Consider the following 56,467-nt stretch of genomic DNA (forward strand, 5'->3'; position numbering starts at 1 on the left):
CTGATCCACCCCGAAGGGCTTCACCGTTCGACTTGCATGTGTTAAGCACGCCGCCAGCGTTCGTCCTGAGCCAGGATCAAACTCTCCGTGAATGTTTACCCGGCTGCGCTTAATTAAAAGCTGCGGGTCCACACCCGCGTTGAGCGGCACGGCAACCACCGGAATAAGGCGGCCCCGCGCACTGCGTCCTCGCTAGTGTTATTTCAAAAGGAATCTCCAACCCCGATCAGACGATCGGGGCCGGGGATGTCAACATATCTGGCGTTGACTTTTGGCACGCTGTTGAGTTCTCAAGGAACGGACGCTTCCTTCGGACCGCCTTCCAGCGGGCCCTCCGGGCGCTTCGTTCTTTCGTGTTTCCAGCTTATCAGACGTTTTCCGCTCCGTTTCCGGGGCTTCGTTCATCCAACTCGCCGGTGTCTTCCGGGGTTTGACGCCCCGTCCGACGTTTCAAACTCTAGCCGATCCCCGCTCCGAAAAGCGAATCGGCCGCAATCCGATAAAACGCGCACGCCGAATAAGCATCGAGCCGCACCGCGAGAACGCGAAAACGACCGGCACGAACCGGAAGTGGTGTTTCAGAGGATTGGCCGCCTCGGGACCGTCCGCGCAGATGCGTGTCCGGTGCTCCCTGCCAGGCAGCTCGAAGAACACTAGACGTCTGGAGTGGCCGAGTCAAGCTCCGCAACCGGATTCTCAACGTCCTCTTCCGCCGGCAGGTGGAAGGCCAGGACGGCGACGTCGTCGTCGTGCTCCGAGGTCACGCCCATCGCCCGGAGGAGGCGGGCGCAGATCACCTCGGGGGCGCCGATCGCACCGGTGAGGGTGCGGGCCAGCAGGTCCAGGCCCTGGTCGATGTCCTCGTCCCGGCGCTCGACCAGGCCGTCCGTATAGAGGACACCGGTCGTGCCGGGGAGCAGCCGGAGGGTGTGGGAGACGTGCGAGCCGTCGCCGGTGCCGAGCGGGGGACCGTTCTGTTCCTCGCTGCGCAGGATGGTTCCGTCCGGGCAGCGCAGCAGCATCGGGAGGTGGCCGGCCGAGGCGTAGGAGAGGGTGCGGCGCTGTGGGTCCCAGACGGCGTAGGTGCAGGTGGCGATCTGGTTGGCGTCGATCTCCATGGCGAGGCCGTCGAGCAGGCGCATCACCTCGTGCGGGGGCAGGTCGAGGCGGGCGTAGGCGCGGACGGCGGTGCGCAGCTGGCCCATCACGGCGGCCGCCCGCAGGCCGCGGCCCATGACGTCGCCGATGACGAGGGCGGTGCGGCCGCCGCCGACGGCGATGACGTCGTACCAGTCGCCCCCGACGGCGGCCTCGGCGCCGCCCGGTTGATAGGTGGCGGCGACCCGCAGGTCGGCCGGCTGGTCGAGCTTCTGCGGCAGCAGGCTGCGCTGGAGGGTGACGGCGGCTTCGCGCTGGCGGCGTTCGGCTTCGCGCAGGCGGGCGGCGGCGAGGACCTGGTCGGTGACCTCGGCGGCGAAGATGAGGACTCCGGCGGGCGGGCCCTCGGTGAGGGTGTCGCCGGTGTCGCCGGGGCCGAGCGGGACGCAGGAGACGTTGTAGTAGCGGTTGCCGGTGAGGCCGAGGATGCAGCGGGCCTTGACGCTGCGCGGGCGGCCGCCGCGGATGACCTGGTCCATCAGGGGCAGGACGCCCATGGTGCCGAGTTCGGGGAGGGCCTCGACGGCGGGGAGGCCGGTGGGGCGGTCGCCGAAGAGTTCGCGGTAGGCGCGGTTGGCGTAGCCGAGCTGGTGGAGCGGGCCGTAGGTGACGGCGACCGGGGCGGGGATCCGGTTGAGGACCTCGCGCAGGTTCTGGGGTTTGTGCGGGTCGAGGAGTTCGGCAGTGGTGGCGGGGCTGGTCGGGTCGCGGGGGCTGGGCACGACGACGCCGTCGGTGGAGGGCGTGCCCTCGTCGGTGCCGGTCCCGTGGGGTGGGGCGGCACGCCAGGGGACTCCGGTGAGCCGGGCGCTCCAGCGCATGAGGTTCAAACGACGGCCGCTTCCTCGTTTTCCAGGCATATCATCACTTTTTGTGCGCACATAAGCACACGGGGTAATGACCAGGTCGGGCTGATCCTGTCAGGCGGAGGGCCGATTCCGGAAGTCGCGCGCCCGGCGTGGCCGTCGGATCAGTCGTCGCACCGAGGTCGCGAAATCCCCCGTCGAGGCAGGAACCCGGCTCATCGAGGCAGCGGGACGGTTCATCGGGGCGCTTCCGGCCCTGCGCCGGGCGGTCGGCCGGGCCCGGAGTCGAAACCCTCCTCGAAGACCGAACGCGGGTGCTCCATCGCGCCGAGGGAGACCACTTCGCGGGAGAACACCCCGCCCAGCACCCAGTCCATCAGCACCCTCACCCGGCGCTCGGTGCTCGGCAGCCGGCGCAGGTGCCGGGCCCGGTGCAGCCACCAGGCCCGCCGTCCGGTGAGCCGGCCGCCGCGCCGGGTGTGGGCGACGGCCCGGCCCAGGCCCAGCGAGGTCGAGCAGGCGGCGGGGCCCGGCCGGTACTCGGCGAGGCCCGGTGCGTGCGGTCCGCCGTCCAGGGCCACCGCGATGTTGCGGGCGAGCAGCTCGGCCTGGGCGAAGGCGTGCTGGGCGTTGGGCGCGCAGGGGGCACCGCCCGCGTCGGGGTCGGGTACGGCGGCGCAGTCCCCGGCCGCCCAGACGCCTGGCAGGGCGCGCCCGTCCGGGCCGACGGCCTGCAGGGTGGCCAGGCAGCGGACCCGGCCGAGGGTGTCCAGCGGCAGGTCGGTGTCGCGCAGCAGCGGGGAGGGCCGTACGCCCGCCGTCCAGACCAGGGTGCGGGCGCCGAAGCGGCTGCCGTCGGAGAGCGCGGCGACCTGGCCGACGGCGGACTCCAGGGTGGTGCGCAGCCGGATGTCGACGCCGCGTTCGCGCAGCTGGCCGAGGGCGTGCTCGGCGAGTTCGGGCGACTCCTCGGCGAGGATCCGGTCGGTCGCCTCGACCAGCACCCAGCGCAGGTCCTCGGCGCGGACGTTGTGGTAGTCCCGGACGGCGGTGCGGGCCATGTCCTCCAGTTCGGCGAGCGCGCCGACGCCCGCGTAGCCGGCGCCGACGAAGACGAAGGTGAGCGCGGACTGGCGCAGCGCCGGGTCGCGGGTGGCGGAGGCGAGGTCGAGCTGTTCCAGCACGTGGTTGCGCAGGCCGACCGCCTCGCCGACGGTGGAGAAGCCGAGTCCGTGCTCGGCCAGCCCGGGTACGGGGGCGGTCCGGGAGACCGAGCCGGGGGCCACCACCAGGACGTCGTAGGGGAGTTCGATCGGCGCGGGGGTCTCGCCGGGGCCCGCGGCGTCGGCCAGGGCGCGGCGGGCGGCGTGTTCGATCCGGGTGATCCGGGCGGTGAGCACCCGGCAGTCCGGCAGGGCCCGGCGCAGCGGGACGACGATGTGCCGCGGGTCGATCGAGCCGGCCGCGACCTCGGCCAGCAGCGGGTGGTAGGTGAAGTAGGCCTGGGGCTCGACGACGGTGATCTCGACCTCGCCGCGTCGCAGCCGTTCCCGTAGGCCGCGCTGGAGGTGGAGTGCGGTGGCCGTTCCTGCGCAGCCGCCGCCGGCGATCAGGATCCTGATGGTGCACCTCCTGCCGATGTGACGTTTCGTCCCGGCCGCGCGGCCGGGGGTGTCCCCCATGACGCCCCCCTATGAAGGACCGGCCGGGGTGGTCTTGTCCACAGTCCGTACGGGGCGGGTTGCGACGGAAGTGACGGTCGTGGCCGGTTGTGCTTGCCGGACGACTTTCTGACGCACTTTCGGCCGCGAAGAGCCGTGAACTATGGTCGGATTGTGTGCCGGAGCGGCCACCGCCATGACAATCGGCGGCGACGCACCGTGGAGCGGCCACTACGGCCAGTTCCAGCGTTGGCGTGAGAACCCGACTGGGGGACAGTCATCCGGGGAAGGTTAGTTCCCGGACAGGGCCCCGGACGGTGCCGACGCGCCGGGCCGGACGTGAGGGCGGCCCGGCGGCACGACCGTGGTCACCGGAACGGGACGGGCGGCACGAACGATGGTTCATCGGGTCATTTCTGACGGGCTGAGCTGCACCGGGGGGTGCAGGGGCGGGCGACGACAGGGTCCGGATTCGGACGCCTGCGGGGGAGAGTTGGGATGATGGAACAGGAGCAGGTATTGGGCCGGCCGGGCGTACCGCACACCGGACAGGGCATGGTGCCGGAGCAGCGCGGCCCGGTGGACCTGCCGCCTCAGGGCGGGGTGTCGTACTCGGCCGTCCCGTACCGGGCGGAGCCGCAGCCGGCCGCCGCGCCGGTGCCCGGGGCCCGCCTGCGGGTGGACGCCCGGCGGAACCTGGAGAGCGTGCTGCGGGCGGCCCGGGAGGTGTTCGGCGAGTTCGGCTACGGCGCGCCGATGGAGGAGGTGGCGCGCCGGGCCGGGGTCGGGGTCGGCACGGTCTACCGGCGCTTCCCGAGCAAGGAGGTGCTGGTCCAGCGGATCGCCGCCGAGGAGGTGGCCTGGCTGACCGCGCAGGCGCGGGAGTCGCTGTACGGCGGCGACGGTGCCTGGGAGGCGCTGGCCGGGTACCTGGCCCGGGCGGTGAGCACCGGGGCCGGGCGGCTGCTGCCGCCGGAGGCGTTCCGGTACGCGGAGGAGCTGGGCCGGGTGGCCGAGCAGCGGGCGTTGGAGGCGCCGGTGGCCGTCCGCTTCGACCTGCGCGGCGAGGAGGCGCGCTCCGGTGCGGCGGTCGAGCCCTCGGCGGCGGACGCCGATCCCCGACTGCTGCTGCAACTGCTGGCCGCCCTGGTGGCGCGGGCCGGTGCGGCGGGTGAACTGCGGCCGGGCGTCACGGTGTCGGACGTGGTGCTGGTGCTGACGGCCTCGGTGCCGGTGCACGCGGCGCGCCCCTCGGTTTCGGCGCCGACGGCGGCCGGCTTCACGGCGGTCGCTCCGCAGACGGACGGTCAACCGGCGTCCGGGCCGTCGGACCGGCTGTTGCGGATCCTGCTGGACGGACTGCGGGCTCACTGACACCCCTCGCGGCCCGACCCCGGCGGACGGGGACACGGTGGACGCGTCGGACCGGGCACGGTCGACGCGCCCGGCGGGTACGGGAGTTGGACAGCACACCGGCGCGCGGACAGGGCACGCGCGCCGGGTGCGGGCGTCGCGCGGCCCTATGCCGCACGCTGGGCGAACGCACCCGCGACGGCCCCTCGGAAGAGTGGGTACCGGCCGGTCCCGCTACCACCCTTCCCTGCGCTATGCCATCCTTTGCCCGTGGTTGGAGCCAATGTCCCGATGCGCGCCCTTCGCGCGCCGTCGGCGCCGTACGCCGGGGAACCGTGCGCCTACGCACTCCCGCCTGCCCTGCCACACTACGGGGGCTGTCGTGGAATCTGGGGTCCGTTGTGAGCGCCGAGGAACAGAACGACTACGGGTACGGCCTCGACTTCGGGGGCCTCTCCGGTAGTACCGCCGAAGGGTCCGTCGCGGGCCCCGGTGGCACCGGCGCCACCCAAGTGCCGGGCCCCGCAGCGGGTTCGGGTGCCGGACACGTCCCCGACCAGGCCGGGATGCCCAGCCGCGAATCGCTCTCCGCCTCGGCCGCCGCGCTGCCGCCCGGCCGGGTGCCCGGCCAGGCCCCGGCAGGCCTGGGCGGCGTCGCCCCCGAGGCGTTCGTCGGCGACGGCCGCCCGGCCCGTCCGACCGTGCCCGCCCCCGCCGACCCGGTGGACGGCGAGCGCCCACCCTCCGACGCCGAGTTGACCGCCCGGGTACGGGCCGGCGACGACACCGCGTACGAAGAGATCTACCGCCGGCACGTCGACTCGGTGCGCCGCTACGCGCGGACCTGCTGCCGGGACAGCTTCACCGCCGAGGACCTCGCGGGCGAGGTCTTCGCCCGCACCCTGCAGGCACTCAAGGCGGGCAAGGGCCCGGAGTTCGCCGTCCGCGCCTACCTGCTGACGGCCGTGCGCAACGTCGCCGCCGCCTGGACCCGCAGCGAACGACGCGAGCAACTCGTCGACGACTTCAGCGTGTTCGCCCAGAGCTCGGCCGCCGTGGTCGACCTCGACCTGGCCGACCCGGGCGCCGACGCCTGGGCGATGGCGATGGCCGACCAGCGCATGGTCATGCAGGCCTACGCCGAACTCCCCGAGGACGACCGGGTGGTGCTCTGGCACACCGAGGTCGAGCGGGAGTCGCCGAAGAGCGTCGCGGTGATGCTCGGCAAGACCGCCAACGCCACCGCCGTCCAGGCCCACCGGGCCCGCGACCGGCTGGCCGCCGGCTTCCTGCAGGCGCACGTCTCGGGAAGCCAGGACAGCACGTGCGAGGCGTACGCCAACAGGCTCGGGGCGTACGCGCGCGGCTCGCTGCGCAAGCGAGCCTCGGCGGAAGTCGGGCGCCACCTCAGGGAGTGCGACCGCTGCACGGCGGCCTGCCTGGAACTGACCGAGATCAACACCGGCCTGCGCGCGCTGCTGCCCGGCGGCGTGCTGGTCTGGGTCGGGGTCGGCGGGTTCAGCGCCGCCGCGGCCGCCGTGGGCGGTGCCGCCGCAGTCGGCGGTGCGGCGGCGGCCGGCACGGCCGCGGCCTCCGCCGGATCGTCGGGCGGGGCGGCGGGTGCGGCGGGTGCGGCCGGCGCCGTGGGTGCCTCGGGCGCTTCCGGTGCTTCCGGTGCTTCCGGAGGGGGTGCGGTGGGTGCCGCGGCCGGCGAGGGCCTGGGCGCCGCCGCCAAGGCCGGGATCGCCGCCGCCGTGGCGGTGGCCGCGGCCGCCGTCGCCGCGTACGCACTGACCGGCTCGCCCGAACCGAGGCCCGCGGCGGCCACTCCCCCGGCCACCTCCGCGCCGGCCACCTCCGCCCCGGAACAGCCCGCGCCCGCGCCCGCGGCACCCGCCCCGGCCCCGGCCCCGGCGCCCAGCAGTGCCGCCCCGGCCCTGGAGCAACCGTCGCCGCCGAGCCCCAGCGCCAGCCCGAAGCCGACACCGTCGCCCCGGCAGAGCCAGGCCCCGACGGTCACCCCGGCGCCGAAGAGCCGGCCGCCCGCGGCCGGCAGCGCGCCGGCCCCCGAGCCGACCGTCCCGGCACCGGTCGTCCCGACGCCGACCCTGCCCCCGGTGCCGACGCCGGAGGTGCCGGTCGTCCCGACGCCGACCCTGCCGCCGGTGCCCACCCCGACCGTGACCCCGCCCTCGCCGCCCGCGGCCACCGACTTCTGGGGCGACTCGCTGCCCGTGGTCGAACCGGGCGGCAACCGGGTGCCGCCGGAGGGACCGAGCATCCGGCAGAAGGGCAGCGACAAGTTCTGGCAGCGCGACGGCGCGTGGATCGGCGGCGAGTACCTGCCGCACGCCATCACCGTGCACGCCCCGGCGACCACGCTGATCGACCTCAACCGCGGCTGCACGTCCTTCGACGCCGTCGCCGGGGTGGACGACGCCACGCTCACCCCGGGCGGGGTGGTGTTCTCCGTCCAGGGCGGCGACGGTCGCACCCTGTGGAGCTCCCGCGCGCTCGCCGCCGGGGACGACCCTGTGCCGGTGCACGTGCCGCTGGCCGGGCAGAAGTCGATCAAGCTGGGGGTCACGCCGGTGCACGGGATCTGGTCGGCGCTGAACCTCGCGGACTGGGCCGAGGCGCGCTTCAGGTGCTCCTGACACCCCTGGCGCGGGCCGAGGCCCGTTCCGGGAGCATCTGACAGCTCTTGGAACGGGCCTCGGAGGGCGTCCTTTCCCGGATCGCCCGGATCGCTCGGATCCGATCAGATCGCTCGGATCGCTGAGAACGCTCTGATCGCTCAGGTCGCTCAGATCGCTCAGATCGCGCAGGATCCGTCCGCGCAGGCCTCCCCGGCCGGGGCGACCTGCACCGGGGCGGGGCGGTGCTCGCCGATCTCGGCGGCGACCTGCTCCAGCACCTTGCGGAAGGTCTCGGCCTCCTGGCCGCCCTGGACCGCCCACTTGCCCTCGAACACGAAGGTCGGCACGGCGGTGATGCCCAGCTCACGGGCCTCGGCCAGCTGGGCGGTCACCTCGGCGGAGCCCTCGTCGCCCGCCAGGTAGGCGGCCACCCGCTCGCGGTCCAGGCCCGCCGCCACGGCGACGTCCGTCAGCGCGGCGCGGTCGCCGACGTCCACGCCGTCGGTGAAGTGCGCCTTCAGCAGGGCCTCCTTCAGACGGCCCTGGGCCTCGGCGCCGTACTCGGTCTCGGCGAGGTGCAGCAGGCGGTGGCCAAGGAAGGTGTTGGCGTGCAGGGCGGCGTCGAAGTCGTACGTGATGCCCTCGGCGAGGCCCAGCTCGGCCACCCGCGCGTCCATCGCCACCGACTGCGGGCCGTACCGCTCGGCCAGCCAGGCGCGGTGCGGGCTCGCCGTCGCCGGCGCGTCCGGGACCAGCTGGTACGGGCGGTAGACGACCTCGACGGCCTCCTTGCCCGGGAAGTCCGCCAGGGCCTGCTCGAAGCGGCGCTTACCGATGTAGCACCAGGGGCAGGCGATGTCGGACCAGATCTCGACCTTCATTTCGGGGGCTCCAGAGGGCGTCTTGGGTCGGGCGTACGAGATGGATGAACGATGAACCATCTCGGCACATTCCCGACACCCGGGGCCGTTCCCGCTGGTCAGGCCTCCACGGGCGCCGGGACCACCAGCACCGGGCAGGCCGCGTGGTGCACGGCCGCCGAACTCACCGAGCCGAGCAGCAGCCGGGCGAACCCGCCGTTGCCCCGGGTGCCGAGCACCAGCGTGTGCTGCCGGCTCGACGCCTCCAACAGCACCGCGATCGCATTGCCCAGCACCACGTGCAGCGACATCTCCCCCGTGAACGGCCGCACCCGCTGCCGCAGCACGGTGGCCACCGCCCGGCGCAGCCCGTCCGCCATGCTCTCGACCAGCGTCTCCACGCTCTCCTGCACCAGCTCCGCCATCCCCGGCGGGTACCCGGCCGGCGCCGGGTTCACCACGGCCAGCACGTACAGCGGCAGCCCGAACAGCTCCGCTTCCGTCATCGCCCGGTCCAGCGCCCACAGCGACCCGTCCGACCCGTCGCACGCCGCCAGCACCCCGGGCGGCCGCCCCGTCGGCGGCCGCCCGAGCACCGACAGCACAACGGGAACGTCCTGTCCCGGGCGCACACCGGCCACCACACACTCCCCTCACCGTGGACTCACAGCCCCGCCATCATCACCTGCCCCGCGCGGCGGGCAGGGACAGCCGCGCCGGACGGCGGTGGGGGTGCCCCGGTGGCGCCGTGCGCTCCGCGGCGCCCAGGCGCCAGGGCGGGGCCCCGGTCGAACCTGCCCTCGGCGCGTCGGGCAGCGGCAGGTGGGGGCGTGTCCGGCCCGGGGTGCCGAGGGTCAGGGGGTGAGGGCTGGGAGGTGGGGGTGGGGGAGGCCGGTCCAGCAGGCACCGTGGCGGCGGGCGCGGAGGCGGCGGAGCCAGAGTTCGGTGGAGACGAGGTCGGCGAGGCCGGCGAGGACGGCCGGGGAGAGGGGGGCGGCAGGGTCGGCGGAGTGGGCGAGGCCGGCACGGACGGCGGGGAGGTCGATGAGGCCTGCCTCGGCGAGGAGCGGGGCGTCGAAGAGTTCGGCGAGGCCGTCGGCGGCGAGTCGCAGGCCCGCCCGGGCTGGAGCGGTGCGGTCGGGGCGGGGGCCGCGGCCCCAGTCGGGGGGCAGGTCGGTGCGGCCGGCGCCGGCGAGGACGGCGTGCAGGAGGGCGTGCCGGGCGCCGGGTTGGAGGCGGACGTCGTCGGGGAGCAGCCGGGCGGCGCGGACCACCTGGTTGTCGAGGAAGGGCGCGTGCAGCCGCTGGCCGGGCTGTTCGGCGGCGTGCACGAGCGTGCGGTAGGAGCGTGCCTGCCGGTAAAGGGCGTGCCGGGCGCGGTACGCGCCGGGGTGTTCCTCGGGCGCTGGTTTGCGCGCCGCCAGGCGGAGCCGCAGGGCCACCGAGGAGAGCGCCTCGTCGGAGAGCCAGCGGGCGGCCGGGCCGGGCACGCACCAGGCGAGATCGACGGCCGAGCGGTCGCCCGCCGTGCCGCCGCCGTCCGGGACGTGGCGGGCGGTCAGCTTGGCGGCCGCCTCGTCCAGCGCCTCGGCGTAGCGGACCCTGGAGAGCCGGTGGGCGGCCCGGACCACGGTGAGCGGGGTGCGCAGCGCGCCGGCCAGCACGCCCGCGGCGACCCGGTCGGCGCCGGCCAGTGCGGCGACCGGGGGCAGGAGTTCGCGGGGCCGGCCGGCCCGGATCAGGTCGGCAAGCCGGGCCGGGTGGCCGTCGAGTACCTGGCGGGCGCCGTAGCCGGTGAGGTGGTCGGTGCCGCCCGCGTCGAAGCGGGCCTCGGCGCGGGCGGCGGCGATGAGTTCGGGGCCTGGCTCGTCGGTGAGCCGGCCGGACTGCGGATCGGCGCGCAGCCCGGCGTACGGGAGAGTGTCGGGGCCGGGGCCGAGCACTGTGTGCCGCAGCCGCGGGGTGTCGGGGGCCAGCGCGAGGGTGGCGGGCGGTTCGGTCTCGCCGAGCGTGACGGCGGCCAGCTGCTCGGGGGCGGAGGGTCCCTGCGCGGCGGACCGGGCCCAGGAGCCCTTGACCGCGCCGGTCCTGGCCCCACCCGCCCTGGCCCCGCCGGTCCAGGCTCCGGCGGGCACCACCGGGGCGGCGGCCGCGGACGGCACCGGCGGCAGCGGTACGGCGGCGGCGAGCAGGGCGACGGTGGCGGAGGCGGTGCCGTACGAGAGGTCGACGCCGAGCCGGGCGCGCCCGGCGGCCTCGGCGGCCGGCGCGGTGGTGCGGACCCGGGAGCGGACGGATTCCAGCAGGGCGCGGGTGAGTTCGCGGATGGCGGGCGCCTCGTCGCGCGGCTGCTCGGCACCGGGCGGTTCGTCGTACGCATCGAGGTACGGGCGGCCGCCGCGGATGGCGAGCACATGGCCGGGCGGCACCCGCTGGACGCCCAGGTACGGCGTGCCGGTGCCGAGCGCCTCGGGCGATTCCGGGCAGGCGAGCCGGGCGGCGAGGTGGCCGGTGTCCAGCGGGGCGCCGACCAGGTCGGCGAGCGGGAGGGCGGCGGTGGCGTACGCGGTGCCGCCGGCCCAGGGGGTGTGGAAGACGGGCTGGGCGCCGGCCAGGTCGGTGAGCAGCAGGGTGGAGCTGGTGCCGGCCCGCAGCACGACGGTGTAGCTGCCGGGCCAGGCGGTCAGGTGGCGGACGGCGCCGCCGCGGGCGGCGGCGAGGCCGGCGGCGAGTTCGGCGTCGGTGGCGCCGCAGTGGCCGAGGACGGCGAGCCGGCTGGTGGCGGGGGTGTCCTCGCCGGGGTCGGGGGCGTTCGGGCCGGTGCTGACCGCGGCGGGGGCGCCGGGGCGGAGGGAGACCAGGCGGATCTCCTCGGGCCGCCAGTCGCCCACGGCCCAGAGCGGGTTGGGGCCGGTCCACAGGGGACGCGCGGCGATCGGCGCCACCGTGGCGAGGGCCTCGTGCGCGGGCGTGCCCGCTCGGGGCGCGCCCGTGCTCCAGCCCGTCAGCCACCGCATCGCGCCTCCACCGGACGAGGACCTGCACTCGCGCGGCGCGTCCGGCGCCGGGCGGGCGGCCGGGTGAGGTGCCGTGGCGGCCGGCACGCGCGTCCGGGCGTGCCCTCGGGTCCGGCGCGCCGTCTGGAGACATCGTGCCACCACCGGGCGCTGCCGGGGCCGGTGGTGTCGGTTCCGCTTCTGTTTCGGCGCGCGCTTCGGGGTGGGCTTCGACACGGAGTTCGACACGAAGTTCGACACGGAGTCCGGCGCAGGTCGCGACGCGGGCTTCGGCAACGCCTTCGGCGGCGACTTCGGCGAGGGATGCGGAGAAGTACTGAACGGACGTTCCAGCGGAGTGGATTCGAGCGGGCCGGGCCTCCCCCTCCCCGGCCCGGACCGCCCGGGGCGCCTTTGGCATGGGCATCGCGAGATGGCCGAAAGGCGTTGCCCAGCCCGGGAGGGCATCCGCATGCCCTCCCGGACTCAGCCGCCGCCCGCGGGGATTGAGGCGGCGGCGTCCCCCGGCCCGCCGGGTCCTCGACGGCGGGCCGACCCACGACCACCAGCGAATCGCCGAGCAGCCGGTCGGGCCAGGGGGCACGGCCGGGCGCACGTGAACACGGGACCGGAGCACGGCGCTCCGGCGCGCGGCGCGTCCGATCCGCTCCGGGTGGTCCGGACCAACCCCCGCGAGGGCCCGGCGCGGCGCCGCCGGGTGTGCGATCCCGCCATCCGGAATGCGGCCTCTTAACCGTCGGAACGCGTCCGACTACTCTAGGTGCAGCAGCTACGGCCCGGTGCCGCCCGGGCCCCGCGCACAAGGCCGCAGGAGGTGCCGCCGCCACCATGACCGTCAGCCCACGAGGACCGAACGAACGGCTCGGCACGCTCCTGACCCTCGCCCAGATCAGCAACGCCGGACTCGCCCGCAGGGTCAACGACCTCGGCGCGCAACGCGGGTTGACGCTGCGCTACGACAAAACCTCGGTGGCCCGCTGGGTCGGCAAGGGCATGGTCCCGCAGGGGCCGGTCCCGCACCTGATCGCCACCGCGATCGGCGGCAAGCTCGGCCGGCCCGTCCCGCTGGAGGAGATCGGCCTGGGCGACACCGACCCGGCGCCCGAACTCGGCCTGGCCTTCCCGCGCGACGTCGCCGACGCGGTCCGCTCCGCCACCGACCTGTTCCGGGTCGACCTCGACCTGCGCCGGGGGCCCGGCGGGGGCCGCTGGAGCGACAGCCTGGCCGGCACCTTCTCGGTCGCCGCGTACGCGACGCCCGTCTCCCGCTGGCTGATCAACCCGGCGGACGGCTCGGTGGCGCGGGAGGTGCCGCGCTCGCCGAGCGAGAGCTCCTCCTACCGGGTCGGCCAGTCGGACGCCGCCAAGCTCCGCGAGGCCGCCCAGGAGGCCCGCCGCTGGGACTCCAAGTACGGTGGCGGGGACTGGCGTTCGTCGATGGTGCCGGAGTGCCTGCGGGTGGAGGCGGCGCCGCTGCTGCTGGCCTCGTACAGCGACGCGGTCGGCCGGGCGCTGTTCGGCGCGACGGCCGAACTGACCAGGCTGGCCGGGTGGATGGCCTTCGATACCGGGCAGCACGAGGCCGCGCAGCGCTACTACATCCAGGCCCTGCGACTCGCCCGGGCCGCCGCCGACGTGCCGCTCGGCGGGTACGTGCTCGCCTCGATGAGCCTGCAGGCCGGCTACCGGGGCTTCGCCGAGGAGGCCGTCGACCTCTCCCAGGCCGCGCTGGAGCGCAACCGGGGCCTGGCCACCGCCCGAACCATGAGCTTCTTCCACCTGGTGGAGGCACGGGCCCAGGCCAAGGCCCGCAATGCGGCGGCGTGTGCGACGGCGCTCGGCGCCGCGGAGAGCGCACTCGAACGAGCGCGCGCCGGGGACCCCGATCCGGCCTGGATCGACTTCTACGCCTACGACCGGCTCGCCGCCGACGCCGCCGAGTGCTTCCGCGACCTCGGCGTGCCCTCCAAGGTCCGGCAGTTCACCCGCGAGGCGCTGGCCAAGCCCACCGAGGGCTTCGTCCGCTCGCACGGCCTGCGGCTGGTGGTCTCGGCGATGGCCGAGGCGGAGGCGGGCAACCTGGACGCCGCGGTCGCCGCCGGCGAGCGCGCCGTCGAGGTGGCCGGCCGGATCTCCTCGCAGCGCAGCCGGGAGTACGTGGTGGAAATGCTGCGTCGACTGGAGCCCTTCCAGGGTGAACGCCGGGTGCGGGAGTTGACGGAGCGGGCGCGGGCGGTGATCGTCGCTCCGGCGTGAATCCCGGGAGCTCCCACGTGAACCGCGGGACCTGACGATAAACGGGATGCACCTGCGAGAGGACCTCGCTAAGGTCTCTCTCGTCCAGGTGCGCAGGCAGAGGTTACTTCCACTCCTAATGGGCGGGTCGCGGGTTCGAGTCCCGTCATCGGCTTCGGGCCGGTGTAGCTCAGTCGGTAGAGCAGCTTTGTCACCTCAGCTGAAATCGAACTCTGGACACCTAAACGTGAATAGAATTCCGCACCTCCCGGTGCGACGGCAGCGGTTACTTCTGGTAGGCGCCGGTATTCCGGTGCAGCGGTTCGAGCCCGCGAAACACCGCCGCCGACCTGATCTCGGGAGGCATCGCGCTTCGGAGTGCCCGGTGCGCAGGCGGGGGTTACTTCGGATCTTGCGGTTCCGGGTTCAAGTCCCGGGCGTGCCGTGCGTGAGTGCGGCCGCTAGCTCAATTCGGTAGAGCACAAGGCATATACCTCCGCCGATGTCGGCCGTCCAACGGCCGACATGATCTCGGGCACCCCTCACCGCGTCATGCCTCCCTCCCGTCGACACCACCAACAGACCGAGGGGGGCTGTTGCATGTCCAGGTTCAACGTCCGTAAGGCCAAGGCGGGTCCGAGCTCGCCGGTGACCACGACCGGGCAGCGCGGCCGCACCCACGAGGGCGGCGTCGGCTACGTCCGGGACCGCAAGTCCGAACTCTTCCTCTTGTCGATCGCCAACATGGTCGGCCAGGACACCTTCTACGAGCGCGGCGGCGACCGCGACGACCGCTACACCGCGCTGGTGCGCGAACTCGCCGTCGCCGACCCGGAGTGGACCCTCGGGCTGCTGCGCTGGCTGCGGTACGGGGCGCAGATGCGCACCGCCGCGCTGGTCGGCGCCGCCGAGTTCACCCGGGCCCGGCTGGACGCGGGCGCCCACGGCTGCTCCCGGCAGGCCGTCGACGCCGTGCTGCGGCGCGCCGACGAGCCCGGCGAGCTGCTCGCGTACTGGACCTCCCGCTACGGCCGGGCGCTGCCCAAGCCGCTCAAGCGCGGCGTCGCGGACGCGGTGCGGCGGCTGTACGACGCGCGCTCGCTGCTCAAGTACGACACCGCGGCCAAGGGGTACCGCTTCGGCGACGTCCTGGAGTTGACCCACCCGACGCCGGACCCGGACAAGCCCTGGCAGGGCGCGCTGTTCGGCTACGCGCTGGACCGCCGGCACCGGCCGGAGGAGGCCGTCCCGCCCGCGGCCGTCCCGCTGCTGACCGCCAACCGCGAGCTGCTCGCGCTGCCGGTCGAGGAGCGCCGGGCGGCCGTGACCGCCGAGGACGGCGCCGAGCGGCTGGCCGCCGCCGGGCTGACCTGGGAGGCGCTGGCCGGCTGGCTGCAGGGCCCGCTGGACGCCGCGGTCTGGGAGGCGATCATCCCCTCCATGGGCCCGATGGCGCTGGTGCGGAACCTGCGCAACTTCGACAAGGCCGGGGTGTCGGACGCGGTCGCGGCCGGGGTGGCCCGGCGGATCTCCGATCCGGGCGAGGTACGGCGCTCGCGCCAGTTCCCGTTCCGCTACCTGGCCGCCTACCGGCACGCGCCCTCGCTGCGGTGGGGGCACGCGCTGGAGACGGCACTCGGTCACTCGCTCGCCAACGTGCCCGAGCTGCCCGGCCGCACGCTGATCCTGGTCGACCGCTCCGGCTCGATGTTCGACCGGCCCAGCGCCCAGACCCAGCTCAACCGGGCGGACTCGGCGGCGATCTTCGGCACCGCGCTGAAGGTCCGGGCGGCCGAGGCCGACCTGGTCGAGTTCGGCACCACCAGCCAGGTGATCGAGGTCGGCCGCGGCGAGGCGGTACTGCGGGTGCTGGATCGTTTCAGCAGCCTCGGCGGCACCAACACCGCCCAGGCCGTCCGCAGCCACTACCGGGGCCACGACCGGGTGGTCATCGTCACCGACGAGCAGACCGGCTCCGGCTACCGGGGCAGCGATCCGCTCTCCGCGATCCCGGCCGACGTCCCGGTCTACACCTGGAACCTGGCGGGCTACGCCCGGGGCCACGGCCCCAGCGGCGGCGCCAACCGGCACACCTTCGGCGGCCTGAGCGACGCGGCCTTCCGGCTGATCCCGCTGCTGGAGGCGGGGACGAACGCCGGGTGGCCCTGGGAGGCGTAGCCGACGGGGGACGGCGGGTGACGCGCGAGGCCGGCGTGCCGGGCACCCGGCGCGTCACCACGCGAACGGACGGGGACCACGCAGCCGCGCGGCGGAGCCTTCACGGGCCGACCGGCGTGCGGGGAAGCGGCTCCGCCCGACGGCACGACGCGCTCTCGACCCCCACCCGTCCCCGTGGCAGCATCGGCGGCAGACGGGGCCGGGCGGCAGGCAGGAGCGCGAAGTGGCGGGCGAGTTCGATGTCGTGGTCGTGGGCGGCGGGATCGTCGGGCTGGCCACGGCCCATGCGCTGACCCTGGCCGACCCCGGTCTGCGGATCGCCGTCCTGGAGAAGGAGCCCGGCTTCGCGGCCCACCAGACCGGGCGCAACAGCGGGGTGATCCACAGCGGCGTCTACTACCGCCCCGGTTCGTACAAGGCCCGGTTCGCCGTCGCGGGCGCCGCCGAGCTGGTGGCGTTCTGCCGCGAGCACGGCATCCCGTACGAGGTGACCGGCAAACTGATCGTGGCCACCGACGCCGCCGAGCTGCCCCGGCTGTCCGCGCTGGCCGAGCGGGGGCGGGCGAACGGCATCCCGGTGACCGAGCTGGACCGGGCCGGGATCGCCCGGCACGAGCCGGAGGTCAGCGGCCTGGCCGGACTGCACGTCGGGACGACCGGCATCTGCGACTTCCCGGCCGTCGCGACGACGTACGCCCGGCTGGCCCGGGAGGCGGGCGCCGAGCTTCGGCCCGGCACCGAGGTGCGGACGGTGGCCAGGCGGAGGGACGGCGTGACGGTCGGCACCACCGACGGGGAGCTGCGCGCCCGGGTGCTGGTGAACTGCGCCGGGCTGCACAGCGACCGGATCGCCCGGCTGGCCGGGGACGACCCCGGCGTGCGGATCGTGCCGTTCCGCGGCGAGTACTACGAACTGGCCGAGAAACGGCGGGACTTGGTGCGCGGCCTGGTCTACCCGGTGCCCGACCCGGCCTTCCCCTTCCTCGGCGTGCACCTCACCCGGGGCGTCCACGGGGACGTCCACGTCGGCCCGAACGCGGTGCCCGCGCTGGCCCGCGAGGGCTACGACTGGCGCACCGTGCACCCGCGCGACCTGGCCGACACCCTCGCCTTCCCCGGCACCTGGCGGATCCTGCGCCGGCACTGGCGCTACGAGGTCGGCGAGCTGCACCGCTCGCTGTCCAAGCGGGCGTTCACCACCGCCGTCCAGCGCCTGCTGCCCGCCGTGACCGGCGCCGACCTGGTGCCGACCACCGCCGGGGTACGGGCCCAGGCGGTGGCCCGGGACGGCTCGCTGCTGGACGACTTCGCCTTCGCCGGCTTCGACCCGGAGGACCCGCGCTCCCCGCGCCGTACCGTCCACGTGCTGAACGCCCCCTCCCCCGCCGCGACGGCCTCGCTGCCGATCGGCCGCGAGGTGGCCCGCCGGGCGCTGGCCGCGCTGGAAGCGGGCGGCTGAGCCGCTCCCAGCCCGGGCCGGGACGGACCGCGCGGCTGGGGCCGCGGATGAGCCGCGCGGCTGGGGGCCGCGGATGAGCCCCGTCACACACCCCGACGGGTGCCCCGCACGGCCCCGTAGACTCGGGGGATTGTGACTGCCACCGCCCCGATCCCCCAGCAATCGCCGTCCGCCCGGATGTCCGCCGCGCCGGCCGCCTACCCCGCGCCGATGTACCCGCACAAGGCCACCGAGGCCCAGCACCGCGAGCGTCGCATCCGCAGCTTCCAGCCGCGCCGGGGCCGGATGACCAACGCCCAGGCGGGCGCCCTGGACCGCAGCTGGGAGACGTACGGCATCCCGATCGACGGCAGCCCGCTGGATCTGCGGGAGCTGTTCGGCGGCCTGCCGGTCACCCTGGAGATCGGCTTCGGCATGGGCGAGACCACCGCCGCGATGGCCGCCGCCGACCCGTCGACGGGCATCCTCGCCGCCGACGTGCACACCCCTGGCCACGGCAACCTGCTCGGCCTGCTGGAGCGCGACGGTTCGCAGAACGTCCGGCTGGCCGCCGGTGACGCCGTCATCCTGCTGCGCGACATGCTGCCGGACGCCTCGCTGGCCGGACTGCGGGTCTACTTCGCCGACCCGTGGCCCAAGCCCAAGCACCACAAGCGCCGGCTGATCCAGCCGTCTTTCCTCGACCTCGTGCTGCCCCGGCTCGCCCCCGGTGCCCTGGTGCACTGCGCGACCGACTGGGAGCCGTACGCGGAGCAGATGCTCACCGTGCTGTCCGCCTCGCCGGAGCTGGAGAACCTGCACCCGGAGGGTGACGGCACCGGCTGGCTGGAGCCCGCGGACCACCCGGACGGCAGCATCCCCGGCTACGCACCGCGACCGGACTGGCGACCCGTCACCAAGTTCGAGCGCGCCGGGATCGCCAAGGGCCACGTGGTCCACGACCTGCTGTTCCGCCGCCGCTGAGCCCTCGGCCGCCGTTCGAACAGGCGGCGGCCGACTGAGCGGACGGTCGTGCGACCGCCGGACGGTTCGTCCCGAGTCCTCCCGACGGGCGGCTGCCGTGGCCTACCCTGTGCCGCATGGGCAGCCCGTCCGGCGGCGGGTTCCGGACGCCCGGACGCGCCGCCGCCGACGTACCGGGGACGGTCCCGCGCACCGGCGGCACCCGGACCATCCCGGGGCCCCGGGGACGCCGGGCCCACCGGCTGCTGCCCCGGCCGGGCGGCACGTTACCGCCGGCCGGATCCGCCGCTTCCGCCACTCCCGCCGTAACGAGCACGTCCGAACCACCGCCGGGTCGCGGCCGCTCGATGGCGCTCTCCTCGGTCACCGCGACCGCCGTGCTGATCCTGATCGGCTGCGGGGTGCTGATCCTGCACCTGGTGCAGCGGCAGACCGGCACGGTCGGGCTGCTGGTCGGCCTGGGCCTGGCGATGGTGCCGCTGCCCTTCGTGCTCGGCGGCCTGGCCTGGCTCAACCTGACCGCCCGGGTGCCGCTGCGGCACACCGTGTTCTGCCTCGGCTGGGGCGCCTGCGCGGCCACCACGATCGCGATCCTGGCCAACAACTGGACCGCCGACTACCTGACCGCGCATCCGGGCCGGCTCGGTGAGCTGCTCGGCGCCGGGATCGCCACCCCGCTGATCGAGGAGAGCGCCAAAGCCACCGCCCTGGTGGTGCTGCTCCTGCCGCTCGGCCAGCGGCTGCGCTGCCACGGCCGCCGCACCGGGCGCCCCTGCGCGCCGTTGCTGCAACGGTCGCCCGCGCCCCGGCACCCCCGCCCGTACGAGCGCCGCCCGGCCGGACCGCACGCCCGGGGCCGACTGCGGCTGCGCCCCTACCTGCGGCCGCTGCCGTACCTGTGCCCGGCCCCGTTCTCCGGCGGTACCCCGCACCGCCGCTCCCGACCGCGCACGCTGGCCGCCGGAGTGGTGCTCGGCGGGATGACGGCCTGCGGCTTCGCCTTCGTCGAGAACGTCCTCTACCTGGGCCGGGCCTTCACCACCGACCAGCGGAACCGGCTGGACAACATCGGCCTGGGCGACCGGCCCAGCCTGCGGGACTTCGACAGCACCGTGCAGACCTTCGTGCTGCGTGCCCTGCTCTCCCCCTTCGCCCACCCGCTGTTCACCGCGCTCACCGGGATCGGCCTGGCCGTCGCCCTGACCACCGGACGGCGCTGGCTGGCCCGGCTGGCCGCGCCGGCCGGGCTGCTGTTGGCGATGGTGCTGCACGGCACCTGGAACGCCGCGGCCGACCTGGGGACGGACGGGTTCCTGGTGGTCTACGGAGTGCTGATGGTGCCCTGCTTCGTGGCGCTGGTCTGCTTCGCGGCCTGGGCGAGATCCCGGGCGGCCCGGCATGCCTCGCGGCGCGGGCGGCGGGCCGCCGGGGCGGTCTGAGAGCCCTGCTCGGCGCCGCCGGCGGAGGCGCCCGAAGAACCGATTTCCCATCTCGGCGACTTCCCCGTATTGTTGTGTTCACCGACGCGGGGTGGAGCAGCTCGGTAGCTCGCTGGGCTCATAACCCAGAGGTCGCAGGTTCAAATCCTGTCCCCGCTACTCAGTAGCCGAAAGGCCCGGAGGATCCGTCCTCCGGGCCTTTCGCATTTCCCGGGTACGGGCAGAGCACGGTCCTGCCACGAACCTGTAACGGGGGTCGATTTCAAGATCTGCTGTCCGGGGGCTGAACCATACTGCTGAGGCAGAATTCATCCAGTTGGGGGCGGCCGGGCCGTGCCCCGGGACAAGGAACCACCTCATGCTGTCGAAGCGCCTGGTCAGCACCGCCGCGATCTGCCTTCTGCTCGGAGCGGGCACCGCCGCTTGCGGCGACAACAAGGACAAGGGCGCGGACAAGGCCGCCGCCCCCGCGACCAGCGCCGCCGCGACCCCCAGCGCGACTCCGACCCCCACGCCCACGGTGGCCAAGCTCGACACCGACAAGCTGAGCGCGCAGGAGATCGAGAAGCAGGCGAAGGACGCGCTGGCCTCGGCCACCTCGGTCAAGATCTCCGGCAAGATGGCGTCCGACGAGGGCACCATGACCATCGACATGGTGATGGACACCAAGGGCCGGTGCCAGGGCACCATCGCCATGCCCGGCATGGGCTCCTTCGAAATGATCAGCGACGGCAAGTCGTACTTCATGAAGCCGGACGCGCAATTCTGGAAGACCTTCGGCGGCCCGAAGGGCGACGCCGTCGCGGAGTTCAAGGGCCGCTACCTCACCGGGTTCCAGAACGACCCCAAGATGAAGGACATGGCCGACTTCTGCAAGCTCAACGACGCGAGCAACCAGATGCTGAACGACGGGTCGAGCACCCCCAGCAAGGGCAGCGCCGGCACCGTCAACGGGGTCAAGACCTTCAGCCTCAAGGAGAAGGACGACCAGGGCGAGGAGTCGATCCTGCACATCGCCACCGAGGGCAAGTTCTACCCGGTGCGGATGGAGAAGACCACCGGCAAGGACCAGGGCCAGATCGACTTCACCGACTACGACAAGCCGGTCACCATCCAGGCGCCGTCGCCCGACAACGTGATCGACTACACCAAGTTCCAGGAGAAGGTGAAGAGCGCCTGATCGCCTGCCTCGAATAATCCGTTGCCCTCCCGCCGGTGGGCTGCCTACAGTGGCGGCACACTGAAAGGAGGTGATCCTGAATTGAGTTCCATCAGGATGCGTGAGGTGGCTGCTCGCTAGAGCCGCCCCTGCCTGCGCAGGGTGAGGCCCTGAGGCCTCCGGCAGGCGAAATCCACAGCAGTCACCCGGCCCGCGGGCTCACCGGTACATCCCCGGTGCCTCGGCGCCAGGCCAGTGCACGGGCCGGCGTCGAGGAGCAGCCCGCGGGCCGTCTGCGTTTCCGGGCACCGGCCCGTCGTAGCCGGGCCGCTCCCGAGGCGTTCCCGTGGTGGGACCGCGGCGCTAGAGTCGGCGCGGCCCCACGGGAACGACGGGGCGCAGCGGAGCGGCGCGGACACTGGGGGTGGGCCATGGCGAAGGCGCGACGGGTCGGCACGTCGGCGCTGCGGGCGGCGCAGCGGGCGGCCGCCGGGGTGCTCGGCGGGACGGGACTGCTCGGGCTGCTGCTGTTCGCACTCGGCCGGGAGCACACCTGGCAGGCGCTCGGCGGCGGGCTGGTGGTGGCCGGGGCCTCGACGGTGGTCGGCGGTGCGCTGGGCTTCCTGTTCGGGGTGCCCCGGGTGAAGAGCGGCTCCGGCGAGCCGCAGGGTTCGTACGCGCCGAACACCAACCTGGAGCAGGTGTCGGACTGGCTGACCAAGGTGCTGCTGGGCGTCGGGCTGACCCAGCTCGGTTCGCTCGGTGAGCGTCTGCACCAGCTCGGTACGGCGCTGGCGCCCGCGCTCGGCGGGGAGGACGCGGCGGTGCCGTTCGCGGCCGCGCTGGTGCTGTACTTCCTGGTCCTCGGCTTCCTGGCCGGCTGGCTGGTGACCCGGCTCGCGCTGCCGCAGGTGCTGACCGACGCGGACCAGGCGCTGGACCTCTTCCTGGCCGGGCAGGACCGCGACCGGCACGGCGACAAGGTGGGCGCGGACGACCTGCGGGTGCGCGCGATGCGGCACCTCGGGCTGCTCGGCGGCAGTGCCGAGCAACCGGCAGCGCTGGCCGCGCAGTTGCCGCCGTCCTCGGGTTCCCCCGCCGGGCCTGAGGGCGTGGTCGCCGAGGTCCGCTCCACCGCGAAGCGCTCGGCGCTGACCGCCGGCCAGGTGCGGGACCTCTTCGCGGACGGCTCCGAGGGCCGCCGGATCCAGGCGCTCGCGCTGATGCAGGGCGACCCGTCGCTGGCGGACCTGCCGAGCGTGCTGGACGCGATCGAGCACCCGCGCTCGGGCTTCGAGCAGTACCACGCGCTGCTGGCCGCCCGGGGCCTGCTCTCCCGGCTGCCCGGCACCGAGGCGCAGCGGCTGCGGGACGCGGTGGCGGCGCAGTTGGTCGACCCGCAGGGGATTCCGTACGGGTCGGACCGTAGTTGGCTGGCGGAGAAGATCCTGTCCCGGCTGCAGGTGGCGGCCTTCGTCCCGGCGCAGGCTTCGCCGCCTTCGTCGGCGGCCCGGCCCGCTCCGCCGGTACCGTCAGCGCCGTCGACACCGTCGACGCCGTCGGCACCGTCGACGCCGTCGGCACCGCCCGTTCCGCCGGCCGGTGACAACTCCTAGACGGTGAAGCGCAGTTCGGGCTGCGGCCAGGGGGTCTTGGCCCGCGGCGGGCGGGTGCCGGTGCGCTCGGCGCCCAGTTGCCGGTAGAAGCCCTCGGCGGGCGGGTGCGAGACGACCTTGACCGCCGAGATCCCGGCCTCGCGGGCGCGGTCGAGCATGTCGGCGATCAAGTGCCGTCCGATGCCGAGCCCCTGGGCCTCGTCCGCGACGAACATCAGGTCCAGCTCGGCCGGTTCGCGGATCAGCGCGCAGAAGCCGAGCAGCCGGCCGTCGTCGGTCACGGCCATCCGGACCTCGTGGCGCTCCACGTAGTCGGGCGTCACGACGTAGCCGTCGATCATCGCGAAGTACGCGCCGCGGTAGGCGCTGGAGGCCTGGATCAGCGCGGTGAGCCGGTCGGCGTCGGCCGGCCCGGCGGGCCGGATCGTGGTCTCGCTCATGCGAGCGAGTATAGGACCAAACCGGACTAGTGACTATTACCGATCCGGCTGTCGCCCAGCTCCCGGCGGCGGTGGTCGGCGGCCCGCAGCACCAGCACCCGGCGGGGGCGGCCGTCCCCGCGGGGGACGCGGCGGACCTCGCTGGATATCCGGTGCTCGCCGAGCGCGTACCGCAGCCGGTCGAGGTGCCCGCAGCGGCGCCCGTACCCGTCGTACAGCGGCTGGACGCGGACCTCGCCGTCCGCGGCGGTGACCCGGACCAGCTCGGCCAGTGCGGCCAACTGACGCTCGGGGCCGAACAGTTCGGGGTAGGCGAAGAGCAGGTAGCCGCTCAGGGTGAGGGCGAAGGCGCCGTCCGCGAAGGGCAGTCGGGGCAACGCGGCGGCCACGTACCGCTGCGGGTGGGCGGCCGAGTCGGCGGTGAACAGTCGGCGGGCGCGGTCCCAGCTGCGCAGGTAGCGCTCCGACCGGCAGCGGCCGGTCGCCGGGTACAGGTGCGGGCGGGCCGCCATCGCGGCGGCCATCGAGTCCCGGGCCGCCAGGGCGCGGTCCGCCACCTCGGGCAGCGGCAGGGCGTACGCCGGGTCGGCGGCGATCACCCGGCAGCCCAGCTCACGCGCCTCGGCGGCCAGGCCCGCCGCGCCGCCGGGGCAGTCCAGCAGCGGCCCGGGCAGGGCGGCGAGCAGGGCGCGGGTGAGGCCGAACATGGCGCAGTACTCGTCCAGCGGACGGGAGGTGATCAGGATGTCGGGGTTCGGCGCGGAGGTGCGTGCGGCGGCCACCCGGCCATCCGAACACGGGCCGGCCCCGACCGCATCCGGAGCGCGGGCGGGGCCTGGACGGTGGGCGGGGCCTGGACGGTGGGCGGGTTCAGCGCCCGAGCAGGCCCAGGGCGGCGGCCCGGTTGACGTTGGTCAGGCCGCGGACCAGCTGCGCGGTCAGGAAGACCAGCAGCAGCCCGGCCACCGAGAACGCGGCGATCTGCCAGGTGCCCTCGATGTAGTGGACGTGCCGGACGTGGTCGCTGTCGGTGAAGTCGTACAGCCGGTAGCCACGCCAGTCGGTGTAGGTCGGAAAGACCCAGTGGTAGGCGGGGTAGAGCGCCATCGTCCAGCCGAGCAGCAGGAACACCAGCGTCATGGAGAAGCTGAACACCGCCCACGGGAACATCACCACCTGGTACAGCACGGCCTTCCAGCCCGCCACGTCCGCCAGCCGAGCGGTGATCGCGCCCCAGCCACCCGGACGGACCTGGCGCACCGGCGCCGAACCGGGCACGTCCAGGCCGAGCATGCCGCGCACCCGGGCCCGCTCCAGCCGGCCGAAGCCGCGGGCGACGGTGGTCAGGCTCGCCAGCACGGGCAGGCCGAGGACGGTGACGAAGGTGCCGGCTCCGAAGCAGAACATGGTGATCGCGACGGTGAAGCCGGCGATCGCCACCGGCAGGCCGGTGAGCGCGTAGCCGATCTCGCGGTAGTAGGACGCGGAGAACGGCGCCCGCCAGAACGGCGGCGGCTGCTCGGTCCGGCGGGCCCGCGCGGGGCGCGGGTCGTCGTGACCGCCCAGGACGTCCCACCCATGGTCCAGCGTGCTTCGGCTGCTGCTCATGTCCCGGCCCCCGGCCCCTCGTTCTCGCGGTCGTTCGTACTCGCTGACGTCGTACAGTCTGGCGGAACCGCAGGTCGGGGGGCATCCGGGGGACCGGCGCATCGGGGGTGGGGTTAACCCCACCTATCCTGAGGCGAGGGGGCCGGTCCACTCGTCGACGAGCAGCGAGTACAGGTACGAGTCCGACCAGACGCCGCCCTTGTGCAGGTCGTGCCGCACCCGCCCCTCCAGCTGGAAGCCGAGCCTGGTGAGCACCCTGGCGGAGGCCGTGTTGTCGACGTCGACCCGGGCGGCCAGCCGGTGCAGCCCGAGCGGGCCGAAGGCGAGCTCGCAGAGCAGCCCGGCGATCTCGCCCGCGTAGCCGCGGCCCCACACCCTGCGGCTCAGCACGTAACCGAGGTGAGCGGAGCTGTACTTGCCGAGGGTGAGGCTGGCGTGCGCGATCGGCAGCGCGTCCGCCGGGTCCTCGGCGTCCTCGCGCCGGACGACGGCGAGGCGGTAGGTGTCCCGCTCCTCGGCCATCGCCTCCTCCAGGTACAGCTCGATCTGGTCGGCGCAGGTCTCCCGGTCACGCGGCTCGAAGGGGAGGTAGCGGGTCACCTCCGGGTCGCTGTACAGCGCGTACAGCGCGTCCAGTTCCTCCGGGGTGTGGTGGTACTCGCGGATGGCGAGCCTGGGGCCGGTGAGGCGTACGGGGACCATGGCTGCCGACCCTACCCCCGTCCGACGGCTACCGTTCGGAACATGAACGACGAAGACCTGCGGCTCGCCCCGCGCACCAGGGCCGCCGACCTGCTCGACTGGGCGGCCGAGCAGGACCGCGCGCCGGTGGCCGAGGAGCCGCTGCGCACGGTGCTGGCGCTGCTGGAACTGGGCGAGGGCAGGATGCACGACGGCTGGCCCGAACTGACCTCCAACGCGGTGGAGCACCTGCTGTACGAGCGGCTCCACCTCTACGTCCAACCCGCCCCGGATGCGGACCCGCTCGCGTACGGCGACGCCGTGCGGCTGCTGATCGACCACCAGCGGGCGGCGAAGCGGCTCAACGCCAAGCGCCAGGAGCGGCTGCACGCCGAGGCCGAGTGGCAGGGCGAGGTCGCAGCCGGGCTGCTGCGCCGCGCCGACCTGGTCACCTGGCCGCGGCTGTACGCGGTGCTGCTGCACGCCCACGGCGTGGACACCGCGGACGAGGCGGCGGTGCGGAACTGGCTGGCCGGCTTCGCCGGGCTCGGCGAGGAGGAGCGGCTGGCCGGGTTCGAGGCGCTGGTGCCGACCGGCTGGCTGGACGAACCGGACGAGCAGGGCTGGGGGCCGGGCCGGGTGCTGTCGGTCGGCATGGCCACCGACGGCGCGCGGCGACTGCTGGAACAGGGCCTGATGCGGCGCAGCTACCGCAACCTGGCCGAGCTGAACGCGCTGGGGCGGCCCATGCCGGACGAACTGGCCGGGGGCTTCGGGGAGTTCGAGACGGCGGCGGCCGAGGTGGCGCTCGACCTGATCGGCGAGTGGACGGTGCCGGGGCTGCCGCGGCTGCTGGTGGAGGAGTTCCCGGAGCTCGCGCCGGAGCCGGGGGCGGAGGAGATCGACGCCTACCTGGCGCAACTGCCGGCGGAGTCGGCGGAGTCGGCGGAGTGAACGGCCGAGGGCCCCGGGTGTCCGGGGCCCTCGGCCGTCGCGTCAGGGGCTCCCGCTTCTCGTCGGGGCTCCCACCAGGAGTTCAGGGGGTTCCGTCAGGGGTTGAGGCCGCGCTGCTGGAGCCAGGTCTCCGGGTCGACCGGGGCACCGCCGCCCGGACGGACCTCCAGGTGCAGGTGCGGGCCGGTGACGTTGCCGGTCGCGCCGACCTTGCCGATCTGCTGGCCGGCACCGACCGCGCCGGAGCCCTTGATGATCGAGGAGAGGTGGCAGTACCAGATCTCGGTGCCGTCGGGCAGGGTCTCGACGATCCGGTAGCCGTACGCGCCCGACCAGCCGGCCGAGGTGATGGTGCCCTGGCCCACCGCGTGGACCGGGGTGCCGGTGTCGGCGGCGAAGTCCAGGCCGGTGTGCAGGTGGGCCCAGTAGCGGGCGCTCTGGCCGTAGTGGGCGGAGAGGTTGTAGTCCTTCACCGGCAGGGTGAGGGCGGCGGTCTTGGCGCGCTCGGTCTCGTCGGCGGCGCGCTTGGCGTCGGCCTCCTTGGCGGCGGCCTTCGCCTCGGCCTCCTTCGCGGCCTGCAGGCGGGCGCCCTCCTCGGCGGCGGTGCGCTGGCTGTCGGCCTGCTGCTGGATGCGGGCGGCGAGCGCGAGGCCGGGGTCGGCGGCGAGGGTGACCGGGGCCTCGTCCGCGGCCTCGACGGCGGGCGCGGCGGCCGGGGTGGCGGAGGCGAAGCCGGTGGCGCCCAGGGTGGCGGCGACGGCGGTGACGCCGAGCAGCGGGGAGGCCCCGCGGGTCTGACGCGGCATCCGGTGGCGGTTGGCCTCGGCCTCCGGGGCGAAGTCGTCGGTGCCGAGGGACTCGGTGCCGTCCGGGCCGGGGTGGTCGAGGAGCTGGGTACCGGCCGCGGGGCCGGCCGGGTGTGCCGGGGTGTGCGTCGACGCCACGGAGGCGCGCTCCTTTCCTTCCTTCGCGCCTACCGGGTTAGCTGACGGGTTCGGAGCAGGAAGGTCTCCTACGGCCGGGCCGGGGCCCCGCCGATTCACCCCAAGGAACGTGGTTCCCCGGCTCCCTGACCTGCCCGGAGGCCGGTCGGCGGGATTAGGCGACGGCGCACGGTGCCGTCTGGGTACGGCGTTGACGACCGCGCTGCGTTATCAAACGTTAATCCTAGGAGGCCCTGATTCCAAGCCATCCGTCCGGGACGGCTGGGGGGCAGGTGGTCGGACGTCAACGAACGACCCGTCATCCACCCAGTCTATCTGAGTACTCCTACTCATGTGCGGCCCGGCCGCGCCGCCGCATCCTGACGCCATGAGCGCACCGATGCAGTCACGCACCACGGCCGCGTACTACGTCCAGGCCGTCCTCTCGTTCGCGATCTCCGGCGGGGCCCTCGCCGCCGGGATCGCCTACCTGCCCGTCGGCGGGTGGACCAGGGCCTTCCTCGGGATCGGCCTCCTCTACACCGTCACCTCCGCCTTAACGCTGGCCAAGGTGATCCGGGACCGGCAGGAGTCCTCGGACACCGTCGCCCGGGTCGACCAGGCCCGACTGGAGAAGCTGCTCAGCGAGCACGATCCGTTCCGGGTCGAGGGGGCCTGAGCCGCCCCCGGGACACCGGGGGAAGGGGTTGACGGCTAAGGCTATTAGCCATAGCTTTATGGCTATCGGCAGCACCGACCCCGTGGAGACCACCGTGAACGGCACCATCACCCCGAGCACCCAGTACCTCGACGTCCCCGGCGGCCGGATCGCCTTCGACGACACCCGGCAGGGCGACGGCGCCCCCGTCGTCCTGCTCCCCGGAATGCTCGACAGCCGCCGCGCCTACCGGCACCTGCACCCGCTGCTCACCGCCGCCGGGCGCCGGGTCATCACCGTGGACGTGCGCGGCTTCGGCGAGTCCTCGATCGTCTGGGACGACTACAGCCCGGCCGCCGTCGCCACCGACGTCCTCGCCCTCCTCGACCACCTCGGCATCGAGCGGGCCGTCCTGGTCGGGCAGTCCTACACCGGGGCGACCGTGGTCAAGCTCGCCGGGGACGCGCCCCAGCGGGTCGCCGGAATCGCGCTGATCGACGCCTTCGTCGAGCACCGGGCCAACGCCCTGATGCGCGGCGTGATGGCCGTCATGGGCACCGCGATGGTCCACTGGCCGGCCGTCTGGGGCTTCTACCTGCGCAAGATGGCCTTCCCCGGCCCCCGGCCCGCCGACCTCGACGCGTACGTGGCCGGGCTGGTCGCCGACCTGCACACCCCCGGGCGCAAGACCGCCACCCGCGGACACGTCACCGGGGACTCCGCGCCGATCGGCTGGTGCGCGGCCGTCCGCTGCCCCTCGCTCGTCCTGATGGGCGGCAAGGACCCCGACTTCCCGGACCCGGCGGCCGTCGCCGAGCGCCAGGCCGCGGCGCTCGGCACCCGGCAGGTGATGATCGAGGGGTCCGGCCACTACCCGATGGCCGACAACCCGCAGGCCGTCGCGGACGCCCTGCTGCCCTTCCTCGCCGAGCTCGTCTGAGCCCGCCGAACCCGCCGAACCGCAGCCGTACGGAGAAACCGAACCCATGCCCCGAGTAGGACTGACCCCGGACCAGGTCGTCGACCACGCCCTCGCCCTCATCGACGAGCAGGGCGCCGAGGCCCTCACCCTGGCCTCCGTCGCCGCCCGCGCGGGAGTCGCCACCCCCTCCCTTTACAAGCACGTCAGCGGCGGCCTGACCGAACTGCGCCGGCTGATCGCCGTCCGGGTCACCGAGGAACTGGCCGACCGGCTCGCCGAGGCCGCGGTCGGCCGCAGCGGCGACGACGCCGTCACCGCCGTTCTGCGCGCCTACCAGGCCTACGCCACCGAACACCCGCACCGCTACACCGCCCTCCCCCAGGCCCCCCAACCCGACGACGACCTCACCCGCGCGGCCACCCGCCTCGTCGGGGTCATCATCGCCGTCCTCCGCTCCTACGGCCTCGACGGCCCCGAAGCCATCCACGCCGCCCGCACCGTCCGCTCCCTCGCCCACGGCTTCGCCTCCCTCTCCATCACCGGCGCCTTCCAACTCGCCGAGGACCTCACCACCACCCACAACCGCCTCGTCACCACCCTCACCACCGGCCTCCACACCTGGCCGAAGGCGGAGGAAGAGGAGTAGGACGTCGGGCCCGCCGACTTCTGACGCGGGGCGGGTGGGGGTTCGGGGGGGGTGGTGGGGGTGGACGGGCTAGTGTGGCGGGCTGACTGGTGGTCACGACAGGGGACCGCCCACGCTTGGCGGAGGTCCCGGGTGCCCGCACTGGTAGCGAGGGCGCGGCGGTGGTACGGGCAGCTGCTGGACGGGGACATACGGGCGGGGCGGGTGGCGCTGGGGGTGCTGCTCGGGGTGACGGTGGTGCTGGGGGTGCTGCCGATCCTGATGCCGTACGGGTGGCCGCCGTCGGCCCTGGTGCTGCCGGTGGTGGGTGGCGGGCTGGTGCTGCGGCGGGGGCAACTCCTGGTGCTGGTGTGCGCGGCGCTGGCGGGCAGTGTGCTGGGGGCGGTGGTGCAGGACCCGCGCGGGGTGCGGCTGGGGGTGACGGTGGTGCTGGCCGCGACGGGGGCGACGGTGCTGTCGGCGAACCGGTTCCGGCACCGGCTGGGGCTGCGCGGCACCCAGGGCGACACGATGCTGCTGGAGCTGGCCGAGCACAACCGGACGCTGTCCCGCCTCCCGGAGCGGCTACTGGACTGGCACTTCGACAGCGAGCTGGCCCCGGCCGGTGGCGCCTCCTTCTCCGGGGACTTCCTGCTCTGCGCCCACCGCCCGGAGGAGGACCTGCTGGAACTGGTGCTGGTGGACGTGTCGGGCAAGGGCAGTCGGGCGGCCGCCCGGTCGACCCACCTGTCGGGCGCCTTCGCGATGCTGCTCGGCCGGGTGCCGCCGGAGGCGTTCCTGCCGGCCGCCAACGACCACCTGGTCCGGATGGGCTGGGAGGACGACTTCGCCACCGCCGTCCACCTGGCGCTGCACCCGGCGACCGGCCGCTACCGGCTGTTCAACGCGGGCCATCCGCCGCCCGTGCGGTACTGCCGGAGGAACGGCTGGCAGTCCTCCGAGCACGGCGGCCCGGCGCTGGGCCTGGTGCCGGGCGCTCCGTACCCGCCGGTGTCCGGGCGGCTGGGGTACGGCGACTCGCTACTGCTGTTCAGCGACGGCCTGGTGGAGGTGCCGGGCCGGGACCTGGACGAGGGGGTGGGCCGGCTGCTGGCCGCCGCCGAGCCGGAGGTGCGCACCCACCGGCCGCGGCAGCAGCTGGTCCGGGGCGCGGCGAGCAGGCTGGTGCGCACCGTGGCGCAGGACGTCGCGGACGACCGGACCCTGGTGCTGGTGCGGCGGCTGGGTACGACCCCCGGACCCCGCCCGTTCCGTGACACCGTGCACACGCGCCGCTCACATCTCGGGACGTGAATCAGCCATCACCCGTACCGTCGCCCCGGGTCGGAAGGCCCTGGACGAACCATCACGGATCCCGACGGACTTCCGGGATCGGGGTCGAACGACTCGGGATTGACGGCGTATTGACTCGATATTGACGAGATCCGGTCACTTGGCGAGATCCGTTCACACCTACGTAGGATCATCACCCTAGAATTCGCGGCGTGACGATGACTCAGTGGTCCGTAACGGCAACCGGCGTACTCGCCGTCCTCGCCCTCGTGGCCGCCGCGCGGTACCGCGCCGTGTCCGTCACCCACCGCGGCCGGGCCGACCGGCTGCAGGACGAACTCACCCGGCTCCAGGACCAGCTGACCGCCGAACTCTCCCGCCGGGGCGCCGACCTGGCCGCCGTCCAGCAGGAGCAGGAGCTCACCGCCTCCACCCAGCGGGCCTTCCTCAGCGTCGCCCGCCGCATCCTCGTCATGGCCCACGACCAGCAGGCGCTGCTCGACGAGATGGAGCGCACCCACGACGACCCGGCCCTGCTGGAAGGCCTGCTCAAGGCCGACCACGCCGCCGCCCAACAGGCCCGGCTGGCCCAGACCCTGGCCGTCCTGTGCGGTGCCCGGGCCGGACGGCACTGGCCGGAACCGGTCACGCTGGAGGACGTGGTGCGCGGCGCCCAGTCGCGGATCCTGCCGTTCCAGCGGGTGGCGGTCCGCAGCCGGATCGAGACCGCGGTGGTCGGCGCCGCCGCCGAGGCGCTGATCCACGCCATCGCCGAGCTGCTGGACAACGCCACCCGCTACTCCCCGCCCAGCACCCAGGTGTTCGTCACCCTGATGCCGGTGCACAACGGCGCGGTGATCGAGATCGACGACGGCGGCGTCGGCATGCCGGAACAAGCCGTCGCCAAGGCCGCCGCCGCGCTCGCCGGCGGCAGCACCCTGGAGGTCTCCCGGCTCGGCGAGGTACCGCAGTTGGGCCTGGCCGCCGTCGGCCGGCTCGCCGAGCAGTACGGCTTCCGGGTCACCCTCAGCTCGGCGCCCTCACCGTACGGCGGCGTGCGCGTCGTCATACTGCTGCCGAACGCCCTGCTCACCGAGCCGCTGCCGCCCACCGTCCCCGGCCTCGGACCGGACGACCGGGCGTTCAGCCCCGGCCCCCGGCCGGCCGCTCCCGCCGGCCACCCGACGGCCGGCCACCCGTTGGTGGAGACCCCACCCACCGGCCGGCCCCCCGCCACCGGCGACACCCCGCCGCCGCTGCCCCGCCGAAGCCACCGGCGCGACCGTGCGAACCGGCCCGCCCAGCACGCCGCTCCCCCGCCGCCCGCCCCGCCGTACCGCTCGGCCCAGGACGCGCAGGCGTTCATGGCCATGTTCCAGGCCGGGACCGCCAGCGGCCGATCGGCCGCCCGGGCCAGGGCCCAGACCCCGCCCGGCCCCCACTGACCCTTCCCGCCCTGCCTCCCCCGACTTCCCCAGCCCTCCGGAGAGTTCCATGACCACCACCCCTGATCTCGGCTGGCTGCTCGCCGACATCATCGCCGTCCCGCAGGTCCAGCACGCCGTCGTCGTCTCCAACGACGGCCTGGAGATCGGCCGCAGCGCCGACATCCCCCGCGAGGACGCCGAACGGCTCGCCGCCGCCTGCTCCGGACTGCAGTCGCTGGCCCGCGGCGTCGCGGCGGGCTTCGGCGGACCGGGCAGCGCCACCCGCCAGATCATCATCGAGTACGGCGGCGGCTACCTCTTCATCGTCGCCGCCGGGGCCGGCGCGCACCTGGCCGTGGTGACCAGCGAGGCGGTGGACGCCGGGCTGGTCGCGTACCAGATGCAGGTCCTGGTCGAGCGGATCGGAACCCACCTCACCAGCCCGCCGCGGGTCGACCACGCGGCGGGGGGCCACCGGTGAACGGGCCCGTCCGGCCCTACGTCATCACCGGCGGGCGCAGCCGCCCCACCCGGGCCGACCTGGCCATCGAGAGCCTGGTCAGCGCGTTATCGGACCCCCCGGAACTGCCCGAGCACGTTCTGCTCAACCGCGAGCACCGGCGCATCCTCGGGCTCTGCCACAGCCTGCTCTCCGTCGCCGAGGTGGCGGCCCACCTGGGGCTGCCGCTCGGCGTCGTCAAGGTGCTGGTCGGCGACCTCTGGGACCTCGGCGCCGTGCAGGTGCTCCCGCCCGTCCCGCAGGCCGAACGCCTGCCCACAACCCTCCTGGAAGAGGTGCTCGTTGGCCTCCGCCAACTCCGCTGAAGCCCCCGCCGACGTACCGGCCGAGCCGCAGTACCTGCCAGCCTCGGTGCAGGGCGCGGTGAAGATCCTGGTCACCGGCCCGTTCGGGGTCGGCAAGACCACCCTCGTCGGCTCGCTCAGCGAGATCACCCCGCTGCGCACCGAGGAGACCATGACCGCCGCCAGCAGCGGCGTGGACGACCTGACCGGGCGCAGCGGCAAGACCACCACCACGGTCGCGCTGGACTTCGGCCGGATCACGCTCAACTCCCGGCTCGCGCTGTACCTGTTCGGCACGCCCGGGCAGCAGCGGTTCTGGCCGCTGTGGGACGACCTGTCACGCGGGGCGCTCGGCGCCATCGCGATGGTCGACCTGCGGCGGCCGGACGAGAGCTTCGACGTGCTCGGCCGGCTGGAGGAGCATCGCATCCCCTTCGCGGTGGCGGTCAACACCTTCCCGGACACGCCGGCTTACCCGGAGGAGGAGCTGCGCTCGGCGCTGGACGTGCTGCCCGAGGTGCCGATCCTCTACTGCGACGCGCGTGACCGGCGGCAGTCCTACGACCTGCTGATCGACTTCGTGGACCACCTGCACCGCAGCTCACTCCTGGAGCTGCGGCGATGACCGCCGCCGAGCCGCCGCAGGCCGCCGGCTGCCCGGTCGCGCACGGCGGGGCCCCGTACGGCGCGGCCGCGTACGGCGGCGGGCTGCCGGTCGGCGTGCCGCTGACCCCGCTGTACGGGCAGGCCGTCGCCGACGACCCGCACGGCCTGTACGCCCGGCTGCGCGAGCGCTACGGGCCGGTCGCGCCCATCGAGCTGGAACCCGGGGTGGAGGCCTGGCTCGTCCTCGGCTACGGCGAGCTGCTCGAACTCACCCGCAACGAGGCCCTGTTCTCCAAGGACTCGCGGCACTGGCGGGTGCCCGCCGAGGGGCGGCTCGCCCCCGACTCGCGGCTCCAGCCGATGACCACCTGGCGGCCCACCCTGCTCAACCTGGACGGCGCCGAGCACCAGCGGCTGCGCGCCGCCGTCTCGGACACCCTGGCCCAGATCGACCACCGACAGCTGCGCGAGACCACCGAGGCCGCCGCCGACGGCCTGATCGACAGCTGGGGCCCGGACGGCACCGCCGACCTGATCGGCCAGTACGCCCGGGCGCTGCCGCTGCTGGTCTCCACCCAGCTGGTCGGCCTGCCCACCGGGGCCGGGCCGCGGATGATCGAGCTGATCAGCCACTTCGTGGACAGCGGGCCCGAATCGGTGCGCGCCGCCGGGGAGTTCCAGGAGATCCTGGCCGACCTGGTGCGCAGCCGCCGATCCGCGCCCAGCGCCGACCTCACCTCCTGGCTGCTCGCCCACCCGGCCGGGCTGACCGACGAGGAGGCGGTGCACCACCTGGTGGTGCTGATGGTCGCGGGCAACGAGACCTGCATCAACTGGGTCGGCAACACCCTGCGGCTACTGCTGACCGACCGGCGCTTCCGGGCCACCCTCACCGGCGGACGGCTGACCGTCTCCGACGCGCTGGAGGAGGTGCTCTGGCGCGACCCGCCGACGCAGAACTTCCCCGGCCGCTGGGCCACCGGCGACACCGTGCTCGGCGGCCAGTACATCAGCGCCGGCGACATGCTGGTGCTCGGCCTGGCCGCGGCCAACGCCGACCCGGCCGCCCAGGGCGCCGCATCCGCCGTCCAGGGCTCGCTCGGCGGCAACCGGGCGCACCTCGCCTGGGGCGCGGGCCGGCACGTCTGCCCGGCCCAGCACCCGGCGCGGATCATCGTCGAGACCGCCGTCGAGACCCTGCTGCACCGCCTGCCGGACCTCCAACTCGCCGTCCCGGCGGGCGAACTGGCCTGGCGGCCGTCCCCGTGGTCGCGGGCGCTGGTCGCCCTGCCGGTGCTGTACAGCGCCTTCACCCCGCCCCGTCCGCCCGCCCCCGAGAGGCCCGCATGGACACCCCCGACGGCTCCCCCGGAGCCCGCCCCGAACCCGTCCGGCTCGACCCCTTCGGCCGCGACCAGCACGGAGAGAACGCCCGGCTCCGGGCAGCCGGCCCAGCGGTCCTGGTGGAACTCCCTGGTGGGGTGGTGGTCTGGGCGGTAACCCACCACGACACCCTGCAGTCGCTGCTGGCCGACCCCCGGGTCGGCAAGGACGCCCGGCTCTGGACGGACTTCCGGGAGGGGCGGCTGCCGGAGGGCTGGCCGCTGCTCAACTTCGTCACCGTTCCGGGCATGGTCACCGCCGACGGCGAGGACCACCGGCGGCTGCGCGGGCTGGTCAGCCAGGCCTTCACCCCGCGCCGAATAGCCGCGCTGGCGCCCGCGATCGAGGCCCGGACGGTCTCGCTGCTCGACTCGCTCGCCGAAGTGGCGAAGCAGGAGGGCGGGTTCGACCTGCGCGAGCACTTCGCCTACCCGCTGCCGATGCAGGTGATCGGCGAGCTGCTCGGCCTGGCGGTGGAGCAGCAGGACGAACTGCACGCGCTGTCCGACACCCTGGTCTCCAGCTCGGCCACCCCGGCCGCGGCCGTCGCCGCCCAGCGGGACCTGAACGCGCTGCTGGCCTCGGTGGTGGCGGCCAAGCGGGCCGAGCCCGGCGACGACCTGACCACCGACCTGATCGCCGCCCGGGAGGCGGGGGAGGGGCTCAGCGAGGCCGAACTCGTCGGCACCCTGCTGCTGATGCTGGTGGCCGGGCACGAGACCACGCTCAACCTGATCACCAACGCGGTACGGGCCCTGCTCGCCCACCCCGACCAGCTGCGGCTGGTCCTGGACGGCGCGCAGCCGTGGTCGGCGGTGGTGGAGGAGACGCTGCGCCACGACTCGCCGGTCGGCCAGTTCCCGCTGCGCTACGCGAGCGAGGACATCGAGGTCGGCGGCGTGGTGATCCGGCGCGGCGAGGCGCTGCTCGCCTCGTACGCGGCCGCCGGACGCGACGCCGGGCACTACCCGGACGCCGACCGCTTCGACCTGACCCGGCAGCCCGCCCGGCACCTGTCGCTGGGCCACGGCCCGCACTTCTGCCTCGGCGCGGGGCTGGCCCGGCTGGAGGCGGAGACGGCGCTGCGGCACCTGTTCGAGCGGTTCCCGCAGCTGGCGGCGGCGCCGGGGCGGGTGAACGAGCCGATCGGGTCGTTCATCAGCAACAGCGTGCGGACGCTGTGGGTGACGGCCCGAGGGTTCTGAGCGTTCAGAGCTGGCGGCGTCCAGAGGGTGACGGTGTTCGGAGGGTGACGGTCCGCGCCACCCGGTTACCTGAGGGCGGCCCGGGTCGTTCGGCAGGGCATGAAGAAACTCGCCACCCTGGCCGCCCTCACCATGGCGGGCCTCGCCCTCGCCGCCCCGGCGGCCTCCGCCACCACCCAGACCGCCAGCTCGCCGGACGCCACCGGCGGCCTCACCGACGGTCTCAACCTGTCCCCCGCCGACCTCGCCCTCCAGACCGCGAGCAAGCTCCCGGTGGTCGGGCACACCGCCGACGAGGTGGAGGCCGTCGGCACCAACCAGATGTCCCACCCGGGGCTCAGCGGACAGATCGGCTGATGGTCCGGGCCGGCTGGCCGACCCCTGTCCGGTCAGCCGGTCACCCTCCGCTGCTCAGCCCTCGGAGAGAGCGTTGAGCTCCTGGTAGGTCAGTCCGCCGTCCAGGGAGGTGTACGTGCCGCTCGCGTACACCTCCTCGGCCGCGCGGCGGACCGCCGCGTACGCCGCCTTGCCCAGGCCGGGGCCCAGGCTGATCCGGGCCACGCCGAGCTTCGCCAGTTCGGCGACCGGCGGGGAGCCGGGGGCGGCCAGCACGTTCAGCGGGGCGGGGACGGCCGCGACCAGGGCGGCGATGGTCTCCGGGTCGGCGACGCCGGGGACGAACACGCCGTCCGCGCCCGCCTCGACGTACATCCGCAGCCGGCGGACCGCCTCGTCGAGCCGGCCCTCGGGCTCGCCCAGGCCGCGCAGGAACACGTCGGTGCGGCCGTTGACGAACAGGTGCACGCCCGCCGCCCCGGCCGCCGCCCGGGCGGCGGCGATCCGCTCGGCGGCCTGCTCCGGGGCGTACTCGGCGTCCTCCAGGTTCACGCCCACCGCGCCGGTGGCGAGCAGCGCGGCGACGGTCTCGCCGACCCCGGCGGCGGTGTCCGCGTAGCCGCTCTCCAGGTCCGCGGTGACCGGCAGGCCGACCGAGCGGACCACCTCGGCGGTCCGGGCCAGCACCTGGTCGCGGTCGGCGCCGCCGCCGTCCGGGCTGCCGAGCGACCAGGAGACGCTGGCGCTGGCCGTCGCCACCGCCTTCGCCCCGGCCGCGGCCACCAGCCGGGCGCTCGCCGCGTCCCAGACGTTGGCCAGCACCACCGGCTCGCCAGGGCGGTGCAGTTCCTTGAGCAGCCGGGCCCGGTCCTGCTGGGTGGTCATCTCGGCTCCGCTCACTTCGCTGCCGGGCTCATGCGGGTGGACACGCCGATCCGGTTCCAGGCGTTGATGGTGGCGATCAGGGCGATCAGCTGGGCGAGTTCGGTCTCGTCGAACTGCGCGGCGGCCTCCTGGTACACCGCGTCCGGCACGTGACCCTCGGTCAGCAGGGTGACCGACTCGGTGAGGGCCAGCGCGGCGCGCTCGCGGGCGGTGAACCAGGGGGTCTCGCGCCAGGCGGGGAGAGAGACCAGACGGTGGTCCTGCTCGCCGTTCTTGCGGGCGTCGGTGGCGTGCATGTCGATACAGAAGGCGCAGCCGTTGATCATCGAGGCGTGCACCTTGACCAGCTCGGCGATCACCGGGTCGACGCCCTGCCGGGACGCCCGGTCCACGGCGATCATGGCCTGGTAGTAGTCGGGCGCGAGCCTCGGCATCGCGAGGCGCTGCTCCGGCGCCGGAACCGGGCCGTCGGTGGTGTTCAGGGTCTCGTTCGTCGTCGTCATGACTACCAGCGTAGGAGCGCAGTGGCCTGCCGTCCTGGTGCATTCGGCGCCGGGTTCCTTGGGCCATTTCCGGTGCACGAACAGGGGTGCGATGATCACTGAGGGGGGTTACCTCCGGGATCCCCGGCAGGACTCCGGCAGGACGAGAGTAGGACTCCGGCAGGACGAGAGCAGGGGGAGACGGGACCGTGTGCACGGCGTTCGTCAGCATTGAGCCGGGGGCCGCGGTACCGGTGCTGCTGCTGTCCGTCCGGGACGAGTACCTCGGGCGCGGCTGGCTGCCGCCCGGCCACCACTGGCCGGACCGGCCCGGGCTGCTCGGCGGGCTGGACCTCGCGGCCGGCGGCACCTGGCTGGCCGTCGACCCGGCCCGGCGCACCGCCGCCTGCCTGCTGAACGGCTTCGGCCCGCTCGCCCCGGCCGACGCCCGGCTCAGCCGTGGCGAACTGCCGCTCACCGCCGTCCGGCAGGGCGGGATCGGGCACCTCGACCTCACCCCGTACGACCCCTTCCACCTCGTCCAGGTCAGCCCGGACGGCGCCCGGGTCACCAGCTGGGGCGGCGGACGGCTGGAACAGCACGAACTGCCCACCGGCCTCAGCGTGGTGGTCAACGACGGACTGGAGGGGACGGCTGCCAACCGCACCGCCTCCGAACGGATCCGGACCCTGATGGCCGCGCGCGCCGACCACTTCCGGGCCCGCTTCGCCGCCGCACCCAGACCGGAGCCGACCGCCGACGGGACGGCCGCCGGGGCCTGGGGCGAGTGGCTGCCGATCGTCACCGGCGACGGGCTGGCGCTGGACGAGGACGCCGCGCTGATCCAGCGGCGGGACTTCGGCGACGGGCGGATCTGGGGCTCCTCCTCGATCTCCCTGCTGGCCCTCGGACCGCAGCTGCTGCGCTACGACTTCGCGACCGCGCCGGTGCCGGCGGACGGGTCGGGGTGGCAGCAGGTGGTGGCATGAACCGGACGGCGCGGAAAAGGACTTGAACCTGACGCTGCGGTAGGCGGCATCGTGGGCGTCTGTCGATCCCTCGCCCCCGAAGGAGGCCAGCGATGCCCACGATGCCCACCCCGCCCGCGACGGACCGCCCCCGCCGCCCCTGCGCCCTGCTACCCGCCGTCCTCGCCGTCACCCTGCCGCTGGTGGGCGCCCCGCTCACGGTGACCGCCGGAATGCTGATCGGCGGCGCCGTGCACCGGGTGGTTCCGGCCAACGCCGTCCCGGGCGCCGTGGCCGGGGTGCTGGTCCGGCACCTCGGGGCCGGTGTCACCCAGACGTACGCTCGATGAACTTCTGGCGGCAAGGCTGCCGGGCGTCTACATGCCGGTAGTAGCTTCGCGGGGGCCCCCGGAATCAGCCGGCCGCAGACCCCCGAGCGAAGGTGCGCCATGTCCACCCTGACCTACCCGGAAGCGATAGGCGTCGGCCTGCTGCAGGGTGTGACGGAACTCTTCCCGGTCTCCAGCCTCGGCCACAGCATCCTGCTCCCCGCCGTGATCGGCGGAAAGATCCAGCAGGACCTCGACATGACCGCCGACGGCTCCTCCTACCTCGCCGCCCTGGTCGCCCTGCACCTGGCCACCGCGCTCGCCCTGGTGGTCTTCTTCTGGCGGGACTGGGTCCGGGTGGTCAGCGGCCTGATCAGCTCCGCCCGGCACCGCCGGGTGCAGACCCGGGACGAGAGGCTCGCCTGGCTGCTCATCATCTCCACCATCCCGGTCGGAGTGGCCGGCCTGGCCCTGGAGAAGGCGCTGCGGCACGCGCTCGGCAAGCCCGTCCCGGCAGCGGTCTTCCTCGCCCTCAACGGGCTCGTGCTGCTCGGCGCCGAGCGGCTCAAGCGCGGCGGCACCGGCCGCCGCCGGGCCGGGCACGCCGCCCCGATCGACGAGCCGGGCCTGGACCCGGCGATCGCCTCCGACGCCCGGCTGACCAAGCTCAGCTTCGGCCAGGGCGCCTGGATCGGCGCCGCCCAGATCCTCGCGCTCTTCCCCGGCATCAGCCGCTCCGGCGTCACCATGAGCGCCGGCATCCTGCGCGGACTGCACCACGAGGACGCCGCCCGCTTCTCCTTCCTGCTCGCCACCCCGGTGATCCTGGCCGCCTCGGTGCTCAAGGTGCCCGAGCTGTTCAAGCCGGAGAACTCCGCCGTACTCGGCCCCGTCGCCGCGGGCAGCGTCGCGGCCTTCGTCGCGGGCTACATCTCGGTGCGCTTCCTCACCAAGTACTTCGAGACCCGCAGCCTGACGCCGTTCGCGGTGTACTGCTTCCTGGCCGGCGTCGGCAGCGCCCTCTACCTGTCGATCTGAGCACCTCTCCGTCTGAGTCCCGCGTCCGACGGGCCGTCCGGCAGGTTGCCGGACGGCCCGTTCCGCGTCTACGCGGTGAGGCCCAGGGTGGCCAGGCGGGCCGGGTCGGTGAGGATGTCCATCGCGGTGATCCGGCCGTCGTGGATGGTGAAGGACATGACCGACAGCGGGCGGCCCTCGGCGAAGGAGACCACCCCCGGCGAGCCGTTGACCAGCACCAGGCGCCCCTCGGCGGCGAAGCGGGCGAAGGTGATCGCCTGCGAGGCGACGTCGGCGGCGCCGCGGCGCAGCACGCTCGGCACCAGCGTCCCGCCGTCGGAACGGGCCACCACCTCGGGGTCGAGCAGGGTCAGCAGAGCATCGAAGTCACCGCCCCGGGAGGCAGCCAGGAACGCTTCCACCACCTCGCGCTTGCGGGCGTTGTCGGAGTCGGCGGCCGGGGTGGCGCCCCGCACCCGGCGGCGGGCACGGCTGGCCAGCTGGCGGGTGGAGGCCGAGGTGCGGCCGAGCACCTCGGCGATCGCGTCGAAGGGCACGTCGAACATGTCGTGCAGCACGAAGGCCACCCGCTCCGCAGGGGAGAGCGTCTCCAGGATCACCATCAGCGCGATCCCGACCGAGTCCGCGACCAGGATCTCGTGCACCGGGTCCAGCGCCGCCAGCCCGCTGACCACCGGGTCCGGCAGCCGTACCTGCCCCTCCTGCTCGGGCAGCGGGTCCTCCCGGCGGGAGGCCCGGGAACGCAGCTGGTCCAGGCAGACCCGGCCGACCACGGTGGTGAGCCAGGCCCCGAGGTTCCTCACCTCGCTCACGTCACTGCGGCTCAGCTTCAGCCAGGCCTCCTGGACGGCGTCCTCGGCCTCGGCCACCGACCCGAGCATCCGGTAGGCCACGGACCGCAGTTGGGGGCGCTCGGCCTCGAAGCGCTCAGCCAGGAAATCTGTCCCGGAAAATTCCTCGCTCACCTGTCACATCCTCACGTCGGCATCCGTCGGACCAGTGACGGACGCTAACCGATCACGAGGAGCCCACGGTGACCACCGCCCACGCCACCGCCCGCATGAAGAACCCCGCCCTGGTCCTGCCGGACGCGATGAAGGGCATCCAGAACATCTACAAGGCCATGTACCAGGGCGGCGTCTCCCCGCAGATCCTGGAGCTCGTCCACCTGCGCGCCAGCCAGATCAACGGCTGCAGCGCCTGCGTGTTCGCGGGCGTCCAGGGCGCCAGGAAGCACGGCGAGACCGACGAGCGGCTGCACGCCGTCGCCGCCTGGCGCGAGGCCCCGTTCTTCACCGACGAGGAGCGCGCCGCCCTCGAACTCACCGAGGCCGCCACCCGGATCGCCGACCGCACCGGCAAGGCCGTCCCGGACCACATCTGGGACGCCGCCGCCGACCACTTCAACGAGGAGCAGCTCTCCGCGATCATCCTGATGATCGCGCTGACCAACTTCTTCAACCGCCTCAACACCACCATCGAGGAGCCCGCCGGCGCCACCTGGAACTGACCGGCGACAGGCGAGAATGGAGCCCGTGAACGGCTCCTGGACCTCCTTCGGCGGCGACCTGCACCTGGACCTCACCGAGCGGCGCGCCGCCGGCACCGGGCTGCGGGCCGCCCTGGAGGACGCCCTGCGGGAAGCCGTCCAGGCCGGCCGGCTCGCCCCCGGTACCCGGCTGCCGTCCTCCCGGGCCCTCGGCGAGGACCTCGGCATCGCCCGCAACACCGTCGTCGAGGCGTACGGCCAGCTCACCGCGGAGGGCTGGCTCAGCTCCCGGCAGGGCTCCGGCACCACCGTCGCCCGGCGGGCCGCGCCCTCGCCCGCCGCACGGCCGGTCCGGCCGCGGACGCGGCGGCGGACCGTCCGGCACGACCTGATGTCCGGGCGGCCCGACCTCTCGCTCTTCCCCCGCACCGCCTGGCTCGCCGCCGCCCGCCGCGCCCTCGCCACCGCGCCGCACGAGGCCCTCGGTTACGGCGGCCCGCTCGGCCGGATCGAACTGCGGGAAGCACTCACCCACTACCTGGCCCGGGTCCGCGGCGTGCGCACCGACCCGGACCACCTGCTCGTCTGCAACGGCGTCCAACAGGGCCTCGGCCTGCTCTGCGCCGCCCTGCGGGAGCGCGGGGCCCGCTCGCTCGCGGTCGAGGAGTACGGGCTGCCGCCGCAGCACGCCGTCGTCCGGGCCGCGGGACTGACCACCGCCCCGCTGCCGCTCGACTGCGAGGGCGCACAGGTCGAGCACCTCGGCCCCCGCAACGGCGCCGTGCTGCTCACCCCGGCCCACCAGTACCCCACCGGCGCCCCGCTGTCCGCCGACCGGCGGGCAGCCGCGGTGCGGTGGGCGCGCGAACAGGACCGGTACGTGATCGAGGACGACTACGACGGGGAGTTCCGCTACGACCGGCAGCCGCTCGGCGCGATGCAGGCGCTCGACCCGGAACGGGTGGTGTACGCGGGCACCGCCGCCAAGAGCCTCGCGCCCGGCCTGCGGCTGGCCTGGCTCGCCCTGCCGGACGCGCTGGTCGAACCCGTCGCCCGGCTGAAGGTGCTGGCCGACACCATGTCCCCGGTGCTCGACCAGCTGACCCTCGCCGAACTGATCACCTCCGGCACGTACGACCGGCACGTACGGCGCTGCCGCCTGCACTACCGGCGCCGCCGCGACCGGCTGGTCGCGGCCCTCGCCGAACACGCCCCGCACGTCCGGGTCACCGGCATCGCCGCCGGCCTCCACGCCGTTCTCCAACTCCCGCCCGGCTCCACCCCCGAGCCCGAACTCCTGGCCCGCGCCGAAGCCGCCGGCCTCGCCCTCAGCGGCCTCACCTGGCACCGCGCCGCCCCGGCCGACGAGGCCGCCGCGCCGGCCCTGGTGATCGGTTACGCCACCCCTCCGGAACACGCCTTCCCGGCAGCCCTGGACGCCCTGTGCGACCTGCTGCGCCGGGCATGAGGTGGGGGATCCGCCGCCCGTCCCCTGATCGCCCGACCCGTGGCAGGAGAGGGGCGGAAAGCTCCGCAGCCTCCGCGCCGACTACTTGTTGCGGCTGCCCAGTTCGAACAGCAAGATGATGAACCCGGCGAAGACGTGGATGCCCGCGGTGTAGATCACCAGGCGGTGGTAGACCCGCTTGTTGGCCCACTTGCCGGCATCCATGGTCTTCGGGCCGGTGGGGGTGTCGGCGACGGCAGCAGTCGTCGTGGTGGTGGGATCGTCCATGGGGATCTCCTCCAGGCGTCTGACGGCAGGTCAGTGGGTCGCTGCGGGGCCGCCGCCGAGGCAGAGTTCGCCGCCGGGGCTCTGCAGCAGGGTGTGGATGAAGAGCAGTTCGACGCCGGTGTCGGACTCGGCGACGATGCAGTGCGGGGTGAGCGAGTCGTAGTGGGCGCAGTCGCCGGGGGCGAGGTGGTGGACGCGGTCGCCGAGGGTCAGCCGCAGATCGCCCCGCAGGACGTACAGCCACTCCTCGCCGGGGTGCACCCGGACCACCGCGTCCTGGACGCCCGGCGGGACGTGCACCCGCAGGGCCTGCATGGCGCGGCCGGGGGCGCCGGCCCGGCGGTAGCCCCAGCCGCCGGCCCGGCCGGGCTCTACGGCGCCGCCGCGGATCACCGGGTCGGGCTCGGTCATGGTCTCGCCGAGCAGCCCGGAGACCGAGGTGCCGTAGGCGCGGGCGAGGCCGAGGAGGACGGGCAGGGAGGGCTGGCGGCGGCCGGTTTCCAGCCGGGACAGATAGGCTGGGGAGAGCCCGACCCTCGCCGAGGCGACCTCCAGGGTGAGCCGGCTGCTGAGCCGGTGTTCACGGAGGCGGGCGGCGAGGCCGGCGACTTCCTGGTCGTCGAGCTGGTCGCCGGTGGCGGGGGTGCCGCTGGGGCTGGTGGTCATGTGACCAGTGGACACCTCGCCTGCCGCACGGGCAAGAATTTTGCCTCAAAGGCAAAGCTCGGCCGAATGCCCCTTCGCCCCGCTCACGGCCGGGGGATGTTGCGCAGATTGCTGCGGGCCAGGTCGACCATCCGCCCGACGCCGCCGGAGAGCACCGTCCGCCCGGCCGCCAGCGCGAAGCCCTTCAGCTGGGCGGCGGTGATGTACGGCGGGATGGACAGCGCGTTGGGGTCGGTGACCACGTCCACCAGGGCCGGGCCGGGCCGCTCCAGCGCCTCCGTCAGGACCTCCCGGACCCGGGCCGGCTCGGCGACCCGCTTGGCCGGCATGCCCATGGCCCGCGCGATGCCCGCGTAGTCCACGTCGCCGTTGTCGATCTCGAACTCGGGGTAGCCGGAGACCAGCATCTCCAGCTTGATCATGCCGAGCGCGCCGTTGTTGAACACCACCGTCTTCACCGGCAGCCGGTGCTTGGCCACCGTGAGCAGTTCGCCGAGCAGCATGCCGATCCCGCCGTCGCCCGCCATCGCGATCACCTGCCGTCCGGGGCAGGCGAGTTGGGCGCCGATCGCGTGCGGGAGGGCGTTGGCCATCGAGCCGTGCAGGAAGGAGCCGATCACCCGGCGGCGGCCGTTCGGCTGCAGGTAGCGGGCGGCCCAGACGTTGTTCATGCCGGTGTCCACGGTGAACACCGCGTCCGGGGCGGCCACCTCGTCGAGCACCGAGGCGACGTACTCGGGGTGGATCGGCAGGTGCTTGTCGATGTCCCGGGTGTAGGCGCCGACCACGTCCTCCAGCGCCCGGCAGTGCTTCCTCAGCATGCCGTCCAGGAAGGAGCGGTCCTTCTTTCCGTCCAGCAGCGGCAGGACGGCCCGCAGGGTGGCCGCGACGTCCCCGTGCACGGCCAGCTCCAGCGCGGTGCGCCGGCCCAGCCGGGTGGCGTCGTGGTCGACCTGGACGGTACGGGTCTGCGGCAGGAAGGAGTCGTACGGGAAGTCGGTGCCGAGCAGCAGCACCAGGTCGGCGGAGTGCAGCGCCTCGTGGCAGGCGCCGTAGCCGAGCAGGCCGCTCATGCCGACGTCGTACGGGTTGTCGTACTGGATCCACTCCTTGCCGCGCAGCGAGTGCCCGATCGGTGCCTTCAGCGCCTGCGCGGCCTCCATCACCTCGGCGTGCGCCCCGCGCACCCCGGCGCCGCAGAACAGGGCGACCCGGCGGGCCGCGTTGAGCAGCCGGGCGAGTTCCTGCACCTGGGACCAGGGCGGCGCGGCGACGGCCTGCTCGGTGAGGAAGTGGCCGGTGCCGGTCGGCCCGGCGGCGGGGAGGGCGGCGACGTCCCCGGGGAAGGCGAGCACCGAGACGCCGTGCGAGCCGATCGCGTGCTGGATCGCGATCCGGAGCAGCCGGGGCAGCTGGACGGGGGTGGAGAGCATCTCGCACCAGTTGCTGCAGTCGGTGAACACCCGCTCGGGGTGGGTCTCCTGGAAGAAGCCGGTGCCGATCTGTCCGGACGGGATGTGCGAGGCGAGCGCGAGCACCGGCAGGCCGCTGCGCTGGGCGTCGTACAGGCCCTGGATGAGGTGGGTGTTGCCGGGGCCGCAGGAGCCGGCGCAGACCGCGAGGCGGCCGGAGAGCTCGGCCTCGGCGGCGGCCGCGAAGGCGCCGGCCTCCTCGTTGCGGACGTGCACCCAGCCGATGCCCTCGGCGCGGCGGATCGCGTCGACGACGGGGTTGAGGCTGTCGCCGACGACGCCGTAGACCCGCTCCACCCCGGCCTGCCGGAGCACCTCCACCATCTGTTCGGCCACGCTCGCCACGGGAGTACTCCTTTGGTCGCCGCAGGACACCTGCACCCTCCGACGGGCGGTGGCACGGCGCACTCGGGGTGGGACGAACGGGTGAGGGCGGCGGACGGGTTCGGGCGGCGGACAGGTGAGGGCGGCGGACGAGGGCCCGCTCCGCGCGACGGGAGCGGGCCCTGAGCGGCCCGGGGTGGCCCCGGCGGCTACTCCGCCGCCAGGTGGTCGTGCTGCCCCAGCTTGCCCGCGGCCAGCCCCGCCTGGGGCTGGCGGCGGGCCGGCTCACGGCCGGGGGGCTGGGCGCAGCGTTCCTGGGCGGGCGGGGCGGTGGTGGGCAGGGTGACCGGGGAGCCGGCCTTGACCTGCACCGTCTCGCCGTCGTGCCGCAGGTGGATCACCTCGCCGCGGCGCAGCGTGTAGGTCGTCCCGTCGTGGGTGATCTGCACGCCGAGCAGGTGCCCGCGCACCAGCAGCGAGAAGCTGAGCTTCATCAGCCCGGAGGGCAGCCGGGGCCGGAAGTCGAGCGTCTCGCCGTGGTCGCGCAGGCCGCCGAAGCCGGCCACCAGGGCGATGCAGGCGCCGGCGAGCGAGGCCATGTGGAGGCCGTCGCGGGTGTTGCCGCCGAGGTCGTGCAGGTCCATCAACGCCGCCTCCGCCGTGTAGTCGTAGGCGAGGTCGAGTTGGCCGACCTCGGCGGCGATGACGGCCTGGGTGCAGGCGGAGAGCGAGGAGTCGCGGACGGTCAGCCGCTCGTAGTAGGCGAAGTTGCGGGCCTTCTGCTCGTCGGTGAAGGCGTCGCCGCGCACCTGCATGGCGAGCACCAGGTCGGCCTGCTTGACCACCTGCTTGCGGTACAGGTCGAAGTACGGGAAGTGCAGCAGCAGCGGGTACTTCTCCGGCGCGGTGTTCTCGAAGTCCCAGAGCTGGTGGTGGGTGAAGCCGTCGGCCTGCGGGTGGACGCCGAGGTCGGCGTCGTACGGGATGTACATCGCGGCGGCGGCGTCGCGCCAGGCGGCGGTCTCCTCGGTGTCGACGCCGAGGGCGCCGGCCTCGCGCGGGTGGCGGACGGCGGCCTCGGCGGCGGCGCGCAGGTTCGTCTGCGCCATCAGGTTGGTGAAGACGTTGTTGTCGGCGACGGCGCTGTACTCGTCGGGGCCGGTGACGCCCTCGATCCGGAACCTCCCGGCGGTGTCGTGGTGGCCCAGCGAGCGCCACATCCGGGCGGTCTCCACCAGGAGTTCGAGGCCGTAGTCGCGCTCGAACTCCTCGTCCCCGGTGGCCCGGACGTAGCGGGCGACGGCGACGGCGATGTCGGCACCGATGTGGAAGGCCGCGGTGCCGGCCGGCCAGTAGCCGGAGCACTCCTCGCCGCGGATCGTGCGCCAGGGGAACACCGCGCCGGTCAGGCCGAGTTGGGCGGCCCGGTCGCGGGCGAGCGGGAGGGTGGTGTGCCGCCAGCGCAGGGCCTGGTTGACGGCGCTCGGCAGGCAGTAGGTGAGCACCGGCAGGACGAAGGTCTCGGTGTCCCAGAAGCTGTGCCCGTCGTAGCCGGGGCCGGTCAACCCCTTGGCGGGGATGGCGCGTTCCTCGCTGCGGGCGCCGGCCTGCAGGACGTGGAAGACGGCGAACCGGACGGCCTGCTGGAGTTCGACGTCGCCCTCGATCTCGATGTCGCTGGTCTTCCAGAACTCCTTGAGGTAGTCGGCCTGTTCGGCGACCAGACCGTCCCAGCCGGTGTACCGGGCGGCGGTCAGCGCGGCCTCCACCTGGTCCCGGACGGCGGGCAGCGAGCGGGTGCCGGACCAGCCGTAGGACATGAACTTGAGCAGCCGCAGCCTCTGCCCGGCCCCGAGCACGGTGGTGACACTGATCCGGCACTGGTCGGAGCCGGCCTCGGCGACGGTGTCGAGCCTCTCCGGGCCCTCGATGACGTGGTCCATCCCGGCCGCGACCCGGATGCCACTGAAGCGGGTGCGGTGCACCAGGACGGCCTTGGTGCCACTGGCGTGGTGCGCCTCGGCCTGCAGCGGGGCCTCCAGGACGGCGGCGGCGCGCGGGTCGCCCTCGGGGCCGCCGGGCAGCTGCTCGTTGGCGACCAGCTCGGACTGGAGCACGATCCGCACCGGCCCGTCCACCGCCTCGACGCTGTACTCCACGGCGGCGATGGCGCGCTGGGTGAGCGAGACGAGTCGGGTGGAGCGCACCCGGATGGTCCGCCCGGCCGGGGACATCCATTCGGCCTCGCGGTGCAGCATGCCCTCGCGGAAGTCCAACCAGCGCTTGTGGCTGAGGAGTTCCCCGTAACGCAGGTCGAAGGGCTCGTCGTCCACCAGCAGCCGGATGATCTTGCCGTTGGTGACGTTGATGACGCTCTGGCTGGACTCGGGGTAGCCGTAGCCGCCCTCGCCGTACGGGAGCGGGCGCAGTTCGAACACGCCGTTGAGGTAGGTGCCGGGCAGGCCGTGCGGCTCGCCCTCGTCCAGGTTGGCGCGCAGGCCGATGTGGCCGTTGGACAGGGCGAAGACGGATTCGGCCCGGGCCAACTCGGTCAGGTCCAGGCCGTGCTCGGTGATCTGCCACGGGTCGATCGTGAAGTTGTCGGCAGGACTCATGACTCGCCCCCCAGCAGTTCGGAAAGGTCGTCGACGACCACGGTGGCGCCGTCGCGGCGCAGTTCGGCGGCCTGCCCGGTGCGGTTGACGCCGACCACCGCGCCGAAGCCGCCGGCCCGGCCGGAGGCGACCCCGGCGAGCGCGTCCTCGAAGACGGCGGCGTGCGCGGGGTCGACGCCGAGCTCGCGGGCGGCGTACAGGTAGGTGTCGGGGGCGGGCTTGCCGGGCAGGCCCTGCTGCTTGGCGACCACGCCGTCCACGATCACGTCGAACAGCTCCAGGATGCCCGCCGAGCGCAGCACGTCCCGGCAGTTGGCACTGGAGGAGACCACCGCGCTGGGCAGTCCGAGCGCGCGCAGCCGGTGCACGTAGGCGACCGAGCCCTCGTAGGGCTCGACCCCCCGCTCACGGATCAGCCGCAGCACGGTGTCGTTCTTGGCCCGGCTGATCCCCTGCACGGTACGGGCGTTCGGCGGGTCGTCCTCGGCCCCCTCGGGCAGGTCGATGCCCCGGCTGTGCAGGAAGGCCCGGGTGCCGTCGAGGCGCGGGCGGCCGTCCACGTAGGTGTCGTAGTCGTTGACGGCGTCGAAGGGGACGAACTGCCCGCCGGTGCGGGCGGCTTCGGCGCGCAGGAAGGCGTCGAAGGTGCCCTTCCAGGCCGCAGCGTGCACCGTGGCGGTCTGGGTGAGCACCCCGTCGAGGTCGAAGAGGAAAGCGCGGATGTCGTCCGGTAGCCCCAGCATGGGTGCAGTCTTACCCGGGAAGGAGGGGAAGCCGCCCATTCCCGGCGGCGCGTCGCGGGAAGGGCGGCTTCCGGTTGCCACCACGGGATCAGGGGGAGTCGGGCATCTGCGCCTCGGGCGACTGGATCACCGCGAAGACCGCGCCCTGCGGGTCCTGGACCACCGCCATCCGGCCGGACTGCATGTCGAACGGCGGCTGGATCACCGCACCACCGGTCTTGACCAGGGCGTCCACCACGGAGTCGGTGTCGTCCACCGAGAAGTACGTCATCCAGTGCGAGGGCGTGCCGGCCCCCAGGTACCCGGGGATCTTCTGCATACCGCCGACGGTGCGGTCGCCGACGTTCAGCGAGAAGCAGCCGTCCATGCCCTGGATGGTGGCCGGGCGCAGCCCGAGCGCCAGCTGGTAGAAGCGGCCGGCCGCGTCGGTGTCGGTGGTGTTGAGCTCGTTCCAGACCAGCGCGCCGGGCTCGTTGACCACGCCCGCGCCGATGAAGTCCATCGCCTGCCAGACGCCGAACACCGCGCCGGTCGGGTCGGCGGCGACCATCATCCGGCCGATCGTGCCGACGTCCATCGGCTCGTAGAGGATCGTGCCGCCGGCCGCGGCGATGGACCGGTTGGCCTGGTCGGCGTCGTCCGAGGCGAGGTACGTGGTCCAGGCGACGGGCGGCACCGGCTGGCCCTCGGGCGCGGACTGCGCCATGATCCCGGCGACCGGGCGGTCGTTGAGCGTGCACACGGCGTAGCCGCCGAACTCGGCCGGGCCGATCTCGCCCTGCCAGCCGAACAGGTCGCGGTAGAAGTCGAGCGCGGCCTGCTGGTCGCTCGCCATCAGGTCGATCCAGCACGGGGTGCCGGGCTTGTACGGATCGGTCACTACGGGCATCGTTGGGCCTCCCGGAGGCGGTGGTGGCCGGCTGTGGTGTGTCGGTCGGGCGGCGGCCCGGCCGGGACCGGTACCGCCGTCCGCGCGGACGGCGGTACGACGGCGGTACACCGCCCACCTTCGGCCCGCCGACGCGTTCTCGCCACCGGACGGCGCCCTGGCGGGCGACCAACGCCTCGACGGGTGCCGTTACCGGTGCACCGACCGGTGCCCGGGCTGGCGCACGGACCGGCGCACGGGCTGGCACACGGACCGGCCCACGGACCGGCGCACGGACCGGCCACCGGGGCTCACTCGGGATCGTGCCGCTTGGCGGTGACGAAGTACGGCTGCACCTTGCCGCTCTGCGCGTAGTCCTTGAGCCGGACCAGCAGTTCGGCCCAGGTGCCGGCCACCATCGGCACGCCCTCCTCGCTGCCCGGCTGCCAGCCGCCGTGCCGGAACAGCAGCCGGGTGCGCTCGGGCTCGTCGGGCTGGTCGGCGAGGTCCCAGCTGATCCAGGTGCCCGCCCAGTGCGGCGGGAAGGCCCCGGCGTTGGCCCACACCACCCGCTCCAGGTCGGCCCGCTCGCGGCGCAGCCGGAAGGGCTCGGGGACGCCGGGGAAGTCGAAGAGCAGCACGTCGTCCTCGCGGTCCACGGCGGTCGTCCACCAGCTGGTCAGCCCGTCGTGGGTGTTGAGCGCGGCGAGGACGACGTCCCGGGGCGCGGCGATGTCGATCTGCATGGCGATCTCGGGCATGGGGTCCGCCTTTCGGTGCCGTGGTGGTCCCCTCCCGGGGCGCACAGGCCCCAGGCCCACCATGGCACGACCCCCGGGCCCACGCGCCCCGGAGGGCGCCGGTCCCGGGGGTCGTGCCCGCGCCGTCCGGTGGTGGCGGTCAGCCGCCGCTGCCGTAGGTGGTGTTCGCGCAGATGTCGTCGTCGGCCGAGCGGGCGTCGTTGGTGACGGTGGTCGGCAGCGGCTGCGGGGGCGTCGGGGTGCCGGGCGTGGTGGCGGAGGCCGTCCCGCCGGGCGCGAGGCCCGCGGCCGCCGCGAAGTCCTGGCCGACGATCACCGAGATGCCCCGCGCGCTGCTGGGCTCCAGGCTGGCGCCCGGGAACAGCGCGGCGACCTTCTCGGCGTTCGCCTTCTGGCTGGAGCTGTACTCGATCGTGGTGGTCTTCTGCTTGGTGCTCGCCGCCTGGCCCGCCGTGCTGGCGGTGAACTTGGCGGCCTTCAGCTGATCGGTCGCCTTGCCGGCCAGGCCGTTGACGGTCGTCCCGTTGTAGACCGCCACCTTGATCGCGGAGTTGGTGGCGTCCCCGGCCGGGGCGGGCGGGGTGCTGGGCGCGGCCTGCGACGGCGCGGCGCTCGTGCTGGCGGGGGCGTCCGGCTGCTGGCCGGTGGCGTTCTGGCCGTCGATGGTCTGGTCGGCCTTGAGGGTCTCCCAGAGCTTGTTGGCGTCCGGCTGGACCAGGTCGATGTTGGCGTCCTGGGTGCGGTAGCGCCAGGGCGCGGTGACGAACTTGAGGTCGTGCATGTCGATGTTCTTCAGCGACAGGCCGAAGGAGAGCAGCTTGTCCGCGGAGTCCAGCCCCGGGTCGACGGTCAGCGACTTGGTCGCCGCGTCGGCCAGCGGCAGCAGGCTGGTGGGGCTCAGCCCCTCCTTCTTCATCTTGGTGGCGAGCGAGCTCATGAAGGCCTGCTGGCGCTTCATCCGACCGATGTCGGAGCCGTCGCCGATGCCGTGCCGCAGTCGCACGTAGTCGAGCGCCTTCTGGCCGTCCACGGTCTGCTTGCCCTGCGGCAGGACGAGGTCGCCCTTCTTGTGCAGGTTGGGGTTGATGTCGCCCTCGTAGATCGGCTTCGGCAGGCATATGTCCACGCCGTTGACGGCCTTGGTCATCGCGGCGAAGCCGTTGAAGTCGACCACCATGGTGTGGTCGACCCGGATGCCGGTGACCTTCTCCACGGTGTTCTGGGTGCAGGCAGGGTTGCCGTTGTCGCTGCCGCCGACCGAGAAGGCGGCGTTGAACAGGTCGTTGCCGCCCTTGGTCCACTTGCCGTTGGGCAGCTTGCACGGCGGGATCGGGACGATCGTGTTGCGCGGGATCGAGATGCCCACGGCGTGCTTGTGATCGGCGTAGACGTGCAGCAGGATCGTGGTGTCCGAGCGGGCGCCGCCGTCCTCGCCGCCGCCGAGGTCGGAGTTGTTGCCGCCCCGGCTGTCGGAGCCGATCAGCAGCACATTGACCGGCTTGTTGCCGTCCGCGTCAGCCTTGGCCTCCGGCGGGCGGTCGGTGGAAATCGCGTCCGCGTCGAAGGACTTGATGTTGGCGTTGAGCTTGAAGTAGATCGCGCCGCCGGTGCCCGCGATCAGCACCAGCACGCCCGCCGCCGACCAGGCGACGATCTTCTTCACGTTCTTCTTGGGCTTGGCGTTCTTGCGCGCCGCCGCCCGGCCGCCGCCCGCGGCCCCGGAACCGCCGCCGCCCTTGCCCTGCGCGGCCCGGCGGGCCTCCGCCCGGCCGCCGCTGCGCGGCCCGGGCACGGAGCCCGTAGCGCCTTCCGTCGTGGGCACGTCCTCGCCCCGAGCCGGGCTCTCGCCCTTCCGACCTGACATGCGCGTACCTTTCACCGACGGAAGCGACGCCCCGGACGATCTGGCGCACCGCACACAGAAGAGACGGACGAGGCCCCTCCCAGGTTGCACGTACGAGGGTCGGTACAGACCGACCATCGTGGCTTCCGATCATATTGAGAGCAAAGACGATCACAGCCCTCAGGTACACCTACAACCCCCGGCACCACACGGCGATTTGCCGACATATCACCTGAAACCGCCCAATTCGGACAGGCCCGCGCCGCCTGGAAGACGCAGGGGATCCCGCCGTCGGACTGGGCCTCGACCTCGGGGCCCCGCATGGGCGGATTGGCCGCCGGGTCGCCCGTCACGGGGGCCACGGGGGTGCCCGGTTCGTCGGTCCAGAACCCAGCCACAGCGACCGTTGTCGAACCGCTCCGGGAACCGATCGGACCGCTCCGGCAGAGCTCTGGACCGGCCCCGGCCGGAACGGTCAGGCGCCCTGGCGCACCTTGACGCCGCCGACCAGCGAGTAGGAGCGGACCTTGACCACCGGGCCGCCGGGCTCGCCGGTCACGCCCTTGCTGCGGCCGCCGAGCAGGGAGAAGCCGCTCACCTCGACCGTGGTGCCGGCCGGGACGGTCAGGTCGACGCCGCCGAAGACCGAGAAGGCGTCCACCTCGGCCGAGGCGCCCCCGGGGTAGGCCAGCTCCGCACCGCCGACCAGGGCCGCCTTGACCAGGTGGGTCGGGGCGGCGGGAAGCGCGGCCTCGGTGTGGTCGAGCTTGGCGCCGCCGACCGCGGCGACGTGCACCGTGCGCTCGCGGGCCTCGAACTCGCCCCGGTGCTTCAGGCCGCCCAGCAGGGCGACGCTCCACTCGGTGCGACGGGCCGGGGTCGAGGTGCTCCTCGTGATCTCCATGACCACTACGCTACGGCCGGGCCCTGAGGCCGCGTCAGTGTCGGCGGGCACCCGTCCGACATGACATCCGTCATGGTCCGCGGGGTGCCGGAGTCGGGGCGGCCGCCTTTCGGTCAGGCGCGCGATCTGACGGAGTTTGGCAGAGCTGGCGCGCCAGGCGTTCCCGCCATCCGCGGTCACCAAAGCCCCCGGCCCCGGCCCCGCGCACCCCCGCCCGTGCCCGTGCCCTCGCGACCGAGAGCTGACCGCGAACGGTTCGGGCCCTGGTCGGTGGCTGTGCCACCGACCAGGGCCCGAACCCGTTGGAGGGGAAGTACGACAGGTGCGGGACCTCAGCCGCGCGCGCCCGCCTTCGCGTCGTGCTCGGCGAAGAACTCATCGGCGATCGCCCGCGTGCGCGGCAGCTCGGCGACCGGCTCGCCGATGACCCGGCCCGCGAGCTCGCCGGCCAGCCGGGCCACGTCCTCCCGCAGCTCGGCCTCGGCCAGCACCCGGTCGGCCTCCAGCTGGACCTTCGCCTCCGCCAGCATCCGGTCCCGCAGCTGCTGCCCCTCGGCCCGCAGCCGCGCGATCAGCGCGGCCCCCTCCTCGGTGGCGGTCTGCCGGATCAGCGCCGCCTCGTGCCGCGCCGCGGAGAGCTCCCCCTGGAACTCCTCGTACACGCGCCGGGCCTCCGCCCGCGCCGCCTCCGCCCGCTCGACACCACCCTCGGTGGCGTCCCGGCGCTCCGCCAGGGTCTTCTCGATGCGCGGAAGCAGCAGCGCCCCGAGAACCCCGAATATCAGAAAGAAACAGACAAGTCCAACGACCAGCTGGGCAACATCTGGCTTCAAAGGTCCCATGCCATCAAGATAGTTGAGCCCACGTCACTCACTCCCGCCGGGGCACCTCCCCACGCCCCGAAGGCGACGAAGGGCGTCCTCCCCGAAGGGAGAACGCCCAGGTCAGGCGCGGTTCCATCGCATGGGCCACCAGGGGCACGAAACTGCTGCGGCTGAGTGACAAGGGTGCGGCTCCCCGAGGATGTTCACGATGTGATGAGTCGGGCCCTCTTAACTTCTTCTGACACTCGACTGTGTCGCCCAGCCGGCGGTTGCCCGCGTCCGCCACCCATGGAGGTCATCGGATGAGTCTTCGGCCCTGGGTTGCAGCGTCGCTGGCGGGTGCGGCTCTCGCCCTCGCGTCCGCGCCTGCAGGTGTCGCCGCGCAGGCGTCCACCCGGCACGCGCCCGGCTCCCCGTGGTCCCAGGAAGGGGACGGGGAAGGAGAGGGGGAAGGGCGCCACCATCACCACAATCCCTGGCGCCACTGCTTCAGCCCCCGCCGCGTCGTGCTCATCGACAGAACCCTCAGGGCGATTCTGACCAACAGCCGGCGCGGGCCGGAGGCTCTCGTTCTCCAGGGGAACCCGCCGTCCTCGTCCTCGCCGCCGGACGCGCCATGGGACAGCTTTACTGTTGCGACATATCTGAACGTGGACTATCCCACCAACACCAGCGGCCAGTATCAGTTCCAGATTCGTGGCTTTTTCCGGGAGCACCCGGTCTTCGTGGTGAAGACCTTCGGCCGCCACGAGCGATCCTTCTTCTTCGCAGCCGCCCACTGCGTCGACGACTACTACGACGACGACCACCGCCACAACGACGGTGACCGCGATGACGAGGCCCATCCGCATGATGGTGCGGCTGCCGACGGAGGCGGCTCGTCCGGCACCCCGTCGCCCCAGGCGTCCGGCTCCCCGTCACCCCGGGAAGGGGACCAGCGTCAAAACGGCCGGCCCGCGCCGGAGGCTCTCGCCTCCGGGGGCACCAACCTCCCTCTTCCGCCTGGTGGTACGGCTGCCGTCAGGAGCGTTGGTCGTCTGAGCGCGAAGCGCATCGGGATCGCGGCGGGCGGCTTGCTGCTGACTCTAGGGGCGCTGGCTACGGCCTGGCTTCGCCGACGCCGTCGGCAGCGTGCTACCCGGCCGGAACAGGACCCGGCAGCACCTTCGGCCCGTGACGCCGCATCACGTCAGGAGCCTGATGTGCCGCCGACCCAGCCGTACGGATAGCGAACGGCCGGTCTCCCGGCGGGACCGGTCAGGAGGAACTGCTGCTCTCGGTGGAGTCCGACGTGGCCGAGGCGCTCGGGCGGGGGTCGTGGGGGCAGATCCGGTCAGGGTTCTTGATTCCGTAGCTCAGACCCCACTCCCGGTCACAGCCGCCCCAGTACGCTCCCACCCAGCCGCAGTAGGGGCCGCCGTAGCTGTGACAGGGGCGCACTGATTCCTGCGGGCCCGGATTCGTGGAGAGTGGCCAGGACGATTCGGCCTTGCCCAGCGACGTACCGGAGGCGCCGACCATGCGGACCCGCGTGGCATCGGAACCGTGGGACGTCCGGTCCATGAGGAAGAGGGGCAGGCCGAAGGCCGAGGCGGAGGCCGCCACCGTTGCGGCAGCGAGAGCGCAGCGGGTCAGGCGCATGACTGTTCCTCCTGGCTTTGTCCGTGACAGGTGTGGACGAACTCTGCGCACCAGCGCCGCCGCTGTGAGCGCCGGAGTTGAACGTATGGTCTGGAAAACTCCCCGGCAGCCAGCGAACCGCCAATCAGGCGGCCTTGCTCCGCTTCTTCACTCGAAGGGTCTCGTCCCTTGAGACGCTGCGGCACTCCACGATCACGCTACCGTCGGACCCACCCGCACCCGGGAAAGCGAAAACGCCCTGACCGGCAAAACCGGGTCAGGGCGCTGAGTCGCGGGTCAGCGAAGGTGAGAACGCCTCCGGGAAGAGTGGGCCACCAGGGGCTCGAACCCTGAACCTACGGATTAAAAGTCCGCAGCTCTGCCAATTGAGCTAGTGGCCCGCGGCCCTTTGCCCCGGCTGGATCCCGGAGGTCCCGGGTGGGGAGGGCCACGGCGATCCTACCCGGTGGGGCCCAGGGCTCCGCCAGTGGAT

General features: G+C 73.8%; 50 protein-coding genes, 2 tRNA genes, 1 rRNA gene, 1 pseudogene and 1 riboswitch (1 of these 55 cut by a window edge). Of the genes and pseudogenes, 28 read left to right on the top strand and 26 right to left on the bottom strand.

Annotation, left to right across the window (positions count from 1 at the left end):
- The 3 genes and pseudogenes from ACZ3UD_RS04405 to ACZ3UD_RS04415 all read right to left on the bottom strand — a co-directional run.
- A 16S ribosomal RNA gene (locus ACZ3UD_RS04405) occupies positions 1-92 on the bottom strand; the annotation flags it as partial.
- A gap of 618 nt (positions 93-710) precedes the next feature.
- Positions 711-1,988: pseudogene (locus ACZ3UD_RS04410) on the bottom strand (SpoIIE family protein phosphatase); the annotation flags it as partial.
- Positions 1,989-2,200: 212 nt separating this feature from the next.
- Positions 2,201-3,646 carry an NAD(P)/FAD-dependent oxidoreductase gene (locus ACZ3UD_RS04415; RefSeq protein ID WP_465582085.1) on the bottom strand — a complete coding sequence of 482 codons (1,446 nt, stop codon included), beginning with the start codon at positions 3,644-3,646 and terminating at the stop codon, positions 2,201-2,203.
- A gap of 477 nt (positions 3,647-4,123) precedes the next feature.
- Here ACZ3UD_RS04415 and ACZ3UD_RS04420 point away from each other — a divergent pair, with 477 nt between their 5' ends.
- Both ACZ3UD_RS04420 and ACZ3UD_RS04425 read left to right on the top strand, forming a co-directional pair.
- On the top strand, positions 4,124-4,999 hold the full coding sequence (locus tag ACZ3UD_RS04420; protein WP_465582087.1) for a TetR/AcrR family transcriptional regulator: 876 nt from the start codon (positions 4,124-4,126) through the stop codon (positions 4,997-4,999).
- Positions 5,000-5,379: 380 nt separating this feature from the next.
- Positions 5,380-7,635 carry a sigma-70 family RNA polymerase sigma factor gene (locus ACZ3UD_RS04425; RefSeq protein WP_465582089.1) on the top strand — a complete coding sequence of 752 codons (2,256 nt, stop codon included), beginning with the start codon at positions 5,380-5,382 and terminating at the stop codon, positions 7,633-7,635.
- Positions 7,636-7,793: 158 nt separating this feature from the next.
- Here ACZ3UD_RS04425 and ACZ3UD_RS04430 read toward each other — a convergent pair whose 3' ends face one another.
- From ACZ3UD_RS04430 to ACZ3UD_RS04440, 3 genes are all read right to left on the bottom strand, one after another.
- Positions 7,794-8,498, bottom strand: a complete 705-nt coding sequence (locus tag ACZ3UD_RS04430) for a DsbA family oxidoreductase (RefSeq protein WP_465582090.1) — start codon at positions 8,496-8,498, stop codon at positions 7,794-7,796.
- 98 nt (positions 8,499-8,596) lie between these two features.
- Positions 8,597-9,082 (bottom strand): universal stress protein, encoded by a 486-nt coding sequence (locus tag ACZ3UD_RS04435; protein WP_465582092.1) that lies wholly within the window; start codon positions 9,080-9,082, stop codon positions 8,597-8,599.
- A 249-nt stretch (positions 9,083-9,331) separates the two neighbouring features.
- Positions 9,332-11,494, bottom strand: a complete 2,163-nt coding sequence (locus tag ACZ3UD_RS04440; protein WP_465582094.1) for an asparagine synthase-related protein — start codon at positions 11,492-11,494, stop codon at positions 9,332-9,334.
- 828 nt (positions 11,495-12,322) lie between these two features.
- Here ACZ3UD_RS04440 and ACZ3UD_RS04445 point away from each other — a divergent pair.
- The 8 genes from ACZ3UD_RS04445 to ACZ3UD_RS04480 all read left to right on the top strand — a co-directional run bounded on the left by ACZ3UD_RS04445 (position 12,323) and on the right by ACZ3UD_RS04480 (position 22,543).
- Entirely contained in the window at positions 12,323-13,750 is a 1,428-nt protein-coding gene (locus ACZ3UD_RS04445; RefSeq protein ID WP_465582096.1) for an MFS transporter, read from the top strand.
- 579 nt (positions 13,751-14,329) lie between these two features.
- Complete coding sequence (locus ACZ3UD_RS04450) at positions 14,330-15,907, top strand: TROVE domain-containing protein (RefSeq protein WP_465582098.1); 1,578 nt, start codon at positions 14,330-14,332, stop codon at positions 15,905-15,907.
- A gap of 223 nt (positions 15,908-16,130) precedes the next feature.
- Entirely contained in the window at positions 16,131-17,366 is a 1,236-nt protein-coding gene (lhgO, locus tag ACZ3UD_RS04455; protein WP_465582100.1) for an L-2-hydroxyglutarate oxidase, read from the top strand.
- Positions 17,367-17,498: 132 nt separating this feature from the next.
- On the top strand, positions 17,499-18,329 hold the full coding sequence (gene trmB / locus ACZ3UD_RS04460; RefSeq protein ID WP_465582102.1) for a tRNA (guanosine(46)-N7)-methyltransferase TrmB: 831 nt from the start codon (positions 17,499-17,501) through the stop codon (positions 18,327-18,329).
- A 116-nt stretch (positions 18,330-18,445) separates the two neighbouring features.
- On the top strand, positions 18,446-19,768 hold the full coding sequence (locus tag ACZ3UD_RS04465; protein ID WP_465582104.1) for a PrsW family intramembrane metalloprotease: 1,323 nt from the start codon (positions 18,446-18,448) through the stop codon (positions 19,766-19,768).
- Between the two features lie 85 nt (positions 19,769-19,853).
- Positions 19,854-19,927: transfer RNA gene (locus tag ACZ3UD_RS04470), tRNA-Met, on the top strand.
- 199 nt (positions 19,928-20,126) lie between these two features.
- Positions 20,127-20,948, top strand: a complete 822-nt coding sequence (locus tag ACZ3UD_RS04475; protein ID WP_465582106.1) for a hypothetical protein — start codon at positions 20,127-20,129, stop codon at positions 20,946-20,948.
- A 410-nt stretch (positions 20,949-21,358) separates the two neighbouring features.
- Entirely contained in the window at positions 21,359-22,543 is a 1,185-nt protein-coding gene (locus ACZ3UD_RS04480) for a hypothetical protein (RefSeq protein ID WP_465582108.1), read from the top strand.
- On the opposite strand, the gene ACZ3UD_RS04485 is transcribed toward ACZ3UD_RS04480, so the two are convergent.
- From ACZ3UD_RS04485 to ACZ3UD_RS04500, 4 genes are all read right to left on the bottom strand, one after another.
- On the bottom strand, positions 22,540-22,983 hold the full coding sequence (locus ACZ3UD_RS04485; protein ID WP_465582110.1) for a GNAT family N-acetyltransferase: 444 nt from the start codon (positions 22,981-22,983) through the stop codon (positions 22,540-22,542). The two genes, ACZ3UD_RS04480 and ACZ3UD_RS04485, sit on opposite strands and share 4 nt — an antisense overlap.
- Positions 22,984-23,009: 26 nt before the next feature.
- Positions 23,010-23,765 carry a hypothetical protein gene (locus ACZ3UD_RS04490; RefSeq protein ID WP_465582112.1) on the bottom strand — a complete coding sequence of 252 codons (756 nt, stop codon included), beginning with the start codon at positions 23,763-23,765 and terminating at the stop codon, positions 23,010-23,012.
- An 88-nt stretch (positions 23,766-23,853) separates the two neighbouring features.
- The gene (locus tag ACZ3UD_RS04495) at positions 23,854-24,591 is read right to left on the bottom strand and encodes a sensor domain-containing protein (protein WP_465582114.1); all 738 of its coding nucleotides are present in this window, start codon (positions 24,589-24,591) and stop codon (positions 23,854-23,856) included.
- Positions 24,592-24,714: 123 nt separating this feature from the next.
- Entirely contained in the window at positions 24,715-25,293 is a 579-nt protein-coding gene (locus ACZ3UD_RS04500) for a GNAT family N-acetyltransferase (protein WP_465582116.1), read from the bottom strand.
- A gap of 42 nt (positions 25,294-25,335) precedes the next feature.
- Here ACZ3UD_RS04500 and ACZ3UD_RS04505 point away from each other — a divergent pair, with 42 nt between their 5' ends.
- Complete coding sequence (locus ACZ3UD_RS04505; RefSeq protein WP_465582118.1) at positions 25,336-26,226, top strand: hypothetical protein; 891 nt, start codon at positions 25,336-25,338, stop codon at positions 26,224-26,226.
- Positions 26,227-26,321: 95 nt separating this feature from the next.
- Here ACZ3UD_RS04505 and ACZ3UD_RS04510 read toward each other — a convergent pair whose 3' ends face one another.
- The gene (locus ACZ3UD_RS04510; RefSeq protein ID WP_465582120.1) at positions 26,322-27,170 is read right to left on the bottom strand and encodes a M23 family metallopeptidase; all 849 of its coding nucleotides are present in this window, start codon (positions 27,168-27,170) and stop codon (positions 26,322-26,324) included.
- Positions 27,171-27,182: 12 nt separating this feature from the next.
- Positions 27,183-27,341: riboswitch (cyclic di-AMP (ydaO/yuaA leader) on the bottom strand.
- Between the two features lie 196 nt (positions 27,342-27,537).
- On the opposite strand from ACZ3UD_RS04510, the gene ACZ3UD_RS04515 reads away from it, so the two are divergent.
- The 11 genes from ACZ3UD_RS04515 (at position 27,538) to ACZ3UD_RS04565 (ending at position 36,429) form a co-directional block, all read left to right on the top strand.
- Positions 27,538-27,828: a YiaA/YiaB family inner membrane protein gene (locus tag ACZ3UD_RS04515; protein ID WP_465582122.1), complete on the top strand. Its 291-nt coding sequence runs from the start codon at positions 27,538-27,540 to the stop codon at positions 27,826-27,828.
- A 58-nt stretch (positions 27,829-27,886) separates the two neighbouring features.
- The gene (locus ACZ3UD_RS04520; protein WP_465582124.1) at positions 27,887-28,747 is read left to right on the top strand and encodes an alpha/beta fold hydrolase; all 861 of its coding nucleotides are present in this window, start codon (positions 27,887-27,889) and stop codon (positions 28,745-28,747) included.
- Positions 28,748-28,793: 46 nt separating this feature from the next.
- The gene (locus ACZ3UD_RS04525) at positions 28,794-29,375 is read left to right on the top strand and encodes a TetR/AcrR family transcriptional regulator (RefSeq protein WP_465582126.1); all 582 of its coding nucleotides are present in this window, start codon (positions 28,794-28,796) and stop codon (positions 29,373-29,375) included.
- A 132-nt stretch (positions 29,376-29,507) separates the two neighbouring features.
- A complete protein-coding gene (locus tag ACZ3UD_RS04530; RefSeq protein WP_465582128.1) occupies positions 29,508-30,668 on the top strand; it encodes a PP2C family protein-serine/threonine phosphatase in 1,161 nt (386 codons plus the stop codon).
- Positions 30,669-30,865: 197 nt separating this feature from the next.
- On the top strand, positions 30,866-32,092 hold the full coding sequence (locus tag ACZ3UD_RS04535; protein WP_465582825.1) for an ATP-binding protein: 1,227 nt from the start codon (positions 30,866-30,868) through the stop codon (positions 32,090-32,092).
- A gap of 49 nt (positions 32,093-32,141) precedes the next feature.
- Entirely contained in the window at positions 32,142-32,555 is a 414-nt protein-coding gene (locus ACZ3UD_RS04540) for a roadblock/LC7 domain-containing protein (RefSeq protein WP_380609090.1), read from the top strand.
- Positions 32,552-32,899: a DUF742 domain-containing protein gene (locus ACZ3UD_RS04545; RefSeq protein WP_393037807.1), complete on the top strand. Its 348-nt coding sequence runs from the start codon at positions 32,552-32,554 to the stop codon at positions 32,897-32,899. The genes ACZ3UD_RS04540 and ACZ3UD_RS04545 overlap by 4 nt, the downstream gene beginning before the upstream one ends.
- Positions 32,877-33,503, top strand: coding sequence for a GTP-binding protein (locus ACZ3UD_RS04550; RefSeq protein ID WP_465582131.1), 627 nt, complete (start codon positions 32,877-32,879; stop codon positions 33,501-33,503). The genes ACZ3UD_RS04545 and ACZ3UD_RS04550 overlap by 23 nt, the downstream gene beginning before the upstream one ends.
- Positions 33,500-34,984, top strand: a complete 1,485-nt coding sequence (locus tag ACZ3UD_RS04555; RefSeq protein WP_465582133.1) for a cytochrome P450 — start codon at positions 33,500-33,502, stop codon at positions 34,982-34,984. Before ACZ3UD_RS04550 ends, ACZ3UD_RS04555 begins: the two co-directional genes overlap by 4 nt.
- A complete protein-coding gene (locus ACZ3UD_RS04560) occupies positions 34,969-36,072 on the top strand; it encodes a cytochrome P450 family protein (RefSeq protein WP_465582135.1) in 1,104 nt (367 codons plus the stop codon). Before ACZ3UD_RS04555 ends, ACZ3UD_RS04560 begins: the two co-directional genes overlap by 16 nt.
- A 99-nt stretch (positions 36,073-36,171) precedes the next feature.
- Positions 36,172-36,429 carry a hypothetical protein gene (locus tag ACZ3UD_RS04565; protein ID WP_465582137.1) on the top strand — a complete coding sequence of 86 codons (258 nt, stop codon included), beginning with the start codon at positions 36,172-36,174 and terminating at the stop codon, positions 36,427-36,429.
- A gap of 54 nt (positions 36,430-36,483) precedes the next feature.
- On the opposite strand, the gene ACZ3UD_RS04570 is transcribed toward ACZ3UD_RS04565, so the two are convergent.
- Both ACZ3UD_RS04570 and ACZ3UD_RS04575 read right to left on the bottom strand, forming a co-directional pair.
- Positions 36,484-37,293 carry an isocitrate lyase/PEP mutase family protein gene (locus ACZ3UD_RS04570; RefSeq protein ID WP_465582139.1) on the bottom strand — a complete coding sequence of 270 codons (810 nt, stop codon included), beginning with the start codon at positions 37,291-37,293 and terminating at the stop codon, positions 36,484-36,486.
- 11 nt (positions 37,294-37,304) lie between these two features.
- On the bottom strand, positions 37,305-37,796 hold the full coding sequence (locus ACZ3UD_RS04575) for a carboxymuconolactone decarboxylase family protein (protein ID WP_465582141.1): 492 nt from the start codon (positions 37,794-37,796) through the stop codon (positions 37,305-37,307).
- 188 nt (positions 37,797-37,984) lie between these two features.
- Here ACZ3UD_RS04575 and ACZ3UD_RS04580 point away from each other — a divergent pair, with 188 nt between their 5' ends.
- From ACZ3UD_RS04580 to ACZ3UD_RS04590, 3 genes are all read left to right on the top strand, one after another.
- On the top strand, positions 37,985-38,764 hold the full coding sequence (locus tag ACZ3UD_RS04580) for an NRDE family protein (RefSeq protein ID WP_465582143.1): 780 nt from the start codon (positions 37,985-37,987) through the stop codon (positions 38,762-38,764).
- A 92-nt stretch (positions 38,765-38,856) separates the two neighbouring features.
- The gene (locus ACZ3UD_RS04585) at positions 38,857-39,093 is read left to right on the top strand and encodes a hypothetical protein (protein WP_465582145.1); all 237 of its coding nucleotides are present in this window, start codon (positions 38,857-38,859) and stop codon (positions 39,091-39,093) included.
- Between the two features lie 99 nt (positions 39,094-39,192).
- Positions 39,193-40,110 (top strand): undecaprenyl-diphosphate phosphatase, encoded by a 918-nt coding sequence (locus tag ACZ3UD_RS04590; RefSeq protein WP_465582147.1) that lies wholly within the window; start codon positions 39,193-39,195, stop codon positions 40,108-40,110.
- A 68-nt stretch (positions 40,111-40,178) separates the two neighbouring features.
- On the opposite strand, the gene sigJ is transcribed toward ACZ3UD_RS04590, so the two are convergent.
- Positions 40,179-41,075, bottom strand: a complete 897-nt coding sequence (gene sigJ, locus ACZ3UD_RS04595; protein ID WP_465582149.1) for an RNA polymerase sigma factor SigJ — start codon at positions 41,073-41,075, stop codon at positions 40,179-40,181.
- Between the two features lie 95 nt (positions 41,076-41,170).
- On the opposite strand from sigJ, the gene ACZ3UD_RS04600 reads away from it, so the two are divergent.
- Positions 41,171-41,620 carry a carboxymuconolactone decarboxylase family protein gene (locus tag ACZ3UD_RS04600; protein ID WP_465582828.1) on the top strand — a complete coding sequence of 150 codons (450 nt, stop codon included), beginning with the start codon at positions 41,171-41,173 and terminating at the stop codon, positions 41,618-41,620.
- Between the two features lie 25 nt (positions 41,621-41,645).
- A complete protein-coding gene (gene pdxR / locus ACZ3UD_RS04605; protein WP_465582151.1) occupies positions 41,646-43,067 on the top strand; it encodes a MocR-like pyridoxine biosynthesis transcription factor PdxR in 1,422 nt (473 codons plus the stop codon).
- Positions 43,068-43,148: 81 nt separating this feature from the next.
- Here pdxR and ACZ3UD_RS04610 read toward each other — a convergent pair whose 3' ends face one another.
- The 10 genes from ACZ3UD_RS04610 to ACZ3UD_RS04655 form a co-directional block, all read right to left on the bottom strand.
- Positions 43,149-43,334 carry a DUF6126 family protein gene (locus ACZ3UD_RS04610; RefSeq protein WP_465582153.1) on the bottom strand — a complete coding sequence of 62 codons (186 nt, stop codon included), beginning with the start codon at positions 43,332-43,334 and terminating at the stop codon, positions 43,149-43,151.
- 30 nt (positions 43,335-43,364) lie between these two features.
- Complete coding sequence (locus ACZ3UD_RS04615) at positions 43,365-44,000, bottom strand: helix-turn-helix domain-containing protein (protein ID WP_465582155.1); 636 nt, start codon at positions 43,998-44,000, stop codon at positions 43,365-43,367.
- Positions 44,001-44,083: 83 nt separating this feature from the next.
- On the bottom strand, positions 44,084-45,817 hold the full coding sequence (locus ACZ3UD_RS04620) for a pyruvate dehydrogenase (protein WP_465582157.1): 1,734 nt from the start codon (positions 45,815-45,817) through the stop codon (positions 44,084-44,086).
- Between the two features lie 188 nt (positions 45,818-46,005).
- Entirely contained in the window at positions 46,006-48,411 is a 2,406-nt protein-coding gene (locus ACZ3UD_RS04625; protein WP_465582159.1) for a glycoside hydrolase family 65 protein, read from the bottom strand.
- The gene (locus ACZ3UD_RS04630) at positions 48,408-49,154 is read right to left on the bottom strand and encodes an HAD family hydrolase (RefSeq protein WP_465582161.1); all 747 of its coding nucleotides are present in this window, start codon (positions 49,152-49,154) and stop codon (positions 48,408-48,410) included. The genes ACZ3UD_RS04625 and ACZ3UD_RS04630 overlap by 4 nt, the downstream gene beginning before the upstream one ends.
- An 88-nt stretch (positions 49,155-49,242) precedes the next feature.
- Entirely contained in the window at positions 49,243-50,043 is an 801-nt protein-coding gene (locus ACZ3UD_RS04635) for a VOC family protein (protein ID WP_465582163.1), read from the bottom strand.
- A 290-nt stretch (positions 50,044-50,333) separates the two neighbouring features.
- Positions 50,334-50,783 (bottom strand): SRPBCC family protein, encoded by a 450-nt coding sequence (locus tag ACZ3UD_RS04640; RefSeq protein WP_393037760.1) that lies wholly within the window; start codon positions 50,781-50,783, stop codon positions 50,334-50,336.
- Positions 50,784-50,922: 139 nt separating this feature from the next.
- A complete protein-coding gene (locus ACZ3UD_RS04645; RefSeq protein WP_465582166.1) occupies positions 50,923-52,647 on the bottom strand; it encodes an LCP family protein in 1,725 nt (574 codons plus the stop codon).
- A gap of 454 nt (positions 52,648-53,101) precedes the next feature.
- Entirely contained in the window at positions 53,102-53,530 is a 429-nt protein-coding gene (locus ACZ3UD_RS04650) for a hypothetical protein (protein WP_465582168.1), read from the bottom strand.
- Positions 53,531-53,862: 332 nt separating this feature from the next.
- Positions 53,863-54,372: a F0F1 ATP synthase subunit B family protein gene (locus tag ACZ3UD_RS04655; RefSeq protein ID WP_465582170.1), complete on the bottom strand. Its 510-nt coding sequence runs from the start codon at positions 54,370-54,372 to the stop codon at positions 53,863-53,865.
- Between the two features lie 632 nt (positions 54,373-55,004).
- Between ACZ3UD_RS04655 and ACZ3UD_RS04660 the strand changes: the two genes are divergently transcribed.
- On the top strand, positions 55,005-55,583 hold the full coding sequence (locus tag ACZ3UD_RS04660; RefSeq protein ID WP_465582172.1) for a hypothetical protein: 579 nt from the start codon (positions 55,005-55,007) through the stop codon (positions 55,581-55,583).
- A gap of 719 nt (positions 55,584-56,302) precedes the next feature.
- Here the strand turns inward: ACZ3UD_RS04660 and ACZ3UD_RS04665 are convergent.
- A tRNA-Lys gene (locus ACZ3UD_RS04665) sits at positions 56,303-56,375 on the bottom strand.
- 58 nt (positions 56,376-56,433) lie between these two features.
- On the bottom strand, positions 56,434-56,467 hold the 3' portion of the coding sequence (locus ACZ3UD_RS04670) for a nucleotidyltransferase domain-containing protein (RefSeq protein ID WP_465582174.1). The gene runs 719 nt beyond the window's last position; 34 of the gene's 753 nt are visible here — the last part of the coding sequence; the start codon falls outside the window, past its right edge — the gene reads right to left on this strand; the stop codon is at positions 56,434-56,436.

This window comes from Kitasatospora sp. NPDC023118, from assembly GCF_055560875.1.

Coding starts and splice junctions, on each gene's coding strand:
- ACZ3UD_RS04415 (WP_465582085.1), bottom strand. CDS start 3,646: ATGGGGGACACCCCCGGCCGCGCGGCCGGGACGAAACGTCACATCGGC.
- ACZ3UD_RS04420 (WP_465582087.1), top strand. CDS start 4,124: ATGATGGAACAGGAGCAGGTATTGGGCCGGCCGGGCGTACCGCACACC.
- ACZ3UD_RS04430 (WP_465582090.1), bottom strand. CDS start 8,498: ATGAAGGTCGAGATCTGGTCCGACATCGCCTGCCCCTGGTGCTACATC.
- ACZ3UD_RS04440 (WP_465582094.1), bottom strand. CDS start 11,494: ATGCGGTGGCTGACGGGCTGGAGCACGGGCGCGCCCCGAGCGGGCACG.
- ACZ3UD_RS04445 (WP_465582096.1), top strand. CDS start 12,323: ATGACCGTCAGCCCACGAGGACCGAACGAACGGCTCGGCACGCTCCTG.
- ACZ3UD_RS04450 (WP_465582098.1), top strand. CDS start 14,330: ATGTCCAGGTTCAACGTCCGTAAGGCCAAGGCGGGTCCGAGCTCGCCG.
- ACZ3UD_RS04465 (WP_465582104.1), top strand. CDS start 18,446: ATGGGCAGCCCGTCCGGCGGCGGGTTCCGGACGCCCGGACGCGCCGCC.
- ACZ3UD_RS04475 (WP_465582106.1), top strand. CDS start 20,127: ATGCTGTCGAAGCGCCTGGTCAGCACCGCCGCGATCTGCCTTCTGCTC.
- ACZ3UD_RS04480 (WP_465582108.1), top strand. CDS start 21,359: ATGGCGAAGGCGCGACGGGTCGGCACGTCGGCGCTGCGGGCGGCGCAG.
- ACZ3UD_RS04485 (WP_465582110.1), bottom strand. CDS start 22,983: ATGAGCGAGACCACGATCCGGCCCGCCGGGCCGGCCGACGCCGACCGG.
- ACZ3UD_RS04495 (WP_465582114.1), bottom strand. CDS start 24,591: ATGAGCAGCAGCCGAAGCACGCTGGACCATGGGTGGGACGTCCTGGGC.
- ACZ3UD_RS04500 (WP_465582116.1), bottom strand. CDS start 25,293: ATGGTCCCCGTACGCCTCACCGGCCCCAGGCTCGCCATCCGCGAGTAC.
- ACZ3UD_RS04505 (WP_465582118.1), top strand. CDS start 25,336: ATGAACGACGAAGACCTGCGGCTCGCCCCGCGCACCAGGGCCGCCGAC.
- ACZ3UD_RS04515 (WP_465582122.1), top strand. CDS start 27,538: ATGAGCGCACCGATGCAGTCACGCACCACGGCCGCGTACTACGTCCAG.
- ACZ3UD_RS04520 (WP_465582124.1), top strand. CDS start 27,887: ATGGCTATCGGCAGCACCGACCCCGTGGAGACCACCGTGAACGGCACC.
- ACZ3UD_RS04525 (WP_465582126.1), top strand. CDS start 28,794: ATGCCCCGAGTAGGACTGACCCCGGACCAGGTCGTCGACCACGCCCTC.
- ACZ3UD_RS04535 (WP_465582825.1), top strand. CDS start 30,866: ATGACTCAGTGGTCCGTAACGGCAACCGGCGTACTCGCCGTCCTCGCC.
- ACZ3UD_RS04540 (WP_380609090.1), top strand. CDS start 32,142: ATGACCACCACCCCTGATCTCGGCTGGCTGCTCGCCGACATCATCGCC.
- ACZ3UD_RS04555 (WP_465582133.1), top strand. CDS start 33,500: ATGACCGCCGCCGAGCCGCCGCAGGCCGCCGGCTGCCCGGTCGCGCAC.
- ACZ3UD_RS04565 (WP_465582137.1), top strand. CDS start 36,172: ATGAAGAAACTCGCCACCCTGGCCGCCCTCACCATGGCGGGCCTCGCC.
- ACZ3UD_RS04570 (WP_465582139.1), bottom strand. CDS start 37,293: ATGACCACCCAGCAGGACCGGGCCCGGCTGCTCAAGGAACTGCACCGC.
- ACZ3UD_RS04575 (WP_465582141.1), bottom strand. CDS start 37,796: ATGACGACGACGAACGAGACCCTGAACACCACCGACGGCCCGGTTCCG.
- ACZ3UD_RS04585 (WP_465582145.1), top strand. CDS start 38,857: ATGCCCACGATGCCCACCCCGCCCGCGACGGACCGCCCCCGCCGCCCC.
- ACZ3UD_RS04590 (WP_465582147.1), top strand. CDS start 39,193: ATGTCCACCCTGACCTACCCGGAAGCGATAGGCGTCGGCCTGCTGCAG.
- ACZ3UD_RS04600 (WP_465582828.1), top strand. CDS start 41,171: ATGAAGAACCCCGCCCTGGTCCTGCCGGACGCGATGAAGGGCATCCAG.
- ACZ3UD_RS04610 (WP_465582153.1), bottom strand. CDS start 43,334: ATGGACGATCCCACCACCACGACGACTGCTGCCGTCGCCGACACCCCC.
- ACZ3UD_RS04615 (WP_465582155.1), bottom strand. CDS start 44,000: ATGACCACCAGCCCCAGCGGCACCCCCGCCACCGGCGACCAGCTCGAC.
- ACZ3UD_RS04625 (WP_465582159.1), bottom strand. CDS start 48,411: ATGAGTCCTGCCGACAACTTCACGATCGACCCGTGGCAGATCACCGAG.
- ACZ3UD_RS04630 (WP_465582161.1), bottom strand. CDS start 49,154: ATGCTGGGGCTACCGGACGACATCCGCGCTTTCCTCTTCGACCTCGAC.
- ACZ3UD_RS04635 (WP_465582163.1), bottom strand. CDS start 50,043: ATGCCCGTAGTGACCGATCCGTACAAGCCCGGCACCCCGTGCTGGATC.
- ACZ3UD_RS04640 (WP_393037760.1), bottom strand. CDS start 50,783: ATGCCCGAGATCGCCATGCAGATCGACATCGCCGCGCCCCGGGACGTC.
- ACZ3UD_RS04645 (WP_465582166.1), bottom strand. CDS start 52,647: ATGTCAGGTCGGAAGGGCGAGAGCCCGGCTCGGGGCGAGGACGTGCCC.
- ACZ3UD_RS04650 (WP_465582168.1), bottom strand. CDS start 53,530: ATGGAGATCACGAGGAGCACCTCGACCCCGGCCCGTCGCACCGAGTGG.
- ACZ3UD_RS04655 (WP_465582170.1), bottom strand. CDS start 54,372: ATGGGACCTTTGAAGCCAGATGTTGCCCAGCTGGTCGTTGGACTTGTC.